The following is a 56135-nucleotide window of genomic DNA, read 5'->3' as shown; positions in this document are numbered from 1 at the left end:
CCTGGAAACACGTTTGAACGAGCTGAAGAGCGAAGTGCGGGGCTTGCTCCGGCACGACCGCCACCGGCGGGCCGTCATCCGGGCCGAGAAGCAGTTCGTCGAGCAGCGAATCCGTCTGCTGCAAAAAGGCGCCCTTAACTTCAGCTCATAGATGATTGCAGCAAGATCATTTTTTTAGGAAAGGAATCGTTCCATTGAAATTATGGATTCTGTACTTGGTCGGAATGAACCTCTTTACCTTTGCGCTCATGGGCTACGATAAGGGAAGAGCCCGCCGGAAGGAGCGAAGAGTGCCGGAGAAGCGGTTGTTCGGTTATTCGGCCCTGGGCGGCGCGCTTGGCGCATGGCTCGGCATGTGGGTCTGGCGACATAAGACGAAGCATCCGAGCTTTGTGATCGGCATTCCGGGGCTTCTGGTGCTTAACGGCGTCATGGCTTATTTCGTGTGGAAGGGCATCGGCTACATTACAGGCTGACAAAAACATCAAAGCGCGGCTCCCGTCATGGTGCGGGAGCCGCGCTTTGCCCTATGAAGTCAGAACAATACCGTCCATCCCGGCTTTACTTGGCTGCGAGTATAGGAGACGCCGTGCACTTTCAGTCCAGCGGCATCGAGCAGCGTAATCAAGTCCCCCTGATTGGCGAGAAAATCTTGTCCGCCGCTGCTGCGCACCAGCCCGATCGTAAGGAATTGTCCCGGCTCGATCGTTCCGCTAAGCCGCTGCTTCTTCTTCGACTTGTTGGCCAAGGACCAGCCGTCCAAGTCGACGGTGCGGTCTCCCGCATTCACCAGCGTGACGCTCTCTTGACCCGTCGTCTCCGCCGGCTGCACGACGGCGCCGGCCACATAGATCGCCGCCGGCGTACGGTCCGGCTGCTGCGGATCGGGCTTGTCGCCGGCGGCCGACGGCTGCTTCGGACCGGCAGGCCGTCCCGGCGGTGCTCCAGCGATGGCGTGACCCGTCACGTCATCGGTGTGCCAGCTCTGCGACTGGAAGGCCAGGAAAACGCCGATCCAACGGTTCTCGGACGGGAAGCGGAGCAGCAGCGCCCCATCCTGATAGACGCCGTCGTCTTTGCGGAACTTGCCCTCATTCCCCTGATTCATATGAATGTCGTGCACGCCTCGTCCCGGCCGGAAGCCGAACACCTTGTCCGGCACGTTATCCTCCGGGCCCCAGCAATCGCCAAAAGCATATAGCTCCGCGTCCGGAGAAGCGGCGGCTTTGCCGAGATAATAGTCCATCTTCTCGTTCAGATCATTATCCGCCCCCGGCTGCTCGAAGGGCAGAGGCACCATGGATGACGGATCGAACAAATTGCTCCGGATATAATCGAGTGCAAGCCCTCCCGGCCTGCTGTCCAGCGGGGTATACCCGTAAGGCAGCCCGCTGAGTCCCTGCGTCTCCTCATGTGCAAAATGCTCGATCGCGCAATAAAGCAGGTCGTACGGACGAAGCTGCGACTTGACATTGACGGCAATGCGGTAATGCACATCCTCCGCCATCGCGTGGATCTGGTAATGCGGATTGTCCGCAGTTCCCCGCAGGCGGTCAACAAGCTTTGCTTTCAGCACGCCATAATGAATCGGCATCGCTCTCCACTCCTTTGTTTTATTGTGAAATGTCGCAGGCAGAGCCCCGAAGCTGCCGGGCAAGTCTATCCTAGCATAATCCGCTCCCCTGTGTTGTCGAATATTGGTAGTTCAAGGTGGGGCCAAGCTCTCATTCTTGGGGTGAACCACCGGAACACGGAAAGCCTCCCGCTCCGTGCGCTTGACATTGGTAATGAGAATCATTATCATAATATACAAGTATGAGAACTATTCTCAATAATGAGCAGTAAACGCAGAAACGCGGCTTGCCGTTTCGCAGCTCAATCAACTCGGAAAGAGCATCCACTCAGCATGCATCGATGGGCGGAAGGTCACATGGCCCAAGCTCGGACACAGCGGCAGAAAAATCCATGATTCAGGTGAACGGAAGGAGGGCGGCTCGGGTGCCGTCGATATTGGTAGTAGGTGCGGATCATTTGGGCAATATGCCGGAGCATTTGGCGGGAATCGGATTCGACGAGGTCATGCATATGTCCGGGCGGAAATGCCAGGCGGTCCGCAAAGGGATTCCCGACAAGGTGGATGCCGTGCTCGTACTGACGGATTACGTCAATCATAACTTGACCAAGGTAATCAAGCAGCAGGCGAAGGAGCAGGAGCTGCCGATCTTCTACGCCAAGCGCTCCTGGTGCTCGGTGAAACAAGCTTTGTGTTCCTGTGCGGATACGTGCGAGTGGCTTCAAAAATAAGCCGTACGGCGCCGAGGGACCGGCTCTTCCCAACACTCCATTAAAGGTGTATATGTAGTATTAAAAGGAGTGTGATGTCATGAACAACGGGGATCCGATTCATGGAACGGTGCAGGCTGTAAGCTGCAGCGCGGCGCATACGTTCGGCAAGCCGAATCAGGCCGGCATCCGGCTGTTGGCCGGACTGGGCGTCGAGGGCGACGCGCATGCGGGCGTAACGGTGAAGCACCGGTCACGGGTGGCGCAGGACCCGGCGCAGCCGAACCTGCGGCAGGTGCATCTGATTCATGCGGAGCTTCATGACGAGCTGCAGGCGCAGGGCTTCCATGTAGCAGCAGGGGAAATGGGCGAGAACGTGACGACACGGGGCATCGATCTCTTGGGGCTGCCCCGCGGCACCCGATTATATCTGGGCCCCGAGGCCGTAGTGGAAGTGACGGGGCTGCGCAATCCGTGCTCCCAGCTGGACCGGTTCCAGCCGGGGCTGATGGCTGCGGTGCTGGGGCGCGACGAGCAAGGGCGTCTGATCCGCAAGGCCGGGATCATGGGCATTGTGCTTGCCGGCGGCGAGGTACGTCCGGGGGATGCGATCCGCGCGGAATGGCCGCCGGAGCCGCATGAACCGCTGGAGCGGGTGTGATCCTGTCCATTTTGTAATGAAAATGAAATCTAATTTTCATCTGGTTTTAACATAACCGGGCTATACTGATCTTAAGACCCCCTTTTTAATATATACCTTTAGACCCGCATCCCGTTGATGCGGGTCCTTTTTTGGGTACGGCTACGCTTCGCCCCGGGCTTCCTTGAGGTATTGGCCGGGAGGCCCGCCGCTTTCTTGAACGTGCGCGAGAAGTTCTGCGCATTTCTGTACTGCAGCCGCTGCGCCATCTCCTCGACGCTCATGTCGGTGGCCTTCAGCCATTCTCGCGCCTTATCGATCCGGCTCGCGAGCAGGAAGTCCGAGAAGGTCGTAACGTACACTTCCTTCAAGGCTTGCTTGCCGAGGGTGACGGGGAGACCGAGCGACTTGCAGCACATCTCGAGGCGGATGTCCTCCTCGTTATGCTCCCGGATATAAGCCGACAGCTGCTCGGCGGCCCGGAGATCGGCTTCACATGCAGCGCCGGTTTATTTGTTCAGCACGACTTGCGGAGCGCCGTACTTGTCGTACCAGTCCTTGATCGTATCGTAGCTGCTGGAGAACGAAAGCGCCAGCAGCAGGAAGATGCGGGCATGTGGAAATGTCATATTATCTAAAAATTCTAAGTCCCGTATATTCCTTTAAATTAAGCCATATGCCTCGTCAAAGCCCAGCATCAGGTTCATATTCTGGATGGCGGCGCCGGATGCGCCTTTCCCCAAATTATCATATCTCGATAAGATATGTATGTGATCGCCCTGTCCGAATACGAAGATCTCGATGCGATTCGTACCGTTGCATTCCGCAATCTTAAAGTAGCCCTCGTCAAGATAAGCTTCCGAATCGAACGGCATGACCCGAACGAAAGACTCGGAATCGTAATAATAGGACAAGACGTTATGAACTTCCTTGGCGGATACGCTGCGGTTCAAATTTCGGTTAAGAAGCGGAACCGACATTACCAGACCTTGGGCGTAATCGGCTATAACCGGCGTAAACAGGGGCTTGAACGCAAGTCCGGAATAAAACTGCATTTCGGGAAGATGCTTATGAGGCTGATGAAGCGCATAATGCCTTGGGATATGCAGATGTTTTTCACGATTTACGGCCGGGTCCTCGTACAGCCCGATCTTGGCTCTTCCTCCTCCGCTATAGCCCGAAATCGAATGGCAGACAGCGGGGTAATCCTCCGGAACGATGCCTTGCTCCGTCAGGGGTCTGATACTGAGAATAAACCCTGTAGCGTGGCAGCCGGGTACGAAAACGCGAGAGGCTCCTCGAATCAGATCGCGTTGGGCCGGGTGGAGCTCGGGCAAGCCGTAAACCCAGTCCTTATCCGTTCGGAAAGCCGAACTGGTGTTGATGAATTTGGTCCTCGGGTTGCGGACGAGAGATACGGATTCCTTGGCGGCGTTGTCGGGCAGACATAGAAAAACAAGATCGGCTTCGTTCAAAAGCTTGCCGCGCACTACGGGGTCTTTTCTTGCAGCGGGATCGATCCGCAGAATCTCGATTTCAGACCGTTTAGCTAAATAGTCGTTAATTTTCAACCCGGTGGTCCCTTCTTGACCATCGACGAACACTATCCGGCTCATGAACCTCACCTCAGTTTGAATGGTTTTTATAATTATACATTTTTATGAATAAATATTCAAAACAAAATTGCTGAAACCGCAAATCAAAAATTTGGCTGCTCTGCGCAACTTTTTTCCAGAAAACGGTGTTTATTACTTAAGATGACTGATGTATAGAGGAGGTAATAAACATGAAGAAGATTTGGCTACTGACCGTATTGGCTTTCACTGTATGGGGCGCATCTTCCGCAAGCGCGGAAACCGCCGGAAACGCCGCCCCCGTATCCGATCCTGCGCCGTTCCTCAAGGCCAAGGGAGCGACCGACAAGCAAATCGAACGGCTCGGGGGCAAGCTCGGGGCCGCTGCGTATGCAGCAGAGACCCGGAAGCTGGAAGGCGAAACGCTCCAACGTTTTCTGGAGAACTATCTGTACGTCTATCCCCCGATGGAGGGACGGGGCGGCAGCGTGATTAACGGCGTGGTGGAATTTGCGGACGGCACGATGGAAGGCGTGGCGCTCCCGCACGGACCGTACGGCAAGAAGCCCGTCACGTATGAAGTGAACGGGACGAACGTTTTCATGCAGCGGGAAATCCCGATGGGCCGTCTTCCGGCGAAGGAGATTTTGGAGGAGCTGGGCTTTGCCGTGGACACGGGCAAGGAAGGGGAGCTCAGCGCGGCCTACGGTGCGAGGGTGCTGAAGCTGCGCAGCGGGGAAGCTTCAGCCGGTTGGGACGGAACGGCATATGAGCTGAAGGAAGCGGCGGAAGCCTCGGACCAAGGCCTGCTGATGCCGGAGGGCGTGCTGACGGACGTGTTAGGCGTCAGGCTGGAGCGCAATGAACGCATGAGGACGTATTTTGTCCAAGGGGCTCCCAAGTTCGTGAAGGAACCGGCGAAGGGCAACGCGAATCTGGGCTACACCGTGAAGGAAGCCGAGGGTTGGTTCAATCCGGAGCTGAACGTGCAGTGGAACGGGAATGTGCAGCCGATATCTTCCATCCCGTTAAATGTAGACGGCATTAATTATTTACCTGTTGAAGAAGCGGCGGGCCTGGTCGATCGGACTTGGGAGAATTACGGCGTTTGGCTGACGCCAAGCACTCTTGTGAAGGGCGTCACCGACCGCGTCCGGGTGATGCCCTCCCGGCAGGAGCAGGTGAAGCTCTATACGGGCTATGCCAGGGTTTACATGGCCGGACGGCCGGTGACTCTGAAGCACGCGCCGGTCTTCTACATTAACCGCTGGTATCTCCCGATCAACGATCTGGCGGAGCTGGCCGGCTTTACCGTCCAATACGACAACGAGACGAAGATGTTGAACTTCCTGAAGCCCGAGTACCGCTGGATGATGGATAAGCTGCAGCCGGGCATGGAACGCAATCTGATCCGGGCGCGCTTCGGCAATCCGACCGCGGTCGTGCTAGGCGGGGAGACGGGGGACCGGGTTTGGCGCTATGACGGGCTTGCCGATCCGAAGGAGAGGGCGGCGGAGGAGGAAGCGGCCGGGGAGAAGTTCGACGGCGTCGATATAGCCGGGCTGCTGAGCGGCAAGCTGAACTATCAGGCTTTCCTGGATTGCGACCGCAAGGAGCTTATTTTTCGCGAAGCGGTGATCTATTATCCGGACGGGAACGGCGGTCTTCGGAAGTTTACGCTGAAGGAGGACGGCTCGCGCCGCGATGAGGCGGTTCCGGTATCCGGGCGAGAGGGGCAAACCGGGGGAGCGTAACGAAGCGGGGCAGTCTTCTTCCTTGGGATTTTTTTACATGCCAATCGCTTTCAAACCCTAGTATAATGAAAGACGACACACTAACTTGATTGGCGAGGGAGAAGATGCCGGAAATGAAGAGGTTTGTGTTAGGCGCGCTCTTCGGAGCCCTACTAGCCGGGACAACGACGATCTATGCGGCGGACGACATAAGGGCGGTGCTGTTTCCGGTCCAAATCGAATTCAACGGTGTCACCAAGGATCTGGGGTCCGGTTACGCCGTGCTGAACTATGACGGACACACGTATGTGCCGCTGCGCTTCATGGCGGAGAACCTGGGTGCCGGCGCGCTGTATGATGCAGCGAACAAGAAGGTATCCGTAGCTTCCGAACCGAAGAATGCGCCGGATGCGGAGAAGAAGGTATGGGCCGTGAAATATCGGATGGAGCGGGGCATGGAGAGCAAGGATGTCAAGGCGGTACTAGGGGATCCGTCCTTCGTCACCTGGATCGACAGCTCCAGGCAGCAGGTTTCGCGGTATGACTTCGGAGCGAAGTCCGATTACCAGTTCGGCGGGTTGAATAGCGACGTAACGGGACTACGCCAAGGAACGCTCGACGCACAGCTCTTCATCCGGTGGACGCCGAACGGGCAAGTAGACCGGTATGATCTGTGGTATGTGCAAAAAGGTAGCGACGGCACCCGTTCCATTTATACGTACATCGTATATCCTGACGGGTCGACGGGCGGCGCTTTATACGAATAAACGAAAAACCGTCCGGACGGACGGTTTTTTATCTGTCTTTTTTACTTTTCCGCTTTCGGCTCCGCCGTCGCTGCCCGAATATCACCGCAAGGTGCTCACCGATATGAAGCGGGAGCTGTCCCGGATGACCCGGCTCATCGACGATTTGCTGGTGCTTGCGCGCAACGATTCGGGACAGCTGGAAATTATGCGGCAGCCGTTCGACCTGAAGATGACCGTCGAATCGACCGTTATGGCCTTCTCGCTGTTGTCCGATAAGCGGGAGATCTCACTCGTTTGGGACGTGCAGTTAACCGACGGAGATCCGTCATTCCGCGGCGATGAAGAGCGGCTGAATCAGCTGCTGTACATTTTGCTCGATAACGCGCTCAAATATAATAAGCCGGAGGGCGAGATCCGGCTGGAGGTGCGGAAGACTCCGCAGGAGCTGCAAATCGGCGTGACCGATACGGGCATCGGCATTCCTTCCGAGGACCTTCCGCATATTTTCGACCGCTTCTACCGGGTGCATAAGGGAAGATCGCGCTCCAGCGGCGGAGTGGGGCTCGGGCTGGCGATCGCCGCCTGGATCGTGAAGGCGCATGGCGGACGCATTCGGGCGGAGAGCCGTGTAGGCGAAGGGACCGCCGTGAAGGTGACGCTTCCGCGGCAATAGCCTTTTGCTCTGAGAGACGGGAAGTGCTATAATTTAAGTATGTCTTACTTTCTGTGTGGTGAATCCGAATGAAGCTCGGCAGTGGAATGTCAATAAAAAAAGCCCAACCCTTGACCGCAATCGGTCGAGGGTTTTTGTTTCCTTGGGGAAAAAGTTCTGGCGGGGGTAATCATTTATGAGCAAGTCTAACAAAACAAGCGCATCGATGCTGGCCGTATGGATCAGCTTAATCAGCAATTTGGTGCTGACGGCGATCAAAATCGTCGTAGGGTTTCTATTCGGCTCGCAGGTGCTCTTGGCCGACGGGATTCACAATGCGGGGGACGTCGTCGCCACCGTCGCCTCCCTGACCTCCATGCGCATTTCAAAGCGCCCGGCGGATGAGGATCATCCTTACGGCCACGGCAAGGCGGAGGTGATCAGCTCGGCACTGGTGGCGCTCATTCTGGCCATGGCCGCACTGTATATTGCTTATGAAGCGATCCTGTCCTTCTTTGAGGAGCCGGCCCCGGCCAGCGTCCTGGCACTCATTGCGGCCTTCGTATCGCTGGTTTGGAAGCAGGTCTTATACATGTACACCATCCGGGTCGGCAAAGAAACGAAAAGCAAGGGTTTGATCGCGACCGCGTACGACCACCTTGCCGACGTCTACGCATCGTTCGCGGCCGTATGCGGCATCGGACTGGCTCTGCTTGGGGAAAAGTACGGCATTCATTTCCTGTCTTATGCCGATCCGTTCGCGGGCATCATCGTCTCGATCCTGGTATTGAAATTAGCCTACCAGATCGGACAAGAAGCGTTTGACGTGCTTATGGAAAGGACGGTCAGCCAGGATACGCTTGCCGCATACGCTCTGCTGGTCAAAGCGGTCCCTGAAGTGAAGCGCATCGACCGGCTGCGGGCCCGGGAGCACGGACATTACGTGCTGGTCGATATCCGCATCAGCGTTCCCGGCCATTTGACGGTACAGCAGGGCCACGATATTTCCCGCAAAATCAAGAAAACGATTATGGACAGCCATTCGGATGTCGACGAGGTGCTCATTCACCTTAACCCCTGGTACGAGGAAAAGAAGGAAGCGCGGCTGGCCAGCCCCGATTGACCGCGGTATCCGCGCGACCCGTTTATTTGATGTACCGCATCTATTATCGGTAACAGGCTGGCACAAATCCCAACATCGGCTCTTGACGCAGCAGCATGCGCAAGAGCCGATGTATTTTTTTATGCACTAGATTTTGATCGGCGGCTTGGATTCCCATGCTTTTCCTTCCGGAATCTTCCGAGGATGAGAGAAGATCGGTTTCCGAAGGGGGGGCCTGCGAGCTATCCCTGATGCCGTGAAGGCGGAGGGAAGCTTTATTCTTTGTGAAATCTTTAGTCATTCCTGGTTCCGGCTGGGATATAATGGGTCCAGCTTGTTTTTATATCGAGGGAGGAACCCTATGTCTCGTCCACTTGGTCATTGGATTTTGGCAGTATCGCTATTATTCTCGGTTTGGGTTGGTACGCCCGTTTCCGCTTTAGGGGCAGCGGCGGAGCAAGGAGTATCGTATGACGACATTCCCTCCGATCATTACGCGGCAAAGGCGATCGGTGAACTGAGCCGACAGGGGGTTGTCAGCGGGAATACGGAAGGGCGTTTCAGCCCGGATGCCCCGATTACCCGCGGTGAGGCGGCTTTATGGCTCAGCAAGGCGCTGAAGCTTGCGGACCCCGTCTCCTTAAGCGGCTTCTCGGACGTGCCGGCGTCGAGTCCTTATGCGAAGGCGGTCAACGCGTTAAGGGAGCGGAAAATCGCCGAAGGCGACCAGGGCCGCTTTGAGCCGGACGCTACGCTGACTCGCGAGCAAATGGCCAGCTTGCTCGTTCGGGCTTTCGGGCTGAAGGATAACGGCATCAATGTATGGCTTAAGGATGAGGCGGCTATTGCGGATGCGCATTACCGGGATGTCGTGAAGCTCAAGCAGCATTTTTTGACGAATCAGCTTGAATTTATGCCCAAGGATCGTGTGACCCGCGCTCAGATGGCGCTGTTCCTATACCGTGCCGCCGTGCTTGGGGAGAGCAAATCGAATCAAATCCCGCTGGACGATTTCCTGAAGCTCCCGGCCAAAACCGGCTTCCAGGTTTCTCCGGACGGCAAGAAGCTCGCTTTACTCGAGCCGTGGGAGGGCCGGCTGAATATTTCGGTTCAGACCATAGGCGAAGACAAATCGAGCCGGATTACTTCATCCTCGAATCAAGACGTTACCATGTTCACATGGATCAATGATGAAACCCTGATATATATGACGGATACGAACGGCAATGAAGAGTACCATGTGCATGCCGTGAACAAAGACGGAACCGGGGACAAGGACCTGACGCCATTTGAAGGGGTGCGGACGGAGTTCGTCGATTCCATCGACTACAAACCCGGCCACGAGAATGAAGTGCTGGTAGCCATGAATAAGCGGAACCCGAAGGAGATGGACCTTTACCGTCTGAACTTCAAGACGGGGGAGCTTCAGCTCGCCGAGCAGAATCCCGGGAAATATATGGGGTGGATGACGAACAACTACGGGGACGTGCTGCTGGCGCTGGCCTCGGACGGAGCGAAAACCAAGGTGCTGTATCGGAAGAAGGAGTCCGATCCATTCGAGACGGTGCTGACCGTCGACGCGGGAGATACCTTCCAGCCGTTGATGTTTGCTTTTGACGATCGTCAAATCTACACCGCCTCGGATATCGGGCGCGACAAAAAAGCATTGGTGAAATTTGATCCGGAGAAGAAGAAGATAACGGAAACCGTTTATGAAAACCCACAGGCCGATGTGCTGGATATTAAGGTATCTTACAAGAAACGGGCTATTCTTGCCGTCATTTATGAAACGGATCGCGTGCAATACCAATTCATGGACAGTGAATACGAGCAGCTCTATAAGAAGATCGGCGCCAAGCTTTCCGGGGCGAGCTTCGGGATTCTGGGCAATCCTTTCAACGAAAAAAGAGTGCTGATTCATACCGGGGGAGATAAGACCAGAGGGGCGTATTATTTCTACGAGCCCAAGACGGATAAGCTGGAAAAGCTCGCGGATGTCAGTCCCTGGCTCCCCGAGAATCAGCTCTCCGATATGAAGCCGATCTCTTACATGGCGCGGGACGGATTGCTCATTCACGGCTATCTTACCTTGCCGAAATCGGCCGACCCCAAGAAGCTGCCGGTCGTTGTTCTGCCGCACGGCGGTCCTTGGGCGCGCGATTCCTGGGGGTTTGACAGCGAGGTGCAGTTGCTGGCTAACCGCGGTTATGCCGTTCTTCAAATGAATTTCCGCGGCTCCACCGGTTACGGCAAAGCGTTCCTGAACGCCGGGAATAAGCAGTGGGGCAGGTCCATGCAGGACGATATTACCGACGGAGTGCAGTGGCTGATCGGCCAAGGCATTGCGGATTCGAAGCGGGTTGCGATTTATGGCGCCTCTTACGGAGGCTACGCCGCGCTGGCCGGGGTCACCTTTACTCCGGACGTTTATGCAGCAGGCATCGATTACGTAGGCCCGTCCAATCTGTTCACTTTCCTCGCTTCGCTGCCTCCTTATTGGGAGGTGGGCCGTGCCGAGATGTACATGCGCATAGGGGACCCCGAGCAGGATAAGAAGCTCCTGGAGGATAGCTCGCCGCTGATGCACGCCGATCAGATCAAGGTGCCGCTGATGATCGTACAGGGAATGAATGATCCGCGGATCAAGAAGGCGGAATCCGACCAAATCGTGATGGCGCTGCGCGCCCGGGGAATCGATAGTCCCTATATGGTCAAAAGCGATGAAGGGCACGGGTTTAGGAAACAGGAAAATCAATCCGATTTCTATAAGGCCTTATTGAAATTTTTGGAGCAGCATCTCGGTTCTTGAACAAGCAAATCCCCGTTCCCGGTATACAGGGAACGGGGATTTGCTTGTTGATAAGAATTTATAAGTTTTCGTAGCTTATAGCTTCGCATCAACCTTGGTAAACGCGCTGGTCCTTGTAAGACAAGGACGGCGCAGCCGTTTATCCTGGTAGCCCTCGTTACTTGGCCTTCCCCGTCAGCACCTTCCAGGCGAACTGCGGCAGCACAAGCTGTCTCCTCCAGCGCGACGGCTGGGAGAGCAGGCGGTAAAGCCACTCCAGATTCATCCGCTGCCACAGGACCGGTGCCCGTTTGACGCGTCCGGCGAGTACGTCCAGGCTGCCGCCGACCCCGATCGCGGCCTTCACCCGCAGCCGGCTGCGGTGCCGATCGATCCACTTCTCCGCGCGCGGCGCGCCGGTCGCGACGACGAGCAGGTCGGGACGTAGCTCTTCGATCTCCGCCAGGATGCGGGCCTCTTCTTCCTCGCCGAAGAAGCCGTGGTGCCGTCCCGCGACCTTGATTCCGGGGTAGCGGGCACGGATGACCTCGGCCGCCTCGCGGCTTGTCTCCTCTTCGCCGCCGAGGAGATAGACGGAGAAGGGCTGGCTGAGGCCCTTTTCCAAGAGGCCGGTCAAGATGTCGAAGCCCGTCACCCGGCCCTGAAGCGGCTGGCCGATCCACCGGGAGGCCAGCACGATACCGATGCCGTCGGGCGTAACAAGGCCGGCTTGCCCAAGAATGCGACGGATGTGCTCGTCCTCTCTGGCGGTCATCACAATTTCCGGATTCGCCGTGATCACGTGGAATAGGGGTGCTTTCGCCTCGGCGGTGCCGGTGATTCTGTCCAGCATCGTATCAATCGTCTGCTCCAGACTTCTCGTCGTAAAGGCGACGCCCATGATGCTTACGGTATTTTGCATACGATCACCTGATCTTTCCTTTTCCAAATCGTTAGACTCTATTATAGCAAATCTTAGCCGTCCTTGGTCGGGATACCGCTCAAGACATGTCTCGTAGTATGTTGGAAATTGTTAAGAAACTGTTAGCGAAATTAACTTTTCGTTTTCAGCTCCCCTAACATTTCTTTAAAACCGGTTTGCCATAATGGGAATACAATGCAGGAATCAGGTCCGAGGAGGATGGGAATGGCCAAAGTCATGGTTGTGGATGATGCAGCCTTCATGCGGATGATGCTGAAGACGATGCTGTCCGAGGAAGGGCATGAGATCGTAGGGGAGGCTTCGAACGGATTGGAGGCGGTCAACGCCTATATGTCGATCCGTCCGGATGTCGTGACGATGGATATTACGATGCCCGAAATGGACGGCGTGACGGCCGTAAGGGAGATCCGCAAGCTGGATCCGCAGGCCAAAATCATCATGTGCTCGGCGATGGGGCAGAAGGCGATGGTGGTCGAGGCCATCACGGCGGGCGCCAAAGATTTTGTCGTAAAGCCGTTCCAAAAGGATCGGGTTGTCGAATCGCTGAATAATGTGCTCGGGTTATAGCGTATATGCCGGTCTCGGCGCGGAGCGCCCCTCAACCGTTTAATTAGGGCGGAAGGTCCACTATGCCCGGACGTTTACTCGAAAGCGGAACACATAGTACAATGGGGCTGCAAGAAGCAACTCCCTGCCTCCGGGAGGAGCATGTCTATGGCCATGAATGAGCTTGCCGATTCGGGTTCCTCTCCGGGAGGCGACAGCGGAGGAGGAGGCGGCGATTGATGATGAAGGATGTATTGGAGCAAGCCAAAAGCTTCGCCAAGGTGGAGCTCGGAGGCGACAGCAGCGGCCACGATTGGTGGCACGTCGCCCGGGTCGCCGCAATGGCGGTCAAGCTGGCGCAGCTGGAGGGGGCGGACGCGGCGGTATGCGAGCTGGCTGCGCTGCTTCATGATGTGGCCGATGAGAAGCTGAACGAAAGCAAGGAAGCGGGGCTCGCCAAGGTGGAGGGTTGGCTCCTTCGGCAGGGCGTGGAAGCCAGCGTGTGGAGCCATGTGCTGGACATTATCTCGACCATGTCGTACGGCGGCGGGGGCGGGCAACCCATGCGGACTTTAGAGGGCCGTATCGTGCAGGATGCGGACCGGCTGGATGCGCTCGGCGCGGTGGGCATCGCAAGAACCTTCGCTTATTCCGGCTGGAAGGGACAAGCGATGCACGATCCTGAGCTTGCGGTGCGGGAGACGATGACCGCCGAGGAGTACCGGAAGGGCAAGAGCACGGCGGTGAATCATTTCTACGAGAAGCTGCTGAAGCTGAAGGACCTCATGAACACCGAAGCGGCGAGAGCCGTTGCGGAAGAACGTCACATGGTGATGGAACGGTTCCTCAAGGCGTTCTATGCAGAGTGGTCGGCTGAAGATGCGGATTTCATGGCGTCGGCGGAAGACAAGCGATAAAGGAAGAGCGGGGAAAGAAACGAAGAAGCGCAGGAGCTGGGACGAGCTTCAGATTGATGAGAAACCCGGATAAGAAGAAAAACGCGAAAGGTAGTAGGTGGGGTATCCCCTGTAGGAGCGATAGCACCCGCCTTTGTTATCGGAAAATGACCGCTGCATAGTGAATAAATTGAACATTTTCCGATAACAACAGCGGCCGGAGGGGGATACCCCACCGGAGTACCAAGGCAGATTTTCTCTATTTCATGGGTTTCTCTACAGCCTGGAGCTCAAACGAGCTTCTGCGCTTCTTTGTTGTCAATGTCTTAGCCGAGCACCCCGCCGAAAATTTTTCCGTCCCAGGGCAGCCCCTCTTCAAACCGTTTCTTGTCGTGGAGACGATTGAGCGACAGCCAGGGGGAGAACTGGTACATCTCCCAAATCTTGCACTTCCGTGCGTCCGACCCCGAGCGGTCGATAATGGCGTTTACGGCATGGCGGGCCGCTTCATTGGCACCCTCCATCGTAGCGAGGTCCGTATGCGTGCGCACGTAATCCGAGGCCAGGAACAGATTCGGAATGCGGGTATCGGCAGTCGGACGGATAGCCCAGGTATGAATTTTGTTCACCAGCAGCGGCTCTAAGTTGACTGCGGCTCCTTCCGGGTTGGGCGTGTGAATGTCTTCGTCCAGGAACCAGGTGTGCAGGTTGTCGTCTTCCAGCACGACACGGCCGTTCACGTTCAGGCTCATCTTCAGCTGGGCCCACACCTCGTTCTTGATTTCTTCCCGGGTGCAGAGCTTAGCGGGCTTGCCGTAGAGAAGGCCGGGCTTTTCCCAATCGGAGACGTCTACGGAGATAATGCCCTGCACTTGTCCGTCTCCGTATTCGCTGAGATCGAATTCCGGCCAGAATTGTTTCTGGGATACGCCCGTGAGCGCCCAAGGCGAGTCCATGTAAATCATATGACCGTGAATGATCGGCACATCCCGCTTCAGGTAGAACTGAATGCCGTTCATCCAGTCTACGTTTTCGGCCAGCTTCGGAATGCCCGCCAGGGCCGGGTCCGCTTCCGCCAGCTCGGGCGTAATGAAACGTGCCATTACCTCGACTGGGAAGGCGGCAATGTAATAATCGCCCCGCACCTCGAACGTTTCGCCTTTCTCCGTTACGGTTACTCCGGTAATGACGCCGTTCTCGCAGCGGATATGCTCCACCTTGGCTTCCAGATGATAATCCACGCCGAGCTGCTCAAGATAAGCGTGCCACGGGCTCAGCCATACTTCGTTGGTCGGGCCGTCCAGGAGCCGATCGGCGCTGCCTCCGGGCATCACCATATCGACCATGATCTGCGCGCCGACCGCGCCGACCGTCGCCGTATTCGCCTCGCGTGCCTTAGCCGCTACCAGCACGCGGGTCATGCCGGTAAAGACGCGGCGGAAGTTCTCCGACTGCCGGTCTGCGTCGATAAAGTCCCACCAAGCTTCGTTCTGGTATTCCGCGATCCTGCGCTCGTCGCAGCTGGTCATGACCTGGTAGAGCCGTTCCACATACAGCTCGACTTCCTGCTCCGTCAAACCGAGATGATTGTCGAAGATCGACTTGACCAAAGCGTGGAAATCGGTGATCGAGGTCGGGAACTCCGTCAGGAATTCCACCGGAGGACCGTCGGTGCGGGCGAGTCCCAGGCGGGTGCCTTCAATGAGGTTATCCGCAACGCCCCGCAGATTATCTCCGTAAGGAATCCGCTCCATCGTATCGATGATATGCTTATAGAATCTCGGGAAGAAGCGGAAGCCGTGCTCTCCGGGTAAATCCTTCCGGCCCTGCTTGCCGCTGCCCGGCACGGCCATGGAACGCGCCTTGCCGCCCGGCAGGCCGCGCATTTCGTAAACGGCTACGCTGAAGCCCCGTTCCGCAAGCTCATGAGCCGCGCTCATCCCGGCAACGCCGCCCCCTAGAATGACGACTTTTTTGCTGATCATCTGAATCTCTCCTCTGGGATCTTTTGACTAATTAAGTTATATCATGAAAATTGGGTCCAAAGAATCAAATTTGAGTCAAAAGACTTAGTGTTTTTTGGGTTGATAAGAATTTATAAGTTTTTGTAACTTATAGCTTCGCATCAACCTTGGTAAACGCGCTGGTCCTTGTAAGACAAGGACGGCGTAGCCGTTTATCCTGGTCGGATGGAACCGGAAATTGGATTATGATTTCAAGCCGTTCGCCTAAAAAACTCACAGCGATTTCCATTGATATACGACCCGCGATCTGGTACGCTCGGATTGTAAGTGCTTTCATTTTGTATTGGGGCGTAAACAGGGGGAATTGCTAGTGATGAAGGGGGTTGGCATCATCCTGTTGATGCTGTTGATCGAGGCCTGCGGGCAGCAACCGGCGAAGCTTCCAGAGAAAGCGGAACCCGTCCGTCCGGCTCCGCCAACGGTGGAGGAGCAGCGGACTTATTTTCCGCCTGACCGCGTGCCGCTGCGAAATTCAGAGGGGGCAGCATCCGTAAAGCCATAGCGGGCTTGGGATGGAAAGGTCGTACCGCGAGGTGCGGCCTATTGCTGCGTTCAAGGCACAATCCCATATAAACTGCGCAGAATGAAGTAGAGACAGGGCCGTGCCGTTTCGATATAGTGGGATTACATGATAATCCTAACGAATGGGAGGCTGAAGACAATGTCTGCATTCAAAATCGTAGTTGCCGGCTGCGGCAGCATGTCCAAGGCATGGATCGATTATGCGAGGAAGCGGGAGGATGCGGAAATCGTCGGCCTCGTCGATCTGCGCCTGGAGCAGGCGCAGGCGGCTGCGCAGCGGCATGGGCTGAGCTGCGGCGTTTATACGGATATTAAGGAAGCGATTACATCGGAAGGCGCCAATCTTGTGTTTGACGTGACGATTCCGGAAAGCCATGCCGCAGTGACGGCCGCAGCGCTCGAGCTGGGCTGTGACGTACTGGGCGAGAAGCCCATGTCGACTTCCATGGAGGAAGCGCGCCGCCTGGTGGCGCTGGCCGGGAAGCAGGGCCGGACCTATGCGGTGATGCAGAACCGGCGGTATCTCCCGCAGATTCGCGCCTTCCGGGAGCTGCTGGCGGCTGCGACGATCGGCCGGATCGGCTTCGTCAATGCTGATTTCTTCCTCGGCCCGCATTTCGGCGGCTTCCGGGATGCGATGGATAGCCCGCTTTTGCTGGATATGGCGATCCATACGTTCGACCAGGCTCGGCTGATTACCGGGACGGATCCCGTCTCGGTGTACTGTCACGAATTCAATCCTCCCGGCTCCTGGTATGCGGGGAATGCGGCGGCGGTCTGTATCTTCGAATACGAAGACGGAAGCGTCTTCTGCTACCGCGGGTCCTGGTGCTCGGAGGGCCGACCGACCTCATGGGAAGCGGATTGGCGCATCTCCGGAAGCCTGGGAACGGCTGTATGGGACGGGGCGTCCGCGCCATACGCCGAGGTCGTCGTTCCGGATGCGGAGAGCGGACGCGGGTTTACCAGCCGGTTCCGCCGGGTGGATGCGGAAGTGAACGAGGCGGGACATGCCGGCCATGCGGGTTGTCTCGAGGCGATGTTCTCGGCGCTGCTGGAAGGCCGCAAGCCGGAGACGGATTGCACGGACAACATCAAGAGCATGGCGATGGTATACGGAGCGCTTGAGAGCGCGAGAACCGGGCAGAAGGTTATGTTGCAGCTTTACTGAACGTTATAGAAAATTAATGTCGTTAAAACATTATAGCGGACTGGACGATGGGGCCCGGATGTACCGCTGCAATTTGCATGCGAGGCATGCGGAGGAGATATGCATCCTGAGATTTCAACTGCGATCGGAACTCCGTACCCATCCCTCACCAAACGCACCGTCCGGAGACCCGGACGGTTTTCTTAACGTTATGGAAAGTATAAGTTCGCTAAAGCGTTAAAGCGGACTGCAACTTTCTATACCAAGAAAAACTACCTCTAAAAACGGTCTGGCTGCTTTGAGGGACTCCGATAAGGAGTTTTTCTTATAAATCGGAAGTATCAGTTTGAACCGGAGGTTCAGTTTTTGCAGGAAGGAAAGCATGGTTAAACTCAAATGTTACCTGGATGAATATGGAATATTATGCCATTCTGGAGCAAGGAAAGGTAACTTGGCTGGGAGGTTAACGATGCATTTTCATATTCGGAAAGTAAGGCTGCCGGACGATTATCCGGCTATTGCGGCTGTGCTGAACGCGAACTACCCGGAGCCGACGACGGCCGAGAGGCTGCAGGGGGAGGATGCCAAAATACCAAGCGAGGGGCGTCTGGGCCGCGACGAGAACGGCCTGCTTACCGGCTTCGACCGGGTGAAGCTCGCCGCCGTAACGGATGATGATCTATTGATCGGCTACGGCCTCGCCTGGCGGGCGCCCTGGACTCCGCCCGGGGAGCTCAACCATACGCTCGTGGTGATGCCCGGCTACGATAAGCAGGGAGCGGGTGGAGCGCTCTATGAGCACTTGGAGGCAAGGGCGCGGCAGGTTGGCGCGAGCCGGCTGAATTATTCGATTAAGGACGACAAGCCTGCTTACATGCGGTTCGCAGAGAAGCGGGGCTACGTGAAGGAGCGCCATCTGTTCGAGTCGGTACTGGATTTGAGGAATGGTGATACGCCCGGCGATGAGGAAACGGACCGTTTGCTGGAGGACATGCAGAAGTTCGGCATTGCTTTTACCACGCTGGACCGGCTTCCGGACGACGAGCGCGAGAAGGAGCTGCATGCGCTGTATTGCAGCACGACGCCGGATATTCCCGGCAATCGGGAAGCGGTTCTTCCCTTCGGCGAGTGGCGCAAATGGACGCTGGGACTGCCCGGCTCTAGGCCCGAATACGTGCTTCTTGCTATGGACGGGAGCCGGATGATAGGCCTCGCCCATCTGATCTTTACCCCCGAAACGAACAGCTTCTACCATGAGTTCACGGGGGTGAATAGGCGTGGCGGGGCCGCGGTATCGCGCATGCCTTGAAGCGTCTGACCATCCGGTTGGCCGTGCGGGAGGGGGCGGCTTATTTGCGGACGCACAACGATTCGCAGAACGGCCCCATGCTGAACATCAACCGCGATAAACTGGGTTATAAGCCCGTGCCGGGTTATTACCGGATGGTGAAGGATTTGACGTAATAAGCAGGAATCCCATACCCGTGCCTACCCCATAGTCAAACGTATGAGTTGCCGCGCAAAGGAACGTCCGGACCGGCGGTAATGGAAAAAATCGGTAAAGCGGATTGTTCTTTTGTGCCATCCTGAAATCAAGGGATATACTCTAAGCATGAAGCTGCGGGAGGAACACGGTATGACATCAATAAATATACGACCGATCGGAGAGAAGGATAAGCCTTTTCTATGGGATATGCTGTACGAAATGGTTCACATCCCGAATGATAAACCGCCTAAAGAACTGCTGCTCGCGATGCCGGGTATCCGGCAATGGCTGGAAGGCTGGGGAAGGACGGGCGATGAAGGGTTTGTCGCGGAGTCGGCGCCTGCGGGGCCGATCGGGGCCGCCTGGTACCGCTTGTCGGACGCGGGTCAGCCGGGGTACGGCTTCGTCGATGAGCGGACGCCGGAGCTGTCCATTGCGGTGCTGCCGGAGCATGCAGGCCGGGGCATCGGAACGCGGCTGCTGCGGACGCTGATCGAGCGGGCCGAGACGCAGGGCTATCCGGGATTGTCGCTGAGCGTAGATCCACGGAACGCCGCACTGCGGCTCTATGAGCGATTCGGCTTTCGGCGCTGCGGGACGTCCGGCACCTCCGTGACGATGCTGCTCCGCTTCTAGTTTTCTCGAGTTTGGAAAAAAGAAAGCCCTACCGCCCCATGCTCTGATAGAGAGAGCGGGCCAGCAGGGCTTTTGCATTTGTAACGACGCCGGCTTGGGCGGCTATCCCTTAAGCCGCTTGCCTTCGGCCAGCATCGCGATCGATTTCGCGATCCGGTTCGACCGCGTTTCCGGTTTTTTGGCGGACTCGATCCAATCGACGTATTCCTTCCGGTGGGAATAGGCGAGCCGGTCGAACCGCTCTCCCGCCTCCCGGTGCTCGTCCAGCGCAGCCGCCAAGTCGTCCGGGATCTCAACGGTACGGGCTTCCGTGTCCGCCTCCATGGTTAACCGGACGCTGTCCCCGGCCGTAACCCCCGCATCCTCGCGAAGCGCCTGCTTCACGACCATATAGTGCGTCCCGTCGCCCGCAGGCATCAGCGAGCTGCGGTACGGTACCCCGTTGACCGTCCCTTTGACCTTCACCTGAGCCTTGCTGCCGAACACTTCCTCTACGGTAAAAGGCACCTTCACATACGTCCACGTCCCCGTTCCCTCCGGCCGGTGCAGCACGCCTTCAAACTGCAGCATTAGGACACGCTCCTTTAGGCTCCGCCGCATCTTCGCGGCTTTCGATGTGCCGACATTATAGCACATGCCTCTGCAGAAAGAGAAGCCAGGCTCCGGCGGTCAGCGCGAGCGCGGCGAAGCAGGCGCAGGACAGCCTCGCGGGTCCGGCTGCGGCCAGCAGCGACGCGCCTACACGACCATCGAATACGTCGTCATGTAGGCGCCCGGGGAGCCTGCCCAGGCGGCCCCGGCCCGGATGCCTTACTTGGCACGCGGCGTTTCGTCCCCGCCCCCAGGCGGCGAGGGTTCGTTCTTTCCGTTGAATAACGTTTCCGTCAGCGCCTTTAGCTTATCCATCACCTTGCCGTAGCCGAAGCCCACCAGGAAGGCGATGCCGATCTTGGCCTCCAGACTGTTCGTCGGCTGCAGCAGCATAATGCCGCTCTCGAACAGTACAACGGTCATGACGGCAGCCCCGGCGCACTTGATCGGGCGCATCAAGTACCACAAGACCCAGCGTCCCATCAGCTTGTCGTAGAAATCGTGGAACAGGCGCATCGCGTAGAGGCAGCCGCCGACGGCGCCGGCCAGCCCGCAGTACAGATAGGTTTCCGTATCCGCGACGCGGACTCCGGCGATTTCAACGAGCATCCCGCTTTTGATCAGTCCCATGAGCCACAGGCTCCCCGTGAAGCAGACGAGCAAATAAAGCACCACGCCAAGCTTCATCCCCTGCTCCTTCCAGAACAAAAGCGCCGCCCCCCTCGAATCGTGCTGCTTAAGTATATGCCGGGAAGGGGGGATTCAGTTCGACCGGTTCAGGATACAGGGTTACATTCGATCTTTACTTTGGTAACGCGTTAATGTATTATTTAATTATCTCATTAAAGTATTTGTATATTATTCCACGTACGAAAAGGAGCTGCTTATCATGTCCGATTCCAAGTTGATCGAAGCCAGGCCGAATGTTCGGCAAATCAAGCCTTATTCGCCGGGGAAGCCGATCTGGGAGGTGAAGCGGGAGCTCGGTCTGGAGGAGGTGGTAAAGCTCGCCTCCAACGAGAATCCGCTCGGTCCGTCGCCGAAAGCGGTCGAGGCTATCATCCGCAGCTTGTCCGAGCTTCATCGTTATCCGGATGTGCTTGCCTCCGAGCTGAAGCAGGAGCTGGCCCGCCGTCTCGGCTTGTCGGAGCGGGAGCTGATCGTAACCAACGGAGCGGATGAGCTGATTACGCTGATCTCCGAAACGTATCTGGAGCCTGGGGATGACATTGTCATACCGGCTCCGGTGTTCGGAGAGTACGAATTCGGAGCTAAGCTGATGGGGGCGAACGTGAAGGCCGTCCCTCTTGAACCGGGTTTCGGATACGACGTCAGTCGCCTGCTTGCCGCAGTCACACCCCGGACTAAGCTGCTCTACTTGTGCTCCCCGCACAATCCGGCAGGCACTTACCTGCCAGCCAAGGAGCTGGACCGGCTGCTTGCCGCCCTTCCGGAAAAGGTGCTTCTAGTGCTGGATGCGGCTTACAGCCATTACGCCACGGCGGAGGACTATACGGACGGCTTGGAGCATGTCCGTGCCGGAAGACAGGTTCTGGTGCTTCAGACGTTCTCGAAAATTTACGGTCTAGCCGGGATTCGCGTCGGCTTCGGAGCCGCGCCGGCCGCCGTCATCGAGAGCATTCTGAAGGTGAAGGAGCCGTTCAACGTCAATGCGCTCGCTCAAGCGGCTGCTGCGGCTGCGCTTGCCGACGAAGCGCATTTGGAAGCGTCCCGGCGCCTGAATACGGCAGGGCGGGAGCAGCTCTACGCCGCTTTTCGCAAGCTGGGCATCCCCTATACCGAGAGCATGAGCAACTTCGTGCTGTGCCAGCCGGGGCCGGCCGCCGATTCGATCGCCGCACAGCTGCTCTCCCGGGGCATCATCGTTCGCAGCGGCGGAACGTGGGGCTTGCCGGAGCATATCCGGGTTTCGGTCGGAACGGCGGAGGAGAACGACAAGTTCATTCGCGCGCTGGACGAGATCATGTCCCTGAACGATTTGGAACGGAGGCCGGAGGCTTCCCAGAGCGCCGGCCAATGAAGGACGGTTGGGAAAGGACCGCTCCGGCGGAGCGGTTGACGCCGCAGCAGGTTCAGGCGCTGGTAGCGTCCGTCTGGCCGCAAGCCGTCGTTCTGTCGGCCCGGCCGATCGGTACCGGCCTCAGCAACAGCCTGTACCGCGTTGACGTGGCCCATCCGTCCGAGGCCGTCTACGCGCTGCGGATTTACCGCAATTCTCCGGCCGTACTCCGCAAAGAATCGGATATTGCCCGGCTGCTGCAGCAGGAGGGGGCGGTACCCATAGCCCCGATGGTGTACGAGGACGGCTCCGGCCGTCTGCTGCCGAGGCCCTGGGGTCTTATGGAATGGCGCACGGGCATAACGCTGAAGGAGCTGCTCAGGCAGGGCTCGCTTGCTGAAGCGGAGCAAGCGGCGGCGGAGGCGGGAGCGACGCTCGCCCGTATTCACCAGCACAGCTTCCCGGAGCCGGGGTTCTTCGGACCGGGCCTCTCGGTGGCAGAGCCGCTCCGAATGGATCCAGGAATGTTCCTGTCTCTCGTAGAGCACTGGCTGTTTCGGGGCACAGCGGGAACGCTGCTGCCGCCCGAGCTCCGGGAGCGGCTCTGGGGCTTTTGCCGGACTCATGCCCCTCGCTTGTCCGACCATCCGGAACGTGCCGTGCTAGTTCATAGCGATTATAACGAGCTGAACGTGCTGATGAACGTCCTGCCTTCGGATGGCCGGGCAAGCGTCTCGGCGGTTCTGGACTGGGAATTTGCTTTTGCAGGGGACCCGATGGTCGACGTAGGGAATATGCTTCGTTACGAGCCGGCCGGCTCTTTGTTCGAGAATAAGTTTATGGAGGGGTATCTCCGGGAAGGAGGGGTGCTGACGGAGGCTTGGCGGCTGCGGGCTCATCTGGCGGACGTCGTCGCTTTGCTGGATTTGCTGGATGGGGCGGCCGAGGCGCCGAACCGGAAGAAGGATCTGATCCTCCTGCTAGGCTCGACGCTGCGGACGTATCTTTGAAAGCCGGAATTAAAGCTTCGGGTTCGCGTGGCATCTCCGGCAGACCGGATAGTAGCTGTCGTTGCCGCCGATCTGGATTTGTTCGCCGGTGTAGACAGGCATGCCCTGCGAATCGACCCGCAGATTCATGATCGCTTTCCTTTCGCAGAACCAACAGATCGTCTTCATTTCTTCGATCTTGTCGGCATAGAGCAGCATATATTTGCTTCCCTCGAACAGCTCGTTCTGGAAGTCGTTCTTCAAGCCGAATCCCATGACCGGGATGTTCAATTCATCGACGATCCGGGCCAATTGGAGAATTTGTTCTTTTTTCAGAAATTGCACCTCATCCACGAGCACGCACGAAATCCGGTTCGGCTGGCTCTTGACCGTTCCGATGAGATCCGTATCCGGGCAGATCGGGATCGCTTCCCTTCGAAGCCCGATGCGGGAGGAAACGTAACCGACCTCGTCGCGGTCATCGATCGCTGAAGTGAAGATCAGCACGGATTTATTTTGTTCCTCGTAGTTATGGGCAACCTTTAGAATCTCAATCGACTTGCCGCTGTTCATCGCACCGTATCGAAAATACAACTGCGCCAACGTAAACACAACTCCATTCATGGTGGGTTTCTGCCGGAAGCCGGAGCTGCGGGAATGCTCTTCGGACATCACGGCTTCCATCATAGCATATGGGGGAGGGAGAGGTATAGACGGCGGTCAGCCCTTAATTTTCCTCCGGATTCGGGACCAAGCAAGGTCACCGTAACCGTCTCCCCCGGCAGGCAAGGCTCGTGATCGTGAAGGAACCTTTGCGCATCAGCGCTTCCGTTTACTTCCGCTTGCTAATATCCGTGTAATGACCAGCACCTTATCCAACGATCCGTCTCTTTGACGAATCGGAACCCCGTACATTTCCACCCGTTTTCCTTACTCGCGCCTGCGGCCGGCTCGAGCTCGATAGAACCCGGCTCCCGTAGGGCCGCCACCTCGTTGAACCATACCCTTATCCGGCTTTGCTTCGGTTCCTTGAAGGCATCGAACGGGCAGCGGCCGATCAGCTCCGAAGATGTCAAGGAAGCTTTCGTTCGTGCGGGTCAGGTTAAGATTATTGTCACAAAAAAGCGATGGCATCCCTCTAATGTTCGATCATTGAATTCAGTTGAACGCTGGCCGAGCGGAGCAGCTCCTCCTGCCGGGTCTATTCCGTAATATCCCGGAAGAAAACGGCTAGCCCTGGCTTGCAAGGCGAGCAGCTGATGCGAAACCGCATTCGGGCGGGCGTCAGCTCCTCTTCGATGATGACCGGATGCTGCTCCTCGGCCGCTTGCAGGCACGCTTGGTGTAGGGGGGTATGAAGAAGTGAGGGGAGCAAGGTCCAGAAGTCTCTTCCGGTCAGCTCTTCACGGCTTCGTTCAAACAGGCCTTCCGCCGCCTTATTGAGCTGAATCAATTTCCATCCCCGGTCCAATACCAGATAAGGGGACGGAACGAAGTCCAGCAGGTGGGGGATGAGCGCCGATTGATCCCGCAGAGCGGCAGCCGCTTTTTTCCAGCCGTCTATATTTTGCGCCTCCAGCCGGATGTAGCGCGCCGCGCCGTCCGGCAGAACGGAGGCCGAAATCCTCACTGAAAGAGGGGTTCCGTCCGCATGAAGAAAACGAAGCTCGGTCTCGTACCGGAGAAGCTGGTCTTCCAGCAGCCGGCTCATCTGATGCATGCAGAGCAGCAGCTCGTCGGGATGCACGAGCTCGGGCAGCGGGATCCCGAGCAGCTTCTCAGGAGCGCGGCCGAGCAGGTCTGTGAAGGCGGCGTTGGCTGCAAGCATGCAGCAATCCGTGTCCAGCAGGGCCAGCCCGTTCAGCGAAGCATGAAAGCTGTTGTATGCCAGGCTCTCGAATCCCGTTAAGGCATCCCCCGTTTGAAGGTAAAATGCCGGAAGGCCTCCGAGCGTCTGCGGATCTTTCATGTTAGATTTTCCTCTCCATGGTTAGTAATAAAGAACCATTTCGTCAAAAATCTACAATTTCCTTTTGCCCCGGCCCCCTTTATGAAAAAAATTCCAATGCCGATTAAAGGGCGGGACGGGAGGTGTCTTCAGATCACGGCCACGGGGGAATGCACCAGAGCACGCCGCTTTAAATGAACAGAAAATTCTATTAATTTTAAATTGATATAATAAGAATGGAATGTTAATATATAACATATTATCTGAAAAGGTTCATAGAATTGTCACATCAAGGGACAGGGAAAGAACCTTCTTTTTAGCCGATTTCACTTCACTCCTGTGACGCATCACTTCTTTGTCGGATTGTTGCGCAAAAGCGCAAAAAATATCGAAAGAAAGGTTGCCCGAGCATGAACAGAACCGGTTTGCCTGTAAAACAGGGATTATACGATCCGCAATTCGAGCATGACGCCTGCGGCATCGGCTTCGTCGCCCATATCAAGGGGCAGCCCTCCCATGAGATTGTCCTGCAAGCGCTGAAAGTCCTGTGTAACCTGGATCACCGCGGGGGCCAAGGCTCCGAGACGACGACGGGAGACGGTGCCGGCATCCTGCTCCAAATTCCTCACCGTTACCTGCAGAAGGCCTGTGCGGAAGAAGGGATCCGGCTGCCGGAGCCGGGCCGGTACGGCGTCGGGATGGTTTTCCTGCCGCAGGAGACGGAGCTGCGCATCGCCTATGAGCGGCTGATCGAGGAGAAGGTGGCGGAAGCCGGCCAGCAGCTGCTGGGCTGGAGAACGGTGCCGGTCAATAACGAGCGGCTCGGCGATACCGCGAAATCGGCGGAGCCGATGGTCCGGCAGTTGTTCATCGGCGCATCGTCCGAAAGCGGGGATGAGCTGGATTTTGAACGGAAGCTGTATGTGATCCGCAAAACGGCGGAGCACGCGGCCCGGACCATGGCGGGCGATCGGGAAGGCGTATACTTCTCCAGCCTGTCCAGCCGGACGATCGTGTATAAGGGGATGCTGACGCCTGAGCAGGTGGACGATTACTATACCGAACTGCGCGATCCGTCGTTCGAATCGGCGCTGGCTCTGATCCATTCGCGGTTCAGCACCAATACGTTCCCCAGCTGGGCGCGGGCGCATCCGTACCGCTACTTGATCCACAACGGCGAGATCAATACGCTCCGCGGGAATGTGAACTGGATGCATGCGCGTCAGGCAGTGTGCGAGACGGAGCTGTTCGGCGACGATTTCAAGCGTCTTCTTCCGATTATCGATACCGACGGCTCGGACTCCCAGATGTTCGACAACTGTCTGGAGTTTCTGATGCTGACCGGGCGTTCGCTGCCCCATGCGGCCATGATGATGATTCCGGAGCCTTGGCCAAAGCATGAGTCGATGAGCGACGAGAAGAAAGCGTTTTACGAATATCACAGCTGTCTTATGGAGCCGTGGGACGGTCCGGCGGCTATCGCCTTCACGGACGGGCGGTCGATCGGCGCCGTACTGGACCGCAACGGACTAAGGCCCGCCCGATATTACGTGACCAAGGACGATCTGATCGTGCTGGCTTCGGAGGCCGGCGTGCTGGATATCGCCCCTGAGCGCATTCTGGCGAAGCGGCGGCTGCAGCCGGGGCGCATGCTGCTCGTGGACACGACGGAGGGGCGCATCGTCTCCGACGAGGAGATCAAGGAGCGGATCGTCCGCGAGCAGCCTTACCGGGACTGGTTGAACGCGCATCTGATTTCGCTGGAGGAGCTGTCGGAGGCTCCCGAGGTGCCCGCAGCCGATCCTTCAACCGTGCTGCAGCGCCAGCAGGCGTTCGGGTACACGTTCGAGACGCTGCGCCGGGTGCTGGAGCCGATGGCCCGAACGGGCGTCGACCCGGTCGGCTCGATGGGCTTCGATGCGCCGCTTGCGGTACTGTCGGAATGGCCGCAGCTGCTCTACAGCTACTTCAAGCAGCTGTTCGCGCAGGTGACGAATCCGCCGATCGATGCGAACTTTGAAGAGATCATTACGGCGCAGGGCACGACCGTCGGTGCGGAAGGCAGCCTGATCGATCCGAGGCCGGAGAGCTGCCGTCAGATTCGGCTCGCGACGCCGATTATGACGAACGAGGAGCTGGCAAAGCTGCGGCATATCGACCGGGAGGGCTTCAAGACGGCGACGCTGTCGATGGTATTCCCGGCTTCCGGAGGCGCGGCCGGTCTGGAGCTTGCGATGGAGGCGCTGTGTCAGGCGGCGGATGAAGCGGTGGCGGACGGGTCCTCGCTCCTGATTCTGTCCGACCGCGACGCCAGTGCAGAGCTGGCGGCCATCCCGGCGCTCCTTGCGGTTTCCGGCCTGCATCATCACCTGATCCGCCAAGGCACGCGGACGAAGGTAGGGCTGCTGGTCGAATCGGCGGAGCCTCGCGAGGTGCATCATTTTGCGCTGCTGCTCGGCTACGGAGCGGGCGGGATCAATCCTTACCTGGCGTTCGAATCGCTGGAGGATATGATCCGTCATGGGCTGCTGAAGGACGTGACGGCGGAAAAGGCGCGGTACAACTATGTCAAAGCCGCGACCAAGGGTGTCGTCAAGGTGCTGGCGAAGATGGGCATCTCGACGATTCAATCTTACCGGGGTGCGCAAATTTTCGAAGCGATCGGGCTGGACGCGGCGTTCGTGGAACGGTATTTTACGTGGACTTATACGCCGGTGAACGGCATTGGAATCGAAGCCGTGGCGCAAGAGGCGCTGCTTCGGCATCGGCGGGCTTACTCCGCCCAGGGAGGACGGGACCGCGTGCTGGATCCGGGCGGGGAGCTGCAGTGGAGGAACAACGGGGAGGAACACATCTATAACCCCGAGACGATTCACGCGCTGCAGGCGGCGGTCCGCACGAACAACTATGCGATGTATAAGCAGTTCGTGAAGCTGGTTCACGGGGAGAACGAGCGGTACATGACGCTTCGTTCGCTGTTTTCCTTCCGTTCGAATCGACCTTCGATTCCGCTGGAAGAAGTGGAGCCGGCGGAGTCGCTGTTCAAGCGGTTCAAAACCGGAGCGATGTCCTTCGGCTCGATCTCCAAGGAAGCGCACGAGAGCCTTGCCATCGCGATGAACCGGATCGGCGGCAAGAGCAACACAGGTGAAGGCGGCGAGCATCCGGACCGCTTCCAGCCGGACGAGAACGGCGATCTGCGGCGCAGCGCGATCAAGCAGGTGGCATCGGGCCGCTTCGGCGTCACGAGCAATTACCTGGTGAACGCCGACGAGATCCAGATCAAGATGGCCCAGGGCGCGAAGCCGGGCGAAGGCGGCCAGCTGCCGGGCTCCAAGGTGTACCCTTGGGTGGCCGAGGTTCGCGGCGTGACGCCGGGCGTAGGGCTGATCTCGCCGCCGCCGCACCACGATATTTATTCGATCGAGGATCTGGCGGAGCTGATTCACGATCTGAAGAACGCGAACCCGCGCGCGCGGATCAGCGTGAAGCTGGTGAGCGAGGTCGGCGTCGGTACGATTGCGGCCGGCGTAGCCAAGGGGAAAGCCGATGTCGTGCTGATCAGCGGGTATGACGGCGGCACGGGCGCTTCGCCCCAGACGTCGATCCGCCATGCGGGACTGCCGTGGGAGCTGGGTCTCGCCGAGACGCACCAGACGCTCGTGCTGAACAATCTCCGCAGCCGCATTGCGGTGGAAACGGACGGTAAGCTGATGACGGGAAGGGATGTCGTGGTGGCGGCGCTGCTGGGCGCCGAGGAGTTCGGCTTCGCTACGACCCCGCTCATTGCGCTCGGCTGCATTATGATGCGGGTTTGCCATCTGGACACCTGCCCGGTCGGCGTTGCGACGCAGAACCCGGAGCTGCGCAAGAAGTTTAGCGGGGATCCGCAGTATGCGGTGAATTTCATGCGGTTCGTGGCGGAGGATGCGAGGGAGCTGATGGCGGAGCTCGGCTTCCGTACGATCGAAGAAATGGTCGGGCATACGGAAGTTTTGGAAACGAAGCGGGCGGTCGACCATTGGAAAGCGAGGGGCGTCGATCTGTCGCCGCTGCTGTACCGCCCGGACGTTGCCGAGGAGGTCGGACGGTTCTGCGCGATTCCGCAGGATCACGGATTGGATCGCTCGCTGGACGTGCGGGAGCTGCTCCCGATGTGCGAACCGGCGCTGGAACGGCGGGAGAGGGTGCACGAGATCGTCCCGATCCGCAACGTCAACCGCGTCGTCGGCACCGTGCTCGGCAGCGAAGTGACCCGCCGCTACGGGCTTGAAGGGCTGCCGCACGACACGATCCGCCTGCACTTCAACGGTTCGGCCGGCCAGAGCTTCGGCGCCTTCGTCCCGAAGGGCATTACGCTGTCACTGGAAGGCGACGCGAACGACTACTTCGGCAAGGGGCTGTCCGGCGGCAAGCTGGTGGTATTCCCGCCCGAGCAGTCGGGCTTCCCGGCCGAGGAGAATATCATTATCGGCAATGTGGCCTTCTACGGGGCCACGGACGGCGAGGCTTACATCCGCGGGATGGCGGGCGAGCGCTTCTGCGTACGCAACTCGGGCGTACGGGCCGTTGTCGAGGGCGTAGGGGATCACGGCTGCGAGTACATGACCGGCGGCCGCGTCGTCGTCTTAGGACCGACGGGCCGCAACTTCGCGGCAGGGATGTCCGGGGGGATCGCGTACGTGCTGGATGAACATGACACGTTCATGGAGCGCTGCAACCGGGAAATGGTACTTCTGGAGACCGTCGAAGAAATTTACGAGTCCGAAGAGCTGCGGAATATGATCCAACATCACGCGACCTTCACGGACAGCGCGGTCGCTCACCGGGTGCTGCAGCAGTGGGAGCATTATTTGTGGAAGTTCGTCAAGGTCATTCCGAAGGACTACAAGCGCATGTTCGAGGCCATCGAGCGCGTAAAGCGCTCCGGGTTCAGCCAGCAGGATGCGATGCTTGTGGCTTTCGAGGAAAATATGCGGGACGTTTCCCGCGTCAGCGGCAACTAAACGAGGGCGGGGGCGGGGTTTTTCAGTTAGGGTGCCGAATCGTTAACGGACGAAATGGTTTATCCCTTTAACGAATCGAATGGCACGGCCCCTCTGGAAAAACCGGCATCCCGCGAGTATGGAGGAACTAAAGATGGGCAAACCAACCGGATTTATCGAATACCAGCGCGAAACCCCGGTCGAAGCCGCTCCTCTGATGCGGATTGCGCATTGGAAGGAGTTCAGCGTCCCCATGCCGGAGGAGAAGCTGCAGCAGCAGGGCGCGCGCTGTATGGACTGCGGGATTCCGTTCTGCCATACGGGCCGAATCATCAGCGGCATGGCGGCCGGCTGCCCGGTTCACAATCTCATTCCCGAGTGGAATGATCTCGTTTACCGCGGGCAATGGCGGGAAGCGCTGGATCGGCTGCACAAGACGAACAACTTCCCCGAATTCACGGGCCGCGTCTGTCCCGCGCCTTGCGAGGGCTCCTGTACGGTAGGGCTTAATGGCTCTCCGGTGACGATCAAGAACATCGAGAAGGCGATCATCGACCGGGGCTTCGGCGAGGGCTGGGTCGTACCGGAGCCGCCGGAGGCCCGTACGGGCAAGAAGGTCGCCGTCGTCGGCTCCGGGCCGTCGGGTCTGGCCTGCGCCGCACAGCTGAACAAAGCGGGCCATTCCGTCACCGTCTACGAACGGGCGGACCGCGCCGGAGGCCTGCTCATGTACGGCATTCCGAACATGAAGCTGGATAAAAGCTATGTGCAGCGGAGGATCGACCTGCTGGCGGCCGAAGGCGTAAACTTCGTGATGGGCACCGAGATCGGCAAGGATATTCCCGCCTCGAAGCTGAAGGAAGAGTTCGACGCGATCGTACTTTGCGGCGGAGCAACCAAAGGACGCGACTTGCCGGTCGAAGGAAGGTCTTTGCAAGGCGTCCATCTGGCGATGGAGTTCCTCTCAAAGAACACCAAGAGCCTGCTGGATTCCGGGCATGAGGACGGGGCGTTTATCTCGGCCGAGGGCAAGGATGTCATCGTCATCGGCGGCGGAGACACCGGAACGGATTGTGTCGGTACCTCGATCCGGCATAAATGCCGCAGCGTTACGCAGTTCGAGATCATGCCGAGACCGGCGGAGACGCGCCAGCCGAACAATCCTTGGCCGGAGTGGCCGCGCGTGCTGAAGGTCGATTATGGCCAAGAGGAAGCGGCTGCGCTGCAGGGTGAGGATCCGCGGCGGTATCTTATCTCGACCAAGAAGCTGGTTGGCGACGAGAACGGACACGTCAAAGAGCTGCATACCGTGCAGATCGAGTGGAAAAGGGACGACCAAGGCCGGTTCGTGCCGGTCGAGGTGCCGGGCAGCGAGCAGGTGTACCCGGCGCAGCTTGTGCTTCTCGCCATGGGCTTCATGGGACCGGAGCATACGGTGCTGGATCAGCTTGGGGTCGAGAAGGATGAGCGGACCAACGCGAAGGCGGCTTACGGCAAATTTTCGACCAACGTTGAGGGAGTCTTTGCCGCAGGCGATATGCGGCGGGGCCAAAGCCTTGTCGTCTGGGCCATTAACGAAGGCCGCGAAGCCGCAAAGGAAGTTGACCGCTATTTGATGGGCTCAAGCAATCTGCCGTAACGATCGCTTCAGGGAAACCTCCGCTTCGGATTTGAAGCGGGGGTTTTATTTGTTGATAATATGCAGAAAAATGCAAAAGGTAATAGGCGGGGTATCCCCTGTAGGAGCAAAAGCGCCCGCCTTTGTTATCGGAAAATGACCGCTGCATAGCAAATAAATTGAAAATTTTACGGGTAACAACAGCGGCCGGAAGGGGGTACCCCACCGGAGTACCAAGGCAGATTTCTCTATTTCATGGGTTTCTAGGGCAGCCTGGACCGGTAAAGCCAGTCTTAGGTGCATGGCCATGCAGCCTCAAGCTGAATGCCGTTATTATCCGGAAAAATGAAGTTGCGGATCGTTCCCTGATTGTAAATGTCCGTCATCACGACCCCTAAGTCCTGCAGCTTGGCGCGCAGCATGAGGCCCTCGCTCTCTGACGGCAAGGCAAACGCGATATGCTGAAGCGCGCCGGGCAGGAAGCGGTACAGGTCCGTGGAGCCCGGGTTCCCGGCCAAATGCTTCAGCTCCTCGGTGCTTTGAAAAATATGCGCGTTCGGTTGTTCAAAAAAATGAATGCCCCAGGTATCGGAGCTGCCCGGTTTAATAAAGCAGTGCCTGCCGCGTTGTCCAGCCGGCGGGATAACCGTTCCCGCCTGCATTCCGAGTACCCCGGCATAAAAGCGGATCGTTTCGTCCAGATCCGGCGTGACTAGCGCGATGTGGTGAAATCCTTGCCATGCCGGGAAGGGCTGATCCTGCCGGCTTTGCCGTTCATCGCTCATGGAAAATCCTCCTCTTCATTCTTTATCGGTTATCGATTAGAATTCTAACTAATTGGGCGGAGAAAAGCCGCAGCTAGCTTTTCCCGAATAAACCGACCATTTTGATCAATAGAGCCTTGAGCGTCTCGAATTCTTCCTGCGTCAGCCCATTGCGTACCCTGTCCTCCACGATCGAAGTGAAGTGCCCGGTTTGGTCGGCCAGCCTCGTTCCTTCTTCGGTCAGAAAGATTTGCTTGTAACGGGCGTCATTCGGATGATCCCGCCGAACGGCCAACCGTCTCGCCGCAAGACCATTGATCAGACTCGTCACGCTGGGCCGTTCGATCATAAGAATCCGTTCCATCTCCGATGACGTAATGCCGGGAAAGTGGCGGATAATGCCTAAGGCGCTCCATTGGGTATGGGTAAGTCCGGTCGGCTTCAGCAGCTCCTCGATTTCGCGGCGCAGGGTAATGTGCGACACCTTGACTAAACGTCCGATCGGCCCTTTATCCCATTCCCAAGTCGAATCATCGTTCCGGTTGCTCACAGCGTCATCTCTCCAATAGTTAGAATTCTAATTAATATAATACGCTTTATTTCACCTGCGTCAAGAGGCGGCCAGCCTTGGACCTTCGCCTGCTCCTGATGTGCCGTGAAACCCCGCGATCCGTACAAAGCTCATTGCGTTCCGGAAAGCAAGGCGCAAGAAGCTTGGCCTGCCCATCGGTGATATCAAAAAAATATTCTTCCCCCCGGCAGACGCCCTCATAATCCGACGACCTTCGGCATATGGATGGCTCATACCCTTATTTTCCATGGAGAGGTGAGCCCCTCATGATCTCAAGCGACGAACGGAATTTGGCGCTGCTGTCGCATTTGCTTTGCCTTATTGTCAGCATCTTTGCTCCGCTGATCATTTGGTTGATGAAGAAGGATCAATCCGCTTTTGTAGAAGAGCACGCCAAGGAATCGCTGAATTTTCAAATTTCGATCATGATTTATTCGTTTGTTTCCGGCATCCTGTGCTTCGTCATGATCGGGTTCATTCTGCTGCCTGTTCTAGGCATCTTTGCACTCGTGGTCATTCTGATCGCAACCGTCAAAGCTTCCAAAGGTGAGCATTACCGCTACCCGCTCTGCATCCGCCTGATTCAATGACGTTTTCTGAGCTTCGGCCCCATGCCTGGGGGAAAGCCAGCCTAATTCCCGCGGAAGCGCTTGGCGTTCCTTCGCTTGCCTTCAAGCCTGGCGATACTCACCGCGATACTAAGTTGCAAGCCGGCAGACCCCTCGAGCGAAGCATACTGCATACGGCGGCGGAATAAGACCCCTGGGGGTCTTCAGATTGACGAAAAACCCATGAAATAGAGAAATCTGCCTTGGTACCCGGTGAGGTATCCCCTTCCGGCCGCTGTTGTTATCGGAAAAATGTTCGATTTTATTCGTCTTAGGCTCACCACCCCGCGTTCCGCCACCGCACCTTGCGGCTGCGGAACGGAGCGGAGGGAAGCGCCAGCCCGCCCCGGCGAAACCGCAGCGTTTTCGCAATGAGCGGGACGTCCCGGTTCACCATCCGCTTCAGCAGGGCGATCGCGGTGCCGAACCTTTTGAAATCATACTCCCCGGTTTTCTTATCGATGAACGCTTCCGGCAGCTCCTCCGGAGTCACGTACGCGAATACCCGCCCGTCTTGCTCCGATATATAGACATACGGCGAGTCCCCGTACGACTCCAGCCACTCCCGCCGGCTCAGCCGGAACACCAGCAGCGCAAAGACATCGTCATACGCCCTTCCCTTGTACTTGAAGCGAAAATGGTACTCCGCCTCCGTCTCCCGGCTTCGCCCTATGCCCGAAGTGCAGATGTAAGGCCTCCACCAGCCGGGGATTTGCAAGGTAAAGCCGTACCTTGTGCTGCGGTAGACGATCGGTCTCACCTGGGTCATGCGTCCCACGCTCCTCTCGGACTAAAGTTTGTATACTTTATTCCGGGGAAGCTCGGTTTATGGCTTGAACCAGATGTTTTTGAACTGCACCCAATCGAGCGCGTCGAGGGTGACGCCTTTGACCGATGCGTGATAGAGCGTCTTGAGCCGTTTAAAATACAGAAAACAGAGCAGTCCCTTCGCTGTCAAATGCGATTCAATGGCCTGCAGCGTCTCCATTCGTCGTTCCCGGGAGGATTCGTGAAGCACGCGCTGCAGCAGCTCGCCCACCTTCGCTTTGGCTGCCGGTTCAAGGTGGCGCTGCATGCTGGTATAGAGATCGATCAGCCGCAGCTCCGCATCGTTATCCAGCATGATGGAGAACAGCAGCAGGTCGGCATGCAGCCGCTGCTCGCCCTTGAATTCCTCTACCGTCAGCAGCTTCACTTCCACGGCGAAGCCCGCCTCCTGAAGCAGCCCTTGCACAAGCTGCGCATCCCGTTCGTAGTGCGGGATCGTACAGAGCCGCAGCCGCTCGCCCGCATACCCGAGCCGCTTCAGCCGCGCCCGGCTCCGCTCCGGATCGCGGACAAGCCGCTCGGGGGCGGAGGGATCGGCCTGGCCGTCCCCGTGGCGGACGAAGCTATCCGCCTCATAGATCGCGTCGCCCCCGAGCCGCTCCAACAGCTTCCCGCGGTCGAGGGCCGCGTAGACGGCGCCCCGCAGCGACGGATCAAGCAGCGGTCCCTGCTTGACCAAATTGAATGTGAGGAAGCGGCATGTCGCTCCCTGCTGCTGTACCTGCTGCCAAGTGTCCGCGGCTTCGTCCGGGAGCCGGTAATTGTGGATGATCTGGAAGCTCTCCATCGCGAGGCCGGGCTCCTGCTCCCGCACCCCGTCGATCCGCCACAGCTCGACCCGATCGAGATGAGCGCGCCCCTGGAAGTAGGGGGGGAAGACGTCCAGCACGCACATGGAACGGTCGTTCAGCGACAGCTTGAACGGCCCGGTTCCCGTAGGCGAGGCGGCAAACTTCTCCTGCAGCTCCTCGCACAGGTCGGCGGGGACGATGGAGGCGCGGTTCGTGCCCGCGTACTGCAGGAACAGCTCGTTCGGCTCCGTCAGCCGGACGACCACGGTAATCGGATCGGCCGCGTGCACGGTATCCACTTGACGAAGCACCCAGCTGTAAAGAGCCCCGGAAGAATACCGCTTCAGCCGCTCATACGTATACCGCACATCCTCCGCGGTCAGCTCCCTACCATGATGGAACAGCACGCCCTTGCGCAAGTGAAACGTCCACACGGTGCGGGAGGCATCCGCCTCCCAGGCATGAGCCAGGTGGGGCTCGACGGTTTGCGTCAGCCGGTTGTAGCGTACGAGCGGATCGAAGAGCTGATTCACCACATGCGCCTCGGCGGTGAAATTGATCGTCGCCGGATCCAGCGAATGCAGCGTCTGCGTGAGCGGAAAGCGGAGGGTATCGAAGCGCCGCATGCCCTGCACCTCGCTGCTGTAGCCGAAATAGCCGTTGAGCCAGCTATGGAACCTCTCCCTCAGCGTATCCGGCAGCGTAGCCACATTCATCTGCTCAAGCGCCCCGCGCAAATCCTTACGCTCCACGAGCGACTTGGCCATCTCCAGCAGCATCTCCTCCGCAGGCACCCGGAACGTCAGCAGCGACCGGATGCCTCTCCCGCGCTTCGGGGACCACTGCAGCCAGCCTTCCCCGCTCATCCGCTTCAGCAGAAGCACGACATTGCGGTGCGTGCAATCGAGTACGGCCGCCAGCTCATCCAGCGTTACCGCCAGCTCTTGTTCCTCACGGACGTACGGGAACGCTTCACGCAACCGAATATAATAACGGGCCAGCTTCACCTCGGCTTCGACCTCCTTCGTTCGGAAAAATATGAAATTCGTTTTTCGAAAATTACTCTTTTTGTTCTTATTTTATAAGCTACAATAAACCATATTGACTCCAATGTAAAACGGACTCTGAATTTGGAACGATTCGGTGGAATAGGAAAATAAATCAGGAGGGTGATCTTATGCTGAACAGATACCGAACGGCCGGGACGGAGCCAGGCGAACGGATGCCGCTGACCATGACCTGGGAGCAGCAGCTGCTGCAGGAAGCGGAAGCGCTGCTGCAAGGGGGAAGGAAAGAGGCGGAGCTGGGCGCCGCCGTTCAAGGGCTGGCGCTGCTGCTTCACGGACACCTGCAAGCCGGCGGGGTGGAGGAGCTGCTCCTGCTGGAAGAAAAGGAAACGGTCCGCGTCTTGGCGGCCTCGAAGCTGATCTCCTCCGGCACGGTAGGCGTGCTGGAAGCGCTGGCCTTCGGGAGAGGCGTCCGCGCCCATTCGCTTCCGGGCTTAAGGGGGGCCGCTTTCGAGCTGCTGCATACGATTCGCGGGTTGGGCCGGGAATTGCCGTCCGCCCCGTATCATTGACCGGGAGGCTGACGAAACCGATGTCTGCAACCAGTATCTTGAAGGAGCCGGCTTATTCCGCAAGGAACGCCTCGCTGCTTCTCGCGGCGGCCGCGGTTGCGACGGTGAACCAGTTCATATTTTACGGCATGAACTGGGGCATTCAATATCCGCTGTTTGTGCTTGTACTCTACGGATTCTATTATTGGGCAATGGGCGATAAGGTACGGCTGCGTCTGGAGCCGTCCGCCTCGCTGCTGCTTCCGATCCTGCTGCTGTCGTTATCGTTCGCGGTGCACGCCAATCTGCTTTTTCTTATTCTGAACGCCATCGTCGTTCCGTCATTGATAGCGGTACATATGTTTTGGGCTTCGAGGTCTGTGGAGCAATCCCGTCTGGACGGACGGTTTGCAGTCCGGCTCTTGGAGAACGTGCTGATCCAGACGCTGTGCTATATTCCCGAGCCGTTTAGAATGATGATGCGGGGAGCGGCGGACCGGTTGAAATCGGGACGCTCGAAGGAGCTGGGGAAGGTGCTGCTCGGGCTGCTGATTTCTGTCCCCGTGCTGGCGGTCGTGCTGACGCTGCTCTCCTCCGCAGACTCGATCTTCGGACATACGCTGGCCCGCTTGCCGGAATGGTTCCATTTTTCATGGGAGCCGGTTTTGTTCCGGATTATTTGGGTTGCTGCGCTCAGCGTCTTTCTGTTCGCTTATATCGCCGGTTTGAGGTCGCCGATGCGACTGTATTCCGGGCGGGAGAACCCGCCCTTTGCAGCGGATGAATCCGATACCGAACCGTCGGCCGTCATCCTGCCGCAGCCCTCTGCCATAGGGCGGCTCGATCCTACGATCGCGGCGACGGTGCTGATCGTGCTGAACAGCGTCTATCTGCTCTTCGCTGCCGTGCAATTCTCCTACTTCTTCGGCGGGGGCTCGAAAGTATTGCATGACGGCATTACTTATGCATCCTATGCGAGGCAGGGGTTCGCGGAGCTGGTGATAGTCACGTTAATTAATCTGACGGTATTGATCGCTGCCGTCTACGGGCTGGACCGCAGCCGAACCGGTCCCGGCGGTCTTTGGCTCGGGCGCATTTTGCTTACTTTGCTCATTGCCTGCACCGGGGTTATGCTCAGCTCGGCTTACTTAAGGCTCTCGATGTATGAGGAAGCCTACGGCTATACGATGACGAGACTGCTCGTCCACTCGTTCATGCCGTTTCTGCTGGTTTTGCTTCTGCTAGCGCTATGGAAAGCATGGTCGGACCGGGCTGCGTTCATTCGCTGCAGTCTGGCCGCCGGTATAATCGCTTATGTCGTCTTGAATTACGTCCCTATCGAGGGGATGATCGTGAAAGGAAATGTCGCGCGGTATGCTGCGACCGGGCAGTTTGACGCGGGGTATTTGACCGGCTTGAGCTATGAGGTTGTACCGGATTTGGTGGAGCTGAGCCGAACGCAACCGGAATTGCCCGGAATCGGCGCAGCGCTGGATACTTTCAGGTCCCGGCTCGGCGGGACTTCCGGAACCTCATGGCTGGAATGGAATGCGGCCGAATGGAAGGCGAAGAAGGTACTCGGCCCCTAGACGGCAGGGTACGGCGGGGACCGCCTGCCAGCCTGCGGACACCGTTATTGCCCTGCGGCATACGATGAGCCGGTATAATCGCGGATGGCGGCGGGAATCAGACTCAGAGAGGACAAAGTGAGGTAAGCGCCCTGCGGCTCCACGTCCACTTCCACCTGATTATAGGACCATTCCTGCTCCGCCGGCATGAAGATGGCGTGAATGCCGCAAGTCAGCGCCGGAATGATGTCGGTGCGCAGCGAGTTGCCGATCATCCAAGTCCGGCGGCGATCGAACCCCTGCGAGCGGATAAGACCTTCCATAAACTCCGCATTCTTGTGACGGGTAATATGGACCTGGTCGCCGAAATACCGTTCCAGACGGGCCTCCTTTACCTTCCTCAACTGGATCGCAGGCTCGCCTCCGGTGTAGAGATGCAGGTCATGCCCCTCCTCCTTCAGCTCCCGTAGCGTTTCCTCCATGAAAGGGTAAGGCTCGATGCTGTGCATGTAGACGGATGCTCCCAGCTCCATCAAGCGGTTCAGCTCATCCGGATGGGTAGGTCTGCCGGTCAAATTGCAGTAATACTCGTACGTCTCCGCGAAAGAGCGGGGGAAATGATCGGGCGCGAAGCCGCTCGCAATGACTTGCCGGAGATCGATTTCGGCCTGCTTCTTCTTCACCTCGCCGATCGAAAGATGGTAGCCGTGGAACCAGGTTTCCATCTGGTCGGCGAACTGGTCGATCACCAAATCGAAATATTTGTTGCAGTAAAGGAGCGTATCGTCCATATCGAAAAGAATCGTCTGTTGGTTCATTCGCATGTTCTCCTGCCGTCGAGTGTCTTCGCGCCGGGGCACAGCCGGATGGAGAGCCGGCGGGCGCGTCCCTTATTATATCATGACGGTCGAGGGCGCCGCATCCTCGCCGGGCACGAACATGACGCTGGTGCCATGAAATACGGCGCCGGGCTCGATGATCAGCGAGGCCGAGCGGACGGTGCCCATGACGCGTCCGGTGGGGGTGATCCGCACGCAGCCCTCCGCCTCCACACAGCCTTCCAAGCGTCCGGCCACTACGAGCTCCCGGGCCCGCAGATCCGTGGAGTATACGGCGCCGCGTTCTCCGATCGCCACCTCGCCGGCCGCATGCAGGAGGCCGTGAAATTCCCCTTCCACCCGGATATCCGAGGGGGAATGCAGATCCCCATGGAACTGGCTGGCTTCGCCGATCAGCGAGACGGCGTCCTTTCTGCCGTACGTCTTTCCTCTATTGAACCCAAATGACATCGGTTAATGCTTCTCCTTTCGCCCTTCAGGCAAATATGGCTTCGGGTCGGTGCTTTTGCCTCCGAGCTGTACCTCGTAATGAAGATGGGGGCCGGTGCTTCGGCCGGTGGAACCGAGCCTTCCGATGAGCTCGCCTTTGCTAACCCGGCTGCCGGCGCGCACCTCGGCCGCATTCAAATGCATGTACCACGTAAGCAATCCCTTCCCGTGATCCAGTACCACATGATTGCCGTGAAGCTTGTCGTAGCCTGCCTCTTTCACGGTGCCCGCAGCCGCGGCATAGACCGGGTCGTTCAGCTTGCCGGCGATATCGATGCCCCGGTGGAAGCTGAGCTTGCTCGTAAAAGGATCTCTACGGTATCCGTAAGGGGATGTCACGATTCTGGAGCTGGTAGGCCACAGGCTCGGCGTAATGCGAAGCAACTCCTGCCGTTCCTGCAGCAGCAGCTTGGATCTCGTAAACTGCAGCTCCAGCCGCTGCATATCCGAGTCCAGCGCCTTGAAGCTGGCCCCGGCGGCTGCGGCGAGCCGCCGAACGTGCTCCGCGCTGACGGGTACGGCCGGGCCGCCCAAGCCCGTCAGCGCGCCGGCGTCCGCAGCCGCGGCCGGAACGGCGGCGGAGGAGACCGTTTTCTCTCCCGTGCCGGGGACGGGCGCCAGCATTTTAAGCGCTTGCTCCAGCTTCTTCATCTCTTCCACTTGAGACTGTACCTCGGCCGCTTGCCGCGACAAGGCGTACAGATCATTCTTGAGCTGCTCGATCGTCGCATCCTTCTTGGAGAGATCCTTCTCCAGCCGGACATTCTCCCCGTGCAGCTCGCTGGTTCTCATCGTGGCGGTGACCGCGGTGCCGAGGTGGGTCAAGTAAATAAAGCAGCAGGCGCCCACGAGCAGCGTTAACGATGCCGCCGCTCCCCATAAGGCGGCCCGCGGCAGTTTGACTTTGACGACGCTTCCGTTCGCCTCCGGTATGATGACGAGCGTCAGCTTCTTTTGAAACCAATTGAATTTCATGATAACTCCTTTCGGTATGTTGCCGTTCCTCCAGGCATAAATTGGTAACACGATAGTTACCCGATGAGGGAGGGATCAGCTTGGCATTTCTTAGAACAAGCCGGATGAGCCTGCTGGAGCGTCTGGCTTTGCACTTGAAATCCGAAGTGGCGCTGCTGGCGCAAGGGTACGAAGGCCAACCGGGCGTGCTGCAGAAGGTGGGCAAGCGGTTCATCCGGGTCGGCGCCGAGTACTTCGTTCCGGCCGCGCTGCAGGAGATTGTCCTGCTGGGCGCTCCCCGGAGCGCAGCTGGAACGCAGGTGAACGTCCGTACGTTTCATGCCGGCACGTTCCGCGCCGCTCTCATTCGAACGGGCACGGACTTTCTCGAGCTTCTGGTGATGCGCGAGGAAGAAGAGGAGGAGCTGACCCTGCTCATCCCGCTGACGCAAGTCATTGGCATCGAGCGGCTGTAGCGGGCAGCGGGTAGCCGGTTGCCAGCCTCTTTTCCTTCGCCCTTGTCCCCCTTAAGTCGAATTTTTCTGCGTCTTGACCAGCTCCATATGCGAGCTTACGAGCGTCAGCGCCATACATACGACGTAGCCGATTCCGCAGGTCAAACCGATGGCGGCATATCGGCTGCTGTAAACGAGTCCCAAGATCACGAAGCCGAGCGACAGGACAAGCAGGACATTCCCTGCAGAGATCCACCCCTTATAGCTGATCTTGGGCACCCAGCCTTTCCGTCCGCCGCTTGGACCGGCACGATCCTTCCCTTGCTCCGGAGAACCCGCATCGGACGGGTTCTGCTCCGCCGTTTTCGGATGCCTGAGTAGCAGCAGAAGAAGGATGATGAACAGCACCGGTTGATAGGCGAGAACGATGACGGCGGAGCTGAAATTGCCGAAGCTGTAAATCTCCGTCGTGCTGTTAAACGCAAGAACGGAGGTTAGTAGCAGGAACAGGCTGACGGGGGAATTGATCAAGGAATTATCCCGGTAGCCCAGCAGGCTGGAGATGCCGTTTAAGAATGCCAGGTAAATCAATACGACTTTGCAGGCGGTGATCGGATACCAGATGCTGAGCATGATCAAATCGACCCGGTCCAAAAAGTCCGTCATATGGATATGCTGAACCATGCTGTACACCGGATAAATCATGTTCCCGGGAATATTCGGCCCGAGGACGGAGATTTCAAGCACCATATTGAGGGTTGCGAGAGCACTCCCGAGCACGGCTCCGTGCCGGATGGAGGAATGGATCTGTTTGGCGCTGCCTATCGTATGGAGAAAAGCGCCGATAACGAAAACATCGCCGTACCAGCCTAGATTAAGCGCATTGGAATAAAAAAGCTTGACGGGCATCACCGTCAGAACAGGCTGGATCAATTCCTTGCTGAGCTCGTTCGCCAGCAAGAACGGCAGCAGCAGGGCCAGCCCGATGAAGAAAGGAATAAACAGGTCGTTCACTCTGGCGATCACCTCCACGCTGGTCTTGCCGTAGAACATGAGCATGAGCATGAACAGGAGAACGAGAATATCCTGAGGCGTATTGGGCAGCAGGATCGTCCCGATGAATTTGCCTAACGAGCGCAGATCCCGCATAAGAATGAGCCAGAGATGAATCACAAGAAGCAGATTCACGATCGTGCCGATGCCCAGTCCGAAGACGATTTTCACCACCTCGAACATATGCTTGCCGGGAAAGCGAAGCGACATTTGCATAAATACGTAGCTGATGAAAAAGACGTAAAGCAGCGGAAGCAGGTAAGAGAACCAGGCATCCGTATGACTGATTCGAGCAAGCTCCTGCTGAATGCTGATCAGCCCGCCTCCCGCGATCATGGAACAGGTAAGCCAGGCCATTTGGCGCTGATTCATAATTTGCATCGAACGGCCGCTCATGAACACACCTTCTCTCTTTGGCGCAGAAGCTAGGAATGGATGATGCTGGACACCCAGGGCGAAACGCGGTAAATGAAGTATTTCGTCGGCATCGGCGGAGGATACCCCATTACGGTGCTCAGGAAGATCCCGAAGGTAACGAGGTAGACTGTCGCATAGAGCCATTTGAGGTTCTTCCGCATCCCGGGAAGATGCTTGATGTCGAGTAACAGCATCATCAGGAACAAGCCGAAGAACCAGACTTGAAATTGGCTGTTCACTTATCCATCTCTCCCTTCGCTACATTCTCATAAATTAACCCTGTTTCGTACAGCACGGTCTTTGCCTGGATATCGAATTCGGCATCGTCCAAGCCCTTGGGCCAATCGGCCGAATACTGATTCTTCCATACGGAGGGATAGGCACGCCACAGGTAGGCGCCGAGCTCGGCCGAATCGGCATGGTATTTTTTCGCTTGCTCCAGGGTGGTCCGGATGGATTCTTTTACGTAATCGTTCATTGCGTTCTCCAGCTTGCGCACGACGCTCGATTGGCTGAAATCCGTCATGCCGGTGCTTTCCGCCACCTTCGCCATCGCGAAGGCGCGGATCTCGTAACGCAGCCGCCCGCCCGTAAGGCGGGGCTTGATATGGCTGTTCATATTAAAGAAGCGGACCGTGACGGTAGCTCCGTCAGGGAGCTTCAGGCTGGCCGTGACGTTGACGTTTTTTTTCTTCAACCATGCGAGCCCGTCGGCGGCTTTGTCCTGCAGGATGCCCGTCAGCTTGTCGTCCTTGAACTGCGCATACCCCAGAGCCTCCACTTCCTTCGATGGTTTCTCGCCTTTCTCCGAAGGCTTCACCCCCATGTAAGGCACGACCGGGTCCATGCCGGGCGTGCTGAGCTCTACGGCGACGGCCTTCATATTCATGTCGATGATGGTTTTCGATTTGGCCAGCTCCCGAATCGCTTCCGAAGAAAAACGCTCGAATTTGGGCGTCGCATTCAGCAGGTCGTAGGCTTTCCCGGAGGTGATAACCATATAGGTCGTCATCCGGCTCTCGGGAGACCGGGACGTCGAGTCGAACACCTCCCGGATCCCTTTTTTGGCCAACTCTTCGCTTATCAGCAGGGTGCGCCTGTGTGCGACAAACATGCGCCTGGACATGCGCCGCTGCAGCTTGGCCTGGGCATCGCGGAAGGTCGGTCCGACCTCGGAGTCGATATAGAAGCTCTTGCCTCCGCTTGATCCGCCTCCTCCCCCGGAAGGGCCGCCCATTTGGCCGGGCAGCGGGACAAGCACGCTGCAGCGGATCTGGCCGTCCTCCTCCAAATCCCAGCCGGTGGTCAGAACGAAGGCGAGGTCGTTGATTTCCGTCCGGTCCCAGCAGCCGGAGAGCAGCGGGAGCATCAGCAGCAGCGTCAAAAGGCGGCAGCGGTATCCTTTCATGACGGGTCCGCCCCTTCCTGATCCTCTCCCGATGCCGGATGTGGAACGTTCTGGCCCTTCTGGCCCCCCTGGTCCATAATTTCATGGCGAATCTTATCGCCTACCCGAACTTTGTCGAGGACCGGCCCGAAGGTCGGGCGCGTCCGCATGGCCCACCAGGGCGCCCGGAAGACGAAATCCTTCATATCGATGGACGATAGAGGGCCCGCAGGAGACAAGTAGGGGACCCCGAACGAACGAAGATTCGCCATGTGCCCGATAATGAGCATGATGGAAATCATCATGCCGTACATGCCGAATAGCGATGCCGCGATGACGATCGGAAACCGCAGCATCCGGATTGCAATGGCGCCGTTGAAGCGGGGGATCGTAAAGGAAGCGATCCCGGTGATCGAAACGACGATCACGATCGGTGCGGATACGATCCCGGCTTGAACCGCCGCTTGGCCTACGACCAGGGCCCCTAGAATACTGACGGCCGAGCCGATCGTCTTGGGCAGGCGGATGCCCGCCTCCCGCAGCGCTTCGAAGGTAATCTCCATAATGAGCGTTTCGATGACGGCGGGGAACGGAATCGCTTCGCGCGCGGCCGCGACGGAGAGCAGCAGTGTCGTCGGAAGCAAGTCCTGATGGTAGGTCGTAATAGCGACGTAGAGCCCCGGTGTCAGCAGCGACAGGACGAGAAAGATGTACCGAAGCCACCGGATCAGGGTCGCGATTTGAAACCGTTCGTAGAAATCCTCGCTGGCCTGCATGATTTCGGCGAAGACGAATGGAACGAGCAGCACGAAGGGGGTGCCGTCGACCAGAATGCCGACTCTTCCTTGCAGCAGCGCGGCTGCCACCGTATCCGGTCGTTCCGTATACTGCAGCTGGGGAAACGGCGAAAAAGCGGAATCCTGAAGAAATTCTTCGATATACCCGGATTCCAGAATGGCGTCGATTTCGATTTTCTTCAGCCGGCCGACCACCTCCTGGACAATACCAGGCTCCGCCAAATCGTCCAGATACGTAACGACGACGTTCGTATTGCTCTCCTTGCCGATCACCATGGGCTTCATCTTCAGGCGCGGTGTCTTCAGCTTCCGGCGGATCATGGACGTATTCGTACGCAGATTCTCTACAAATCCTTCGCGGGGACCCCGCACGACCGACTCCGTCTCCGGCTCGTTGATCGAACGCTTCTCCATGCCCCGGATGCCGAGCAGCACCGCCTTGTTGTTCTTATCGACGATGAGCCCGGTATCCCCGCCAAGTACGGAGAGAAGAAGATCCGCATAATTGTCGGTCTTCTGAATTTGCGAAACCGGCAGCGTCGTGTCGGAGATCCGGTCGATCAGTGCTTCGCCGCCCTCCAGGATCATCAGCGACTTCATCGCCTCGTTCACGAGCTCCGTATTGGCCATTCCGTCGACGAAGAAAAGGATCGCATCCAGGCTGTGCTCTATCTTGAATTCCCGGATCACTACGTCCGAGCAGTCGGAAAAAACGTCCTTCAAATATCGCTTGTTTTCCTCTAAGCTGAGGAATACAGGTACCGATTTCAGCTCTTGAATAAAACGGTAATCCAGCTTATGAAGCCGATCCTCCCGTTCCTTGCCCTTCCGGCTGCGCGTGTCTCCCATGTCGACCTCCTTGGCCCGGACAAGCCGCCCAGGCATTCCCTGCGTGACCCGTATATTTTTCACCAAAAACGAAATTTTATGACAAACCCGGAAGATGAGATACAATAGAAGAGGCATAGGTCTTGCAAACCTAGTCAAAGCTAGGGATGGAAGGCGTTTCAGAGGAGAAGGGGGAACACCGGATTGTTGTGGGTGACGGTAGCGCTAATCCTATTCATATTTCAAGTCTTTACGATCCTGGTGGGGGAATTCCGACATCCTTCCAAAGCGATGGCCTGGCTGTCCATTATGTTCATCTTCCCGGTCATCGGCTTCTTGATGTATTATTTCCTGGCAAAGGAGTATTCCCAGCGCAAAAAGGTGCGGCGCCGCGGTCAGCGCCACGTCATGGATATCCGTTACGCGGGCATCAAATATGCCGCTTCCGACGTCGATTTCGAGGAGGACCGGCTCGACAGCTGGCGGCACGAGCCGAGGCTGTTCGCGCTGCTGTACAATATCCCCTCCTCCAAGATCACCTCGCACAACGAGGTGGAGGTGCTGACCAATGCGCAGACGGCATTTCCGTCGATGCTGGAGGCGATGGAGCAGGCGCAGGACCATATTCACTTTGAATTTTATACGGTGCGCAGCGACGGGATCGGCCGGCAGTTCAAGGAGGTGCTGGTGCGCAAAGCGCAGGAGGGCGTGAAGGTGCGCTGTATCTTCGACGGCATCGGAAGCTACCAGCTGTCTAATGAATATATCAACGATTTAAAGCAGGCGGGCTGCGAGGTGTACTTTTTTTTACCGGGACTTATCGCCTTCTTCGATAAACGGATCAATTACCGCAACCACCGCAAAATTATTGTCATCGACGGCACGGTCGGATTTCTGGGCGGGATTAACGTCGGGGACGAGTACTTGGGCTCGGACAAGAAGCTGGGCTTCTGGAGGGATACGCACCTGAAGCTGGTCGGGGACGCGGTCTATTCCATGCAGCAGAACTTTATCACCGACTGGTTTTTTGTAAAAGGGGAACGGCTCGCCGAACCGAACCATTTTCCGGAGCATGACTGCACAGGCCGCAAGCCGGTGCAAATCATCTCCAGCGGACCCGACGAACACTGGGATGCCGTGCTGGAGATGTATTTCGCGGCGATCACCGCAGCAAAGAAGCGCATTTACATCACCACGCCTTATTTCATCCCCGATCCCAGCATTATTATGGGGCTCAAGACGGCGGCGGTCAGCGGCGTGGACGTCAGGATCATTTTTCCGGCCAAGGCCGATTCCCGGGTTGTCGGCTACGCTTCCCAGTCGTACCTGGAGGAGCTGCTTCAAGTGGGGGTACGCTTCTATGCGTATAAGAAAGGGTTCATCCACGCCAAGGTTTTGATCATCGACGACCTGCTGGCCTCCGTCGGCACGGCGAATATGGATATGCGCAGCTTCTACAGCAATTTTGAGCTGAACGCGGTCGTGTTCGATAAAGAGACGCTGCACCGGCTGGAGTCGGATTTCATTCAAGACCTGAAGGAATCGCGCGAGGTGGAGCTTGAAGTATTCGACAAGCGCTCGCGCTGGACGAAGGGCAAGGAAGTGGTGGCGAGGCTGCTCTCGCCGCTGCTCTAGGCGGCATAATATTGAAAAAATCCGAATGCTCGGGGAGCATTCGGATTTTTTGTGCGTTGATAAGAATTTATTTTTCGCGGGCTTATTGCTTCGCATCAACCTTGATAAACGCGCTGGTCCTTGTAAGACAAGGACCAGCGCGTTTATCCTGGCTTCATGAGGCTTAAGCGCCGAGCGCGAAGGCGCCGGGGCCGGTCAAAGCGACGGCCACAGCTGCGGCGATGAGCGTCAGGTTGTACTCGAACCCGCCGGCGGTAACCCAGTAGCCGTTCTTGGCGTGCACTTTGGCAATGGCCGCCAGCATCATCAGGATGATGAAGATCGAGCCGACGACCGTCAGCCAGCCGGAGGCGAAGAAGAAGCCGCCGAGCAGCTCAAGCAAGCCGGCGACCACCGCCATGAGCGCGCCGGGCTTCATGCCGATCGAATCGAGCCATTGGCCCGTTCCTTTCACGCCGTAGCCTCCGAACCAGCCGAACAGCTTCTGCGCGCCGTGCGCCATGAACGACAAACCGATCACCAAACGAAGAATAAGAAGACCCCAATCCATTAACATAAGAACAACCTCCTGATATAAATTTAATTATTAACTTACTTTATGTTAGTATAATACGTTATTTCACTTCCTAATGTCAATATACTAATAAAAAATAAGTTTATGCCTATTTTCGAAAAATAAAAAAAGCCGAACCTCGTGAGGCTCGGCAGGACAAGCTACGCCTAGGGTCCGGCTTACTTTTGAATGATAGAGAGAACATGGTCCAGCGATTGGGGAGGGAGCTGGGCGATCAGATCGCCTTTTTGCTGCAGCCGTTCGCCTATGTTAAGCAGATGGAAGTCGCGGGGATCGGCGCGGCGGCCCACTTCGTCCCAAGTGAGCGGCGTGGACACGCTGGCATCGACACGCGCCCTGGGCGTATAGGGGGCGGATAAGGTTTTACCGTACCAATGCTGGAGATAGTCGATGTATATGAGCGTTCCGCGATTTTTCTTCAGCCGTTCAATCGTAAACAGCCGTGGATGCTGCTTGACCGCATAGCTCGCCACAAACTCGCCGATGCGCCGCAGCTGCTCGAACGTATAGCCCTTCTCTTGCGGAATCGGCACGTAGATTTGGACGCCGGTTGCTCCGGATGTCTTCGGAACGGACCGAATGTTCATCTTATCGAGAATTTCGCCGATGATCCCGGCGGCTTCCATAATTCTCGGTTCGGGATCGACGCTCGGGTCGATATCGATCAGCCATTCGGCGGGCAGCCGCTCGCCGATCCGGTGGAACGAAGGATGGAACTCGAGACAGGCGAGGTTGCCGAGCCAGAGCAGCGTGGGGAGCGAGTCCAGATGCACGTAATTAATGCTGTCCAGCATCGCTGTCCGGACAAAATCCGGCCGCGGCTCCGGCGCGTTCTTCTGGTAAAACGACTTGTCGTTCCATCCGTGCGGGAACCGGATCGTCGTCAAGTAGCGGTTGCGGCAGTACGTCAGAAGATAAGGGGACAGCTGCGCCAGCTTCTCCAGGTACATCGCCTTCGTAATCCGTTTTTCCGGCCACAGCAGCTTCTCCGGGTTCGTCACCGTCAGCTCGCAGCCGTCGATCACGATCGTACCCTTCGCGTGCGAAGGCCTGGCGGTCGTCGCCATAGGGCAGCTCCTCCTTTTTTTACTTGCTCCTATTATTCCCTGAGCCGGATCGGGTTACACTAATGCTAGCGAAAAAAGAAGAGGTGAGCTCCGCTTTGTTTACCTTTACCCCCGTCAAGCCCTTTGAGCCGGTCAGCGGCACGTCCGTGCCGCAAGGCCCCGAATGGATCCATCAGATCAAATGGGACGGCGTCCGGATGCTGTCCTATTATGACGGAGAGACGTGCCGCCTGTTCAACCGCAAGGGGAACGAACGCACCCGGCTATACCCCGAGCTGACCGAGCCTTCCGAATATTGCAGCGCTTCCTCGTTCATTCTCGACGGGGAGGTGATCGCGCTGGCCGTGGACGGCAAGCCGTCCTTCCATGAGGTGATGAAACGGGATGCCATCCGCAAGCAGGACAAGATCCGGTTCGCCGCGGGTGCGGTACCGGTTACCTATATGGTGTTCGATATTTTATATTGCGAGGGTGAGTGGGTGACAAGCCGGAAGCTGGCGGAACGCCAGAGGCTGCTCGCCGAAGTGCTGAGCCCGGGTAAATTTGTGCAGAGCGTCGGCTCCTTCGCGGACGGCGACGGCCTGTTCAAGCTGATGCGGGAGCAGGGGATGGAAGGCATCGTGAGCAAAGATTCCGGCAGCGTCTACGCTCTTGACGGAAAAGACAAGCGGTGGGTAAAGGTGAAAAATTACGGCGACCTGATCGCGGTCATCGGCGGCTTTACCTTGAACGGCGGCGCGATTAACGCCGTGCTCGCCGGTGTGTATGATGGGGCCGGCCGGCTGATCTATATCGGCCATGTCGGGACGGGGAAGCTGACGCGCGGCGACTGGACCCGCCTGACGGCCGAGCTGAAGCCGGATGTCATCTCGGAGTGCCCGTTTGCGAACCGCCATCCGGAAATGAAAGGGGCTACCTGGGTGAAGCCCCGGGTAGCCATGAAGGTGCAGTATACGGAATGGCGCTGGCAGGAAGGCCGCACGCTGCGGCAGCCTTCCATTCAAGCCTTCGTGGAGGCGGAGCCGGCGGAATGCCGTTTTCCTTTTTAGACGTTTTCCTTGGCCTTCTTGGTCCTCGCTTTGCCTTTGGTGCCTTCCTTGGCCCCGGCCGCCGGCGTCGGCTCGCTCGGAACCGGCTTCACCTGCTCCAGACTGGCTTGAAGCGCGGCCATGAGGTCGATGACGTTCGCGCGCTGCGGCTCCGGCGCAACGGTAACCTGCTTGCCGGATATTTTCGATTCGATCGCTTCCAGCACCGCTTCCCGGTAATCGTCCTTATATTTTTGCGGTTCGAACGGCGTCGACAGCTGCTGGATCAGCATCTTGGCCATGTCCAGCTCCTTGTCGTTCACGTTGCTCTTCTCCGGCAAATTCGGCACCTGCTCGACCGAACGGATTTCGTCCGGGTAGAAAATCGTCTCCATCGCAATGCATTTATCGATGATCCGGATGGCGGCGAGGCTGCTCTTCGAGCGGATGGATACTTTGGCGATGCCGATCTTGCCCGTTTGCTTCATCGCTTCCATCAGCAGATTGTAGGCGTTCGCGCCGGTTTCGTTCGGAGCCAGGTAATACGTTTTCTGGAAGTAGACCGGATCGATTTCGGCGAGATCCACAAAATCCAGAATCTTGATTTCTTTCGTCACTTCGCCCGTCAATTTCTCCAGCTCTTCCTTCTCGAACAGAACGAACGCTCCCGGCTCGTATTCGTAGCCCCGGGAAATTTCCTCCCAGCCTACCTCGCGGTCGCAGTGCTGGCACTTCCGTACGAAATTGAGCGGCGTATGGCATTCCTTGTGAATCATCCGCATCGAAATGTCCTTGTCTTCCGTCGCCGAGAACATTTTGACCGGCACGTGAACGAGACCGAAGCTGATGGCGCCCTTCCATACCGTATGCATCGACAAATCCCTCCCGAAATTGTTTAGATTTAGTATCCCCTGCCGTTTGCCTGCTGTTGCATGCTTCTATTGCTTAGGATTTCCAATTGATGGGTGAGGCATACCGAAAGGGCATCCGGCGAATGAAGAAACCTCGGGTTAGACATCATACCGATAAAGGCTTTCCTCCGCTTCGGGAGGGAGCCGAAACCAGTTTTGAAGGAGGGGGCAACTTGAGCGAAGTTACGACATCCGGTACCTCCGCGGCCCAAGAATCGGCGCATGAGGGAAGAGATACCAGTTTCATGGATATCGACCGAATGATCAACGAAGGGCTTGGCGGCGGCAACGTCACGATTCATAACGGGCTGATCGAGGAATCGACGACGGACACTATGGACCATCCCGAATCGGTATTGGACGGAGGTGATACGAAGTGAAAGCACACCGGGCGCAGGAGATTATTCAATCCCAGGATAAAATCGAGGTGAAGCTGAACGGCGTTCCCGTCTGGATCGACAGCATTGACGCTTCGCAGCAAACCGCCAAGGTGCATGCCGAGGGTCAACCGGGGGACACCCGGGTTGTTGCGCTAGAGGAGTTGCAGGAATTGCAATAAGGATACCGATGCATCAGCAAAGAGCTCTCCGAAGCGCCCGGGCCGTCTGGCACCGGGTGCGAGGCGAGCTTTTTTGTTGCTACCCGCTTGCGGGATAGATATAATTAGGGTCAAAACACGAACGGAGGCGAATCGATTGAGTTCGCTCGACGAATTCGGCTTGATCCGGATGCTCACGGAAGGGAAACAGCCGGAGAGCCTGCTCCGCGCGGGCGGGGTAGAGACGGGTATCGGCGACGACGCCGCGGTGGCCGAAGCCACCCCGGGCATGCGCCTCGTGATGACCTGCGACACGATGAATGAGGACATTCATTTTAAAAGAATAACGATGCGGGATGCCGATATCGGATTTAAAGCGATGGCTTCGGCGGTCAGCGACATCGCCGCCATGGGCGGCATTCCGCGGTATGCGCTCATTTCTCTGAGCATGCCGAAGGGAACGGAGCCGGAGCGGGTTCGCTCCATCTATGACGGCTTGTACGAGAGTGCGGCCCGCTGGAACGTGATGGTCGTCGGCGGAGATACGACCTCGTGTACCGGGGGCATTTCGCTCGGGGTTACCGTCATCGGCGAAGTCGAGCCCGGCCGGGCGCTGCTCCGTTCGGCCGCCCGGCCGGGGGATGCGGTGTTTGCCACCGGACTGCTCGGACGATCCTCGGCGGGTCTTGATCTGCTGCTGAATCGGGCTATCCCCGCCGGGAATTGGGGGAGCTTCGATCCGCAGGAGGAAGCGCTCGTTCAGGCGCACTGCCGGCCTGAGCCTCAGGTGAATGCCGGAAGGCTGCTTCTGGAATCCGGAATGTGCCGCGCGCTCAACGATATCAGCGACGGACTCGCAAGCGAGGCATGGGAAGTCGCCGAAGCGTCGGGCGTCGGCATCGATCTGGTGGAGGACCGTATCCCGGTGGCGGACGAGCTGTACGCTTACGCGGCCCGGCAGGGGAAGGATCCGATGGACTATATCCTATACGGCGGCGAAGATTACCAGCTTGTCGGGACCGTTCCGGCCGGGCAGGCCCTGGAGCTTCAGCTTCGGTGCAAGGCGGCCGGGGTGCCGCTGCACATCATTGGCTGCGTGACCGGGGAGGCGCCGGGCGTCAGGCTCGTTCAAAGCAGCGGCTTTCTCTTGAACTTAGGGAAGCGGGGCTACAACCATTTTGCAGAGGAAGGGGGCTGATGACGCTTGGCGGTATACGAATGGATATCGAACGGACCGGAGGAGACGAAGCGGCTGGCGGAACGCTTGGCCTCGTTGTTTGGATCCGGAACGGTGCTGGCGCTTGACGGCGAGCTCGGCGCCGGCAAAACGACCTTCTCCCAAGCCGTGGGCTATGCGCTTGGCGTGAAGGATATCATCAACAGCCCGACATTCACTATTATTAAGGAATATGAAGGGGCTCGGCTCCCTTTTTACCATATGGATGTATACCGGCTTTCGATGGACGAAGCGGATGATCTGGGATTGGATGATTATTTTTACGGTGAAGGGGTCACGCTGGTGGAGTGGGCTTCTTTAATTGAAGAGTTATTGCCTCCGGAACGGCTGGCTGTTCAGATCGGCCATACCGAATCCGGGGGGCGGAAATTCGTATTCGCGCCGCATGGACTTCCTTACGAGGAATGGTGCCTGCAGCTTAAAGAAAACGGGGTTTTGGGATGAACAACGAAACAATGCAAAAGGGAAGCCGCGAGGAAACCGGGAGATATACGGATCAAGGGCTGCAGCTGTCGATCGATACCTCTACGGAATCGATGACGGTGGCTTTATCGCGCGGAGATACGCTGCTCTGCGAAATATTGTCGAAGGCCGAACGGAATCACTCGCTTTATCTTGTGCCGTCGATTCATAAGATCATGAACGAAGCCGGCGTCAAGCCGAGAGACTTGAGCGCGGTCGCCGTCGGCGTCGGACCAGGCTCTTACACCGGGATCCGGATCGGGGTCACCGTTGCGAAGACTTACGCCTGGACGCATAAGCTGGCGCTGCTTGGCGTCTCCACGCTGGAAGCGATCGCCCTGGGCGGAGCCCATGCGTCCGCCGCCGAAGGAGCAGGCGTTAAGCTTAACGCCATTCCATCGGTTACAGGGCAAGGCACCGGGGCCTGGATCGTACCGCTGATCGATGCCCGCCGCGGGCAGGTATTTACCGGGCTGTATGCTGCGGGAGACGGATGGAGCGGACTCGTGAAGGACGGCATCCGTCTGATGTCGTCGTGGACGGAGCAGCTGTTTGAGCGGCTTGAGGATACGGACGGGACGCCCGGACGAATTATTTTTACAGGGGAGCTGGAGCTTCACCGGGAGGCGATTGCCGCCTTTGCCGGCAAGTGGAGCGGAAAGGTCGAGGTACGGCCTTATGCGCTTGGGGCCAGAGCCGTTGCGGAGCTCGGGAGACAGCGCTGGCAGCGCGGGGAGCTGGAGGATGTGCACGGCCTGGTGCCGAACTACACCCAGTTGGCGGAAGCGGAAGCGAAGCTGCTCGCAGCCAAAAAATGTTAGGAGGCTTTCGTCCATGGAATTGAAAGACCAAAACGAACTCCGGGACAGCCCCGCGTTTACTTTTCGTCCCATGAGGGTCGAGGATATCCCGGAAGTGTGCGATATCGAGCACGAGGCGTTTGCGACTCCCTGGACCTCCGGCGCTTTCGTGAATGAGTTAACCAACAATCAATTTGCGCGGTATGTGGTGCTTGAAGGGGAAGAAGGCGAAGTGGCCGGGTACGGCGGCATGTGGCTGATCATGGAGGAGGCGCATGTGACGAACATTGCGATCCGGGACAAGTACCGCGGCCGGAAGCTCGGAAAGCGTCTGCTGGCGGAGCTTCAGTGTACGGCAGCCTTCTACGGTGCCGTAAGGATGACGCTGGAGGTACGTCCTTCCAATCTCGTTGCGCAGGCGCTGTATGAGCAGATGGGCTTTCGTTCCGTAGGCGTACGCCGCGGTTATTACACGGACAACAAGGAAGACGCCATTATTATGTGGGCCGATCTTCCGAAGGTTGACCGCACCAAAGGCTTGTGAGCCTGGACATAATGAGAGGTTTCAAGGATGAATGAACAACATGGTAATGAAGGCCGGTCATTGTCCGTATGGCAGGAAGAGGGGCGGCCCGTCTGTATATTGGCTATAGAAACGAGCTGCGACGAAACGTCGGTTGCGATTGTGAGGGATGGAAAAGAGATTCTGTCCAACGTCGTATCCAGCCAGGTCGAGACGCATCAACGGTTCGGCGGCGTCGTGCCGGAGGTGGCCTCAAGGAAGCATGTCGAATCGATCACGTGGATCATCGAGGAAGCCTTCGATCAAGCGGGTGTGGCGCCGGCGGAGCTCTCCGCCGTGGCCGTGACCCACGGACCCGGCTTGGTCGGGTCTCTTCTTGTGGGCCTCGTCGCAGCGAAGGCGCTCGCTTCGGCGCTGGAGCTTCCGCTGATCGGCGTGCATCATATCGCCGGGCATATTTATGCCAACCAGCTCGTGCATGAGTTGGAGTATCCGTTCGTGTCGCTCGTCGTGTCCGGAGGACATACCGAGCTGGTGTACGTCGAGTCCGAAGGGCGCTTCCACATCATCGGACAGACCAGGGACGACGCCGCCGGCGAAGCCTACGACAAGGTGGCGCGGGCGCTGAAGCTGCCGTATCCCGGCGGCCCGCATATCGACCGGCTCGCGCATGAGGCCTCGGAGGCGGTGACGCTTCCGAGGGCGTGGCTGGAGCCGGATTCTTACGACTTCAGCTTCAGCGGGCTGAAGTCGGCGGTGCTGGCCGTCCTGAACCAGGCCGGCATGAAGGGCATCGCGTTCGAGCCTGCGGCGGTAGCGCGCGGCTTCCAGGACTCGGTCGTCGACGTCCTGGTGGAGAAAGCTCTCCGCGCCGTTCAGGCATACGGCGCGAAGCAGCTGCTGCTCGCGGGCGGAGTGGCCGCGAACAAGGGTCTGCGCGAACGGCTCGGCTCGCGCTGCGCAGAAGCTGGCGTGCCGCTGCTGGCGCCGCCGCTCAGCCTTTGCACCGACAACGCGGCTATGATCGCGGCTGCGGCGTTCCTGAAATATCGGCGCGGCCAGTTCGCGCCGTTCGACCTCAAGGCCGAGCCTCTGCTGAAGCTCGAGGCCTGGTCGGTATGATTGAAGCGCCGTACCCTGATTGCCATAGGGGTACGGCCTTTTTGTTTTCTCTTCCTGTTTGGAAAAAAATACAAGAAATAAAAGGGTTGCCTTCTCTATTTGGATTTGTTATATTACTACTTGTCGCTTCTGAGGCGGACGAAATAAACGAATGAAGCTGAAAAATAAAGCTTGCATTCACCGCTCCGAATGTGATATATTAATCAAGTCGCTTTTGACGGATAACGTTGAAGCGACGAGGAATTGCTCTTTGAAAACTGAACAACGAGTGAGTGCAATAAGAGAATGAAAATTCTCGTCAGCATTAAGATTTGAGCTTAATCAGCTCTGTTCGATAAAGTTTTACCTTTATTGGAGAGTTTGATCCTGGCTCAGGACGAACGCTGGCGGCGTGCCTAATACATGCAAGTCGAGCGGACCCTTCGGGGTTAGCGGCGGACGGGTGAGTAACACGTA

The 56135-nt window shown here is 57.7% G+C and carries 56 protein-coding genes, 1 rRNA gene and 1 pseudogene (1 of these 58 running past the window's edge); 34 read left to right on the top strand and 24 right to left on the bottom strand.

The annotated features are described in order from the left end of the window. Positions 1-151, top strand: the 3' portion of a protein-coding gene (locus O9H85_RS25590; protein ID WP_269884254.1) for a hypothetical protein. Its footprint begins 77 nt before the window's first position; 151 of the gene's 228 nt are visible here — the last part of the coding sequence; its start codon lies beyond the left edge, outside the window; the stop codon is at positions 149-151. Between the two features lie 43 nt (positions 152-194). Beyond that, positions 195-476 carry a DUF1294 domain-containing protein gene (locus tag O9H85_RS25585; protein ID WP_269884253.1) on the top strand — a complete coding sequence of 94 codons (282 nt, stop codon included), beginning with the start codon at positions 195-197 and terminating at the stop codon, positions 474-476. Between the two features lie 59 nt (positions 477-535). Here O9H85_RS25585 and O9H85_RS25580 read toward each other — a convergent pair whose 3' ends face one another. Beyond that, positions 536-847 (bottom strand): lamin tail domain-containing protein, encoded by a 312-nt coding sequence (locus O9H85_RS25580; RefSeq protein ID WP_333474269.1) that lies wholly within the window; start codon positions 845-847, stop codon positions 536-538. A 105-nt stretch (positions 848-952) separates the two neighbouring features. Further along, positions 953-1594: pseudogene (locus O9H85_RS25575) on the bottom strand (DUF2278 family protein); the annotation flags it as partial. Between the two features lie 404 nt (positions 1595-1998). Here O9H85_RS25575 and O9H85_RS25570 point away from each other — a divergent pair. Together O9H85_RS25570 and O9H85_RS25565 are read left to right on the top strand one after the other, a co-directional pair. Beyond that, positions 1999-2304 carry a DUF2325 domain-containing protein gene (locus O9H85_RS25570; RefSeq protein ID WP_269884252.1) on the top strand — a complete coding sequence of 102 codons (306 nt, stop codon included), beginning with the start codon at positions 1999-2001 and terminating at the stop codon, positions 2302-2304. A gap of 79 nt (positions 2305-2383) precedes the next feature. Beyond that, a complete protein-coding gene (locus O9H85_RS25565) occupies positions 2384-2944 on the top strand; it encodes an MOSC domain-containing protein (RefSeq protein ID WP_269884251.1) in 561 nt (186 codons plus the stop codon). A 98-nt stretch (positions 2945-3042) separates the two neighbouring features. On the opposite strand, the gene O9H85_RS25560 is transcribed toward O9H85_RS25565, so the two are convergent. After that, entirely contained in the window at positions 3043-3342 is a 300-nt protein-coding gene (locus tag O9H85_RS25560; RefSeq protein ID WP_269884250.1) for a helix-turn-helix domain-containing protein, read from the bottom strand. A gap of 243 nt (positions 3343-3585) precedes the next feature. Beyond that, the gene (gene argC, locus O9H85_RS25555; protein ID WP_269884249.1) at positions 3586-4539 is read right to left on the bottom strand and encodes an N-acetyl-gamma-glutamyl-phosphate reductase; all 954 of its coding nucleotides are present in this window, start codon (positions 4537-4539) and stop codon (positions 3586-3588) included. 170 nt (positions 4540-4709) lie between these two features. Here argC and O9H85_RS25550 point away from each other — a divergent pair, with 170 nt between their 5' ends. The 5 genes from O9H85_RS25550 to O9H85_RS25530 all read left to right on the top strand — a co-directional run bounded on the left by O9H85_RS25550 (position 4710) and on the right by O9H85_RS25530 (position 11542). After that, positions 4710-6251 (top strand): stalk domain-containing protein, encoded by a 1542-nt coding sequence (locus O9H85_RS25550; protein ID WP_269884248.1) that lies wholly within the window; start codon positions 4710-4712, stop codon positions 6249-6251. A gap of 113 nt (positions 6252-6364) precedes the next feature. After that, on the top strand, positions 6365-6997 hold the full coding sequence (locus O9H85_RS25545) for a stalk domain-containing protein (protein ID WP_269884247.1): 633 nt from the start codon (positions 6365-6367) through the stop codon (positions 6995-6997). Then, positions 6909-7652, top strand: coding sequence for a sensor histidine kinase (locus O9H85_RS25540; protein WP_269884246.1), 744 nt, complete (start codon positions 6909-6911; stop codon positions 7650-7652). Before O9H85_RS25545 ends, O9H85_RS25540 begins: the two co-directional genes overlap by 89 nt. A gap of 175 nt (positions 7653-7827) precedes the next feature. Next, positions 7828-8754, top strand: a complete 927-nt coding sequence (locus O9H85_RS25535) for a cation diffusion facilitator family transporter (RefSeq protein WP_269884245.1) — start codon at positions 7828-7830, stop codon at positions 8752-8754. Positions 8755-9094: 340 nt separating this feature from the next. Next, positions 9095-11542, top strand: coding sequence for a S9 family peptidase (locus O9H85_RS25530; protein ID WP_269884244.1), 2448 nt, complete (start codon positions 9095-9097; stop codon positions 11540-11542). A gap of 157 nt (positions 11543-11699) precedes the next feature. Here the strand turns inward: O9H85_RS25530 and O9H85_RS25525 are convergent, their stop codons facing one another. Beyond that, positions 11700-12443: a WecB/TagA/CpsF family glycosyltransferase gene (locus O9H85_RS25525; protein WP_269884243.1), complete on the bottom strand. Its 744-nt coding sequence runs from the start codon at positions 12441-12443 to the stop codon at positions 11700-11702. A 225-nt stretch (positions 12444-12668) separates the two neighbouring features. On the opposite strand from O9H85_RS25525, the gene O9H85_RS25520 reads away from it, so the two are divergent. Further along, positions 12669-13031 (top strand): response regulator, encoded by a 363-nt coding sequence (locus tag O9H85_RS25520; protein WP_269884242.1) that lies wholly within the window; start codon positions 12669-12671, stop codon positions 13029-13031. A gap of 218 nt (positions 13032-13249) precedes the next feature. Beyond that, complete coding sequence (locus tag O9H85_RS25515) at positions 13250-13927, top strand: HD domain-containing protein (protein WP_333474264.1); 678 nt, start codon at positions 13250-13252, stop codon at positions 13925-13927. A gap of 305 nt (positions 13928-14232) precedes the next feature. Here the strand turns inward: O9H85_RS25515 and O9H85_RS25510 are convergent, their stop codons facing one another. Next, the gene (locus O9H85_RS25510; protein WP_269884241.1) at positions 14233-15891 is read right to left on the bottom strand and encodes a hydroxysqualene dehydroxylase; all 1659 of its coding nucleotides are present in this window, start codon (positions 15889-15891) and stop codon (positions 14233-14235) included. A gap of 349 nt (positions 15892-16240) precedes the next feature. On the opposite strand from O9H85_RS25510, the gene O9H85_RS25505 reads away from it, so the two are divergent. The 5 genes from O9H85_RS25505 (at position 16241) to O9H85_RS25485 (ending at position 19724) form a co-directional block, all read left to right on the top strand. Continuing rightward, positions 16241-16432 (top strand): hypothetical protein, encoded by a 192-nt coding sequence (locus O9H85_RS25505; RefSeq protein WP_269884240.1) that lies wholly within the window; start codon positions 16241-16243, stop codon positions 16430-16432. Between the two features lie 159 nt (positions 16433-16591). Next, positions 16592-17623, top strand: coding sequence for a Gfo/Idh/MocA family protein (locus tag O9H85_RS25500; RefSeq protein ID WP_269884239.1), 1032 nt, complete (start codon positions 16592-16594; stop codon positions 17621-17623). Between the two features lie 448 nt (positions 17624-18071). Next, a complete protein-coding gene (locus tag O9H85_RS25495) occupies positions 18072-18911 on the top strand; it encodes a GNAT family N-acetyltransferase (RefSeq protein ID WP_269884238.1) in 840 nt (279 codons plus the stop codon). Then, positions 18908-19066: a hypothetical protein gene (locus tag O9H85_RS25490; RefSeq protein ID WP_269884237.1), complete on the top strand. Its 159-nt coding sequence runs from the start codon at positions 18908-18910 to the stop codon at positions 19064-19066. Before O9H85_RS25495 ends, O9H85_RS25490 begins: the two co-directional genes overlap by 4 nt. A 172-nt stretch (positions 19067-19238) precedes the next feature. Then, the gene (locus tag O9H85_RS25485) at positions 19239-19724 is read left to right on the top strand and encodes a GNAT family N-acetyltransferase (protein WP_269884236.1); all 486 of its coding nucleotides are present in this window, start codon (positions 19239-19241) and stop codon (positions 19722-19724) included. Between the two features lie 102 nt (positions 19725-19826). Here O9H85_RS25485 and O9H85_RS25480 read toward each other — a convergent pair whose 3' ends face one another. Continuing rightward, positions 19827-20294 (bottom strand): YdeI/OmpD-associated family protein, encoded by a 468-nt coding sequence (locus tag O9H85_RS25480; RefSeq protein ID WP_269884235.1) that lies wholly within the window; start codon positions 20292-20294, stop codon positions 19827-19829. A 240-nt stretch (positions 20295-20534) separates the two neighbouring features. Further along, positions 20535-21023, bottom strand: a complete 489-nt coding sequence (locus tag O9H85_RS25475) for a hypothetical protein (RefSeq protein WP_269884234.1) — start codon at positions 21021-21023, stop codon at positions 20535-20537. Positions 21024-21204: 181 nt separating this feature from the next. Between O9H85_RS25475 and hisC the strand changes: the two genes are divergently transcribed. Then, positions 21205-22356, top strand: a complete 1152-nt coding sequence (hisC, locus tag O9H85_RS25470) for a histidinol-phosphate transaminase (RefSeq protein WP_269884233.1) — start codon at positions 21205-21207, stop codon at positions 22354-22356. After that, positions 22353-23345: a phosphotransferase family protein gene (locus O9H85_RS25465; protein ID WP_269884232.1), complete on the top strand. Its 993-nt coding sequence runs from the start codon at positions 22353-22355 to the stop codon at positions 23343-23345. Before hisC ends, O9H85_RS25465 begins: the two co-directional genes overlap by 4 nt. A 9-nt stretch (positions 23346-23354) precedes the next feature. Here the strand turns inward: O9H85_RS25465 and O9H85_RS25460 are convergent, their stop codons facing one another. Further along, on the bottom strand, positions 23355-23927 hold the full coding sequence (locus tag O9H85_RS25460) for a thymidine kinase (RefSeq protein WP_269884375.1): 573 nt from the start codon (positions 23925-23927) through the stop codon (positions 23355-23357). 598 nt (positions 23928-24525) lie between these two features. Further along, positions 24526-25293: a PAS domain-containing protein gene (locus O9H85_RS25455; protein ID WP_269884231.1), complete on the bottom strand. Its 768-nt coding sequence runs from the start codon at positions 25291-25293 to the stop codon at positions 24526-24528. A gap of 389 nt (positions 25294-25682) precedes the next feature. Here O9H85_RS25455 and gltB point away from each other — a divergent pair, with 389 nt between their 5' ends. Then, complete coding sequence (gene gltB / locus O9H85_RS25450; RefSeq protein WP_269884230.1) at positions 25683-30278, top strand: glutamate synthase large subunit; 4596 nt, start codon at positions 25683-25685, stop codon at positions 30276-30278. 133 nt (positions 30279-30411) lie between these two features. After that, positions 30412-31896 (top strand): glutamate synthase subunit beta, encoded by a 1485-nt coding sequence (locus tag O9H85_RS25445; protein WP_269884229.1) that lies wholly within the window; start codon positions 30412-30414, stop codon positions 31894-31896. A 272-nt stretch (positions 31897-32168) separates the two neighbouring features. Here the strand turns inward: O9H85_RS25445 and O9H85_RS25440 are convergent, their stop codons facing one another. Then, complete coding sequence (locus O9H85_RS25440) at positions 32169-32660, bottom strand: VOC family protein (RefSeq protein ID WP_269884228.1); 492 nt, start codon at positions 32658-32660, stop codon at positions 32169-32171. Positions 32661-32733: 73 nt separating this feature from the next. Continuing rightward, on the bottom strand, positions 32734-33189 hold the full coding sequence (locus tag O9H85_RS25435) for a MarR family winged helix-turn-helix transcriptional regulator (RefSeq protein WP_269884227.1): 456 nt from the start codon (positions 33187-33189) through the stop codon (positions 32734-32736). A gap of 287 nt (positions 33190-33476) precedes the next feature. Here O9H85_RS25435 and O9H85_RS25430 point away from each other — a divergent pair, with 287 nt between their 5' ends. Further along, positions 33477-33800: a DUF4870 domain-containing protein gene (locus O9H85_RS25430; RefSeq protein ID WP_269884226.1), complete on the top strand. Its 324-nt coding sequence runs from the start codon at positions 33477-33479 to the stop codon at positions 33798-33800. Positions 33801-34095: 295 nt separating this feature from the next. Here the strand turns inward: O9H85_RS25430 and O9H85_RS25425 are convergent, their stop codons facing one another. Further along, complete coding sequence (locus O9H85_RS25425; protein WP_269884225.1) at positions 34096-34587, bottom strand: hypothetical protein; 492 nt, start codon at positions 34585-34587, stop codon at positions 34096-34098. A 57-nt stretch (positions 34588-34644) separates the two neighbouring features. Then, the gene (locus O9H85_RS25420) at positions 34645-36444 is read right to left on the bottom strand and encodes an ABC transporter substrate-binding protein (protein ID WP_269884224.1); all 1800 of its coding nucleotides are present in this window, start codon (positions 36442-36444) and stop codon (positions 34645-34647) included. 170 nt (positions 36445-36614) lie between these two features. On the opposite strand from O9H85_RS25420, the gene O9H85_RS25415 reads away from it, so the two are divergent. After that, positions 36615-37016 carry a hypothetical protein gene (locus O9H85_RS25415; protein WP_269884223.1) on the top strand — a complete coding sequence of 134 codons (402 nt, stop codon included), beginning with the start codon at positions 36615-36617 and terminating at the stop codon, positions 37014-37016. Between the two features lie 20 nt (positions 37017-37036). After that, complete coding sequence (locus O9H85_RS25410) at positions 37037-38584, top strand: DUF4153 domain-containing protein (protein WP_269884222.1); 1548 nt, start codon at positions 37037-37039, stop codon at positions 38582-38584. 44 nt (positions 38585-38628) lie between these two features. On the opposite strand, the gene O9H85_RS25405 is transcribed toward O9H85_RS25410, so the two are convergent. From O9H85_RS25405 to O9H85_RS25395, 3 genes are all read right to left on the bottom strand, one after another. Further along, complete coding sequence (locus O9H85_RS25405) at positions 38629-39381, bottom strand: HAD family hydrolase (RefSeq protein ID WP_269884221.1); 753 nt, start codon at positions 39379-39381, stop codon at positions 38629-38631. Between the two features lie 75 nt (positions 39382-39456). Next, on the bottom strand, positions 39457-39852 hold the full coding sequence (locus O9H85_RS25400) for a bactofilin family protein (RefSeq protein ID WP_269884220.1): 396 nt from the start codon (positions 39850-39852) through the stop codon (positions 39457-39459). Between the two features lie 3 nt (positions 39853-39855). Then, positions 39856-40866 (bottom strand): peptidoglycan DD-metalloendopeptidase family protein, encoded by a 1011-nt coding sequence (locus tag O9H85_RS25395; RefSeq protein WP_269884219.1) that lies wholly within the window; start codon positions 40864-40866, stop codon positions 39856-39858. Positions 40867-40946: 80 nt separating this feature from the next. On the opposite strand from O9H85_RS25395, the gene O9H85_RS25390 reads away from it, so the two are divergent. Beyond that, the gene (locus O9H85_RS25390) at positions 40947-41321 is read left to right on the top strand and encodes a hypothetical protein (protein ID WP_269884218.1); all 375 of its coding nucleotides are present in this window, start codon (positions 40947-40949) and stop codon (positions 41319-41321) included. A 51-nt stretch (positions 41322-41372) separates the two neighbouring features. On the opposite strand, the gene O9H85_RS25385 is transcribed toward O9H85_RS25390, so the two are convergent. The 4 genes from O9H85_RS25385 to O9H85_RS25370 are packed head-to-tail and all read right to left on the bottom strand — an operon-like array spanning position 41373 to position 45803. Further along, positions 41373-42749 carry a GerAB/ArcD/ProY family transporter gene (locus O9H85_RS25385; RefSeq protein WP_269884217.1) on the bottom strand — a complete coding sequence of 459 codons (1377 nt, stop codon included), beginning with the start codon at positions 42747-42749 and terminating at the stop codon, positions 41373-41375. A 29-nt stretch (positions 42750-42778) separates the two neighbouring features. After that, positions 42779-43009, bottom strand: coding sequence for a hypothetical protein (locus tag O9H85_RS25380; protein WP_269884216.1), 231 nt, complete (start codon positions 43007-43009; stop codon positions 42779-42781). Then, on the bottom strand, positions 43006-44178 hold the full coding sequence (locus O9H85_RS25375) for a Ger(x)C family spore germination protein (RefSeq protein ID WP_269884215.1): 1173 nt from the start codon (positions 44176-44178) through the stop codon (positions 43006-43008). The genes O9H85_RS25380 and O9H85_RS25375 overlap by 4 nt, the downstream gene beginning before the upstream one ends. Next, positions 44175-45803: a spore germination protein gene (locus O9H85_RS25370; protein ID WP_269884214.1), complete on the bottom strand. Its 1629-nt coding sequence runs from the start codon at positions 45801-45803 to the stop codon at positions 44175-44177. The genes O9H85_RS25375 and O9H85_RS25370 overlap by 4 nt, the downstream gene beginning before the upstream one ends. A 183-nt stretch (positions 45804-45986) precedes the next feature. Between O9H85_RS25370 and cls the strand changes: the two genes are divergently transcribed. After that, positions 45987-47417, top strand: a complete 1431-nt coding sequence (gene cls / locus O9H85_RS25365; protein WP_269884213.1) for a cardiolipin synthase — start codon at positions 45987-45989, stop codon at positions 47415-47417. 163 nt (positions 47418-47580) lie between these two features. Here cls and O9H85_RS25360 read toward each other — a convergent pair whose 3' ends face one another. Next, the gene (locus O9H85_RS25360) at positions 47581-47967 is read right to left on the bottom strand and encodes a DoxX family protein (RefSeq protein WP_269884374.1); all 387 of its coding nucleotides are present in this window, start codon (positions 47965-47967) and stop codon (positions 47581-47583) included. Positions 47968-48149: 182 nt separating this feature from the next. Next, a complete protein-coding gene (gene ligD, locus O9H85_RS25355; protein ID WP_269884212.1) occupies positions 48150-49058 on the bottom strand; it encodes a non-homologous end-joining DNA ligase in 909 nt (302 codons plus the stop codon). A gap of 62 nt (positions 49059-49120) precedes the next feature. On the opposite strand from ligD, the gene O9H85_RS25350 reads away from it, so the two are divergent. Continuing rightward, complete coding sequence (locus O9H85_RS25350; protein WP_269884211.1) at positions 49121-50107, top strand: ATP-dependent DNA ligase; 987 nt, start codon at positions 49121-49123, stop codon at positions 50105-50107. Here the strand turns inward: O9H85_RS25350 and ku are convergent. Further along, positions 50104-50958: a non-homologous end joining protein Ku gene (ku, locus tag O9H85_RS25345; RefSeq protein ID WP_269884210.1), complete on the bottom strand. Its 855-nt coding sequence runs from the start codon at positions 50956-50958 to the stop codon at positions 50104-50106. The genes O9H85_RS25350 and ku overlap by 4 nt on opposite strands. A gap of 212 nt (positions 50959-51170) precedes the next feature. On the opposite strand from ku, the gene O9H85_RS25340 reads away from it, so the two are divergent. The 8 genes from O9H85_RS25340 to O9H85_RS25305 form a co-directional block, all read left to right on the top strand. Continuing rightward, positions 51171-51377 carry a hypothetical protein gene (locus O9H85_RS25340; RefSeq protein WP_269884209.1) on the top strand — a complete coding sequence of 69 codons (207 nt, stop codon included), beginning with the start codon at positions 51171-51173 and terminating at the stop codon, positions 51375-51377. Beyond that, positions 51374-51556 (top strand): H-type small acid-soluble spore protein, encoded by a 183-nt coding sequence (locus tag O9H85_RS25335; protein WP_269884208.1) that lies wholly within the window; start codon positions 51374-51376, stop codon positions 51554-51556. The genes O9H85_RS25340 and O9H85_RS25335 overlap by 4 nt, the downstream gene beginning before the upstream one ends. A gap of 136 nt (positions 51557-51692) precedes the next feature. Beyond that, positions 51693-52733: a thiamine-phosphate kinase gene (gene thiL / locus O9H85_RS25330; protein WP_269884207.1), complete on the top strand. Its 1041-nt coding sequence runs from the start codon at positions 51693-51695 to the stop codon at positions 52731-52733. 6 nt (positions 52734-52739) lie between these two features. Then, positions 52740-53216, top strand: coding sequence for a tRNA (adenosine(37)-N6)-threonylcarbamoyltransferase complex ATPase subunit type 1 TsaE (gene tsaE / locus O9H85_RS25325; RefSeq protein ID WP_269884206.1), 477 nt, complete (start codon positions 52740-52742; stop codon positions 53214-53216). After that, complete coding sequence (gene tsaB / locus O9H85_RS25320) at positions 53213-54055, top strand: tRNA (adenosine(37)-N6)-threonylcarbamoyltransferase complex dimerization subunit type 1 TsaB (RefSeq protein ID WP_269884205.1); 843 nt, start codon at positions 53213-53215, stop codon at positions 54053-54055. The genes tsaE and tsaB overlap by 4 nt, the downstream gene beginning before the upstream one ends. A 13-nt stretch (positions 54056-54068) precedes the next feature. Continuing rightward, positions 54069-54578 carry a ribosomal protein S18-alanine N-acetyltransferase gene (gene rimI, locus O9H85_RS25315; RefSeq protein ID WP_269884204.1) on the top strand — a complete coding sequence of 170 codons (510 nt, stop codon included), beginning with the start codon at positions 54069-54071 and terminating at the stop codon, positions 54576-54578. A gap of 27 nt (positions 54579-54605) precedes the next feature. Beyond that, on the top strand, positions 54606-55679 hold the full coding sequence (gene tsaD, locus O9H85_RS25310; protein ID WP_269884203.1) for a tRNA (adenosine(37)-N6)-threonylcarbamoyltransferase complex transferase subunit TsaD: 1074 nt from the start codon (positions 54606-54608) through the stop codon (positions 55677-55679). 348 nt (positions 55680-56027) lie between these two features. Then, positions 56028-56135: ribosomal RNA gene (locus tag O9H85_RS25305) — 16S ribosomal RNA — on the top strand; the annotation flags it as partial.

The organism is Paenibacillus gyeongsangnamensis, from assembly GCF_027533625.1.
GTDB lineage: Bacteria > Bacillota > Bacilli > Paenibacillales > NBRC-103111 > Paenibacillus_G > Paenibacillus_G gyeongsangnamensis.
The sequence above is the reverse complement of the archived record's forward strand: the minus strand, read 5'-3'. Positions and strand labels throughout refer to the sequence as shown.

What these genes read in the sequence shown, in the direction of transcription:
- O9H85_RS25415 (WP_269884223.1), top strand. Translation starts at nt 36,615, where the DNA reads ATGCTGAACAGATACCGAACGGCCGGGACGGAGCCAGGCGAACGGATG.
- O9H85_RS25430 (WP_269884226.1), top strand. Translation starts at nt 33,477, where the DNA reads ATGATCTCAAGCGACGAACGGAATTTGGCGCTGCTGTCGCATTTGCTT.
- O9H85_RS25560 (WP_269884250.1), bottom strand. Translation starts at nt 3,342, where the DNA reads ATGTGCTGCAAGTCGCTCGGTCTCCCCGTCACCCTCGGCAAGCAAGCC.
- O9H85_RS25495 (WP_269884238.1), top strand. Translation starts at nt 18,072, where the DNA reads ATGCATTTTCATATTCGGAAAGTAAGGCTGCCGGACGATTATCCGGCT.
- O9H85_RS25375 (WP_269884215.1), bottom strand. Translation starts at nt 44,178, where the DNA reads ATGAAAGGATACCGCTGCCGCCTTTTGACGCTGCTGCTGATGCTCCCG.
- O9H85_RS25395 (WP_269884219.1), bottom strand. Translation starts at nt 40,866, where the DNA reads ATGAAATTCAATTGGTTTCAAAAGAAGCTGACGCTCGTCATCATACCG.
- argC (WP_269884249.1), bottom strand. Translation starts at nt 4,539, where the DNA reads ATGAGCCGGATAGTGTTCGTCGATGGTCAAGAAGGGACCACCGGGTTG.
- tsaB (WP_269884205.1), top strand. Translation starts at nt 53,213, where the DNA reads ATGAACAACGAAACAATGCAAAAGGGAAGCCGCGAGGAAACCGGGAGA.
- O9H85_RS25405 (WP_269884221.1), bottom strand. Translation starts at nt 39,381, where the DNA reads ATGAACCAACAGACGATTCTTTTCGATATGGACGATACGCTCCTTTAC.
- O9H85_RS25480 (WP_269884235.1), bottom strand. Translation starts at nt 20,294, where the DNA reads ATGCTGCAGTTTGAAGGCGTGCTGCACCGGCCGGAGGGAACGGGGACG.
- O9H85_RS25445 (WP_269884229.1), top strand. Translation starts at nt 30,412, where the DNA reads ATGGGCAAACCAACCGGATTTATCGAATACCAGCGCGAAACCCCGGTC.
- O9H85_RS25540 (WP_269884246.1), top strand. Translation starts at nt 6,909, where the DNA reads ATGTGCAAAAAGGTAGCGACGGCACCCGTTCCATTTATACGTACATCG.
- O9H85_RS25530 (WP_269884244.1), top strand. Translation starts at nt 9,095, where the DNA reads ATGTCTCGTCCACTTGGTCATTGGATTTTGGCAGTATCGCTATTATTC.
- O9H85_RS25360 (WP_269884374.1), bottom strand. Translation starts at nt 47,967, where the DNA reads ATGGATTGGGGTCTTCTTATTCTTCGTTTGGTGATCGGTTTGTCGTTC.
- O9H85_RS25410 (WP_269884222.1), top strand. Translation starts at nt 37,037, where the DNA reads ATGTCTGCAACCAGTATCTTGAAGGAGCCGGCTTATTCCGCAAGGAAC.
- gltB (WP_269884230.1), top strand. Translation starts at nt 25,683, where the DNA reads ATGAACAGAACCGGTTTGCCTGTAAAACAGGGATTATACGATCCGCAA.
- hisC (WP_269884233.1), top strand. Translation starts at nt 21,205, where the DNA reads ATGTCCGATTCCAAGTTGATCGAAGCCAGGCCGAATGTTCGGCAAATC.
- O9H85_RS25510 (WP_269884241.1), bottom strand. Translation starts at nt 15,891, where the DNA reads ATGATCAGCAAAAAAGTCGTCATTCTAGGGGGCGGCGTTGCCGGGATG.
- O9H85_RS25550 (WP_269884248.1), top strand. Translation starts at nt 4,710, where the DNA reads ATGAAGAAGATTTGGCTACTGACCGTATTGGCTTTCACTGTATGGGGC.
- O9H85_RS25465 (WP_269884232.1), top strand. Translation starts at nt 22,353, where the DNA reads ATGAAGGACGGTTGGGAAAGGACCGCTCCGGCGGAGCGGTTGACGCCG.
- O9H85_RS25545 (WP_269884247.1), top strand. Translation starts at nt 6,365, where the DNA reads ATGAAGAGGTTTGTGTTAGGCGCGCTCTTCGGAGCCCTACTAGCCGGG.
- O9H85_RS25500 (WP_269884239.1), top strand. Translation starts at nt 16,592, where the DNA reads ATGTCTGCATTCAAAATCGTAGTTGCCGGCTGCGGCAGCATGTCCAAG.
- O9H85_RS25400 (WP_269884220.1), bottom strand. Translation starts at nt 39,852, where the DNA reads ATGTCATTTGGGTTCAATAGAGGAAAGACGTACGGCAGAAAGGACGCC.
- O9H85_RS25535 (WP_269884245.1), top strand. Translation starts at nt 7,828, where the DNA reads ATGAGCAAGTCTAACAAAACAAGCGCATCGATGCTGGCCGTATGGATC.
- rimI (WP_269884204.1), top strand. Translation starts at nt 54,069, where the DNA reads ATGGAATTGAAAGACCAAAACGAACTCCGGGACAGCCCCGCGTTTACT.
- O9H85_RS25565 (WP_269884251.1), top strand. Translation starts at nt 2,384, where the DNA reads ATGAACAACGGGGATCCGATTCATGGAACGGTGCAGGCTGTAAGCTGC.
- ligD (WP_269884212.1), bottom strand. Translation starts at nt 49,058, where the DNA reads ATGGCGACGACCGCCAGGCCTTCGCACGCGAAGGGTACGATCGTGATC.
- O9H85_RS25455 (WP_269884231.1), bottom strand. Translation starts at nt 25,293, where the DNA reads ATGAAAGATCCGCAGACGCTCGGAGGCCTTCCGGCATTTTACCTTCAA.
- O9H85_RS25440 (WP_269884228.1), bottom strand. Translation starts at nt 32,660, where the DNA reads ATGAGCGATGAACGGCAAAGCCGGCAGGATCAGCCCTTCCCGGCATGG.
- O9H85_RS25425 (WP_269884225.1), bottom strand. Translation starts at nt 34,587, where the DNA reads ATGACCCAGGTGAGACCGATCGTCTACCGCAGCACAAGGTACGGCTTT.
- O9H85_RS25350 (WP_269884211.1), top strand. Translation starts at nt 49,121, where the DNA reads ATGCTAGCGAAAAAAGAAGAGGTGAGCTCCGCTTTGTTTACCTTTACC.
- O9H85_RS25485 (WP_269884236.1), top strand. Translation starts at nt 19,239, where the DNA reads ATGACATCAATAAATATACGACCGATCGGAGAGAAGGATAAGCCTTTT.
- tsaD (WP_269884203.1), top strand. Translation starts at nt 54,606, where the DNA reads ATGAATGAACAACATGGTAATGAAGGCCGGTCATTGTCCGTATGGCAG.
- O9H85_RS25370 (WP_269884214.1), bottom strand. Translation starts at nt 45,803, where the DNA reads ATGGGAGACACGCGCAGCCGGAAGGGCAAGGAACGGGAGGATCGGCTT.
- ku (WP_269884210.1), bottom strand. Translation starts at nt 50,958, where the DNA reads ATGCATACGGTATGGAAGGGCGCCATCAGCTTCGGTCTCGTTCACGTG.
- O9H85_RS25525 (WP_269884243.1), bottom strand. Translation starts at nt 12,443, where the DNA reads ATGCAAAATACCGTAAGCATCATGGGCGTCGCCTTTACGACGAGAAGT.
- O9H85_RS25520 (WP_269884242.1), top strand. Translation starts at nt 12,669, where the DNA reads ATGGCCAAAGTCATGGTTGTGGATGATGCAGCCTTCATGCGGATGATG.
- O9H85_RS25385 (WP_269884217.1), bottom strand. Translation starts at nt 42,749, where the DNA reads ATGAGCGGCCGTTCGATGCAAATTATGAATCAGCGCCAAATGGCCTGG.
- O9H85_RS25515 (WP_333474264.1), top strand. Translation starts at nt 13,250, where the DNA reads ATGATGAAGGATGTATTGGAGCAAGCCAAAAGCTTCGCCAAGGTGGAG.